This window comes from Alloscardovia macacae (assembly GCF_002259705.1).
In the GTDB taxonomy this organism is placed as follows: Bacteria; Actinomycetota; Actinomycetes; order Actinomycetales; family Bifidobacteriaceae; genus Alloscardovia; species Alloscardovia macacae.
Window position 1 is genome coordinate 115,344 of record NZ_MWWT01000001.1, and the last position, 57,671, is coordinate 173,014.

42 protein-coding genes, 1 tRNA gene and 1 pseudogene (2 of these 44 cut by a window edge) are annotated in these 57,671 nt (G+C 58.2%); 32 read left to right on the top strand and 12 right to left on the bottom strand.

The genetic code is table 11. The annotated features are described in order from the left end of the window. Window positions 1–277, bottom strand: the start of a protein-coding gene (locus ALMA_RS00490) for an SPFH domain-containing protein (protein ID WP_374220043.1). Its footprint begins 620 nt before the window's first position; 277 of the gene's 897 nt are visible here — the first part of the coding sequence; it begins with the start codon at window positions 275–277; its stop codon lies off the left edge, out of view. A 149-nt stretch (window positions 278–426) separates the two neighbouring features. On the opposite strand from ALMA_RS00490, the gene ALMA_RS00495 reads away from it, so the two are divergent. From ALMA_RS00495 to ALMA_RS00505, 3 genes are all read left to right on the top strand, one after another. Further along, entirely contained in the window at window positions 427–1,047 is a 621-nt protein-coding gene (locus ALMA_RS00495) for a carbonic anhydrase (RefSeq protein WP_244568808.1), read from the top strand. A 35-nt stretch (window positions 1,048–1,082) separates the two neighbouring features. Next, window positions 1,083–2,399 carry a hemolysin family protein gene (locus ALMA_RS00500; protein ID WP_094725925.1) on the top strand — a complete coding sequence of 439 codons (1,317 nt, stop codon included), beginning with the start codon at window positions 1,083–1,085 and terminating at the stop codon, window positions 2,397–2,399. An 86-nt stretch (window positions 2,400–2,485) separates the two neighbouring features. Beyond that, window positions 2,486–2,965, top strand: coding sequence for a Dps family protein (locus ALMA_RS00505; RefSeq protein WP_094725926.1), 480 nt, complete (start codon window positions 2,486–2,488; stop codon window positions 2,963–2,965). 457 nt (window positions 2,966–3,422) lie between these two features. Here the strand turns inward: ALMA_RS00505 and ALMA_RS00510 are convergent. From ALMA_RS00510 to ALMA_RS00525, 4 genes and pseudogenes are all read right to left on the bottom strand, one after another. Beyond that, window positions 3,423–3,495: transfer RNA gene (locus tag ALMA_RS00510), tRNA-Thr, on the bottom strand. A 162-nt stretch (window positions 3,496–3,657) separates the two neighbouring features. Beyond that, window positions 3,658–4,617: a DsbA family protein gene (locus tag ALMA_RS00515; protein WP_094725927.1), complete on the bottom strand. Its 960-nt coding sequence runs from the start codon at window positions 4,615–4,617 to the stop codon at window positions 3,658–3,660. Between the two features lie 13 nt (window positions 4,618–4,630). Then, window positions 4,631–5,362, bottom strand: a complete 732-nt coding sequence (locus ALMA_RS00520; protein ID WP_094725928.1) for a hypothetical protein — start codon at window positions 5,360–5,362, stop codon at window positions 4,631–4,633. Window positions 5,363–5,662: 300 nt separating this feature from the next. Then, window positions 5,663–6,527, bottom strand: a pseudogene (locus ALMA_RS00525) (serine/threonine-protein kinase); the annotation flags it as partial. 304 nt (window positions 6,528–6,831) lie between these two features. Between ALMA_RS00525 and ALMA_RS00530 the strand changes: the two are divergent. Beyond that, window positions 6,832–7,959 carry an ABC transporter ATP-binding protein gene (locus tag ALMA_RS00530; protein ID WP_086106893.1) on the top strand — a complete coding sequence of 376 codons (1,128 nt, stop codon included), beginning with the start codon at window positions 6,832–6,834 and terminating at the stop codon, window positions 7,957–7,959. Between the two features lie 111 nt (window positions 7,960–8,070). Then, window positions 8,071–9,438, top strand: a complete 1,368-nt coding sequence (locus ALMA_RS00535) for a DUF4032 domain-containing protein (RefSeq protein ID WP_086106894.1) — start codon at window positions 8,071–8,073, stop codon at window positions 9,436–9,438. A gap of 67 nt (window positions 9,439–9,505) precedes the next feature. Here ALMA_RS00535 and rlmB read toward each other — a convergent pair whose 3' ends face one another. Further along, a complete protein-coding gene (gene rlmB / locus ALMA_RS00540; RefSeq protein WP_094725930.1) occupies window positions 9,506–10,486 on the bottom strand; it encodes a 23S rRNA (guanosine(2251)-2'-O)-methyltransferase RlmB in 981 nt (326 codons plus the stop codon). Between the two features lie 313 nt (window positions 10,487–10,799). Between rlmB and ALMA_RS00545 the strand changes: the two genes are divergently transcribed. The 7 genes from ALMA_RS00545 (at window position 10,800) to nagA (ending at window position 20,149) form a co-directional block, all read left to right on the top strand. Continuing rightward, entirely contained in the window at window positions 10,800–12,389 is a 1,590-nt protein-coding gene (locus ALMA_RS00545) for an ABC transporter substrate-binding protein (RefSeq protein ID WP_094726170.1), read from the top strand. Between the two features lie 185 nt (window positions 12,390–12,574). Continuing rightward, window positions 12,575–13,531 carry an ABC transporter permease gene (locus tag ALMA_RS00550; protein ID WP_086106896.1) on the top strand — a complete coding sequence of 319 codons (957 nt, stop codon included), beginning with the start codon at window positions 12,575–12,577 and terminating at the stop codon, window positions 13,529–13,531. Between the two features lies 1 nt (window position 13,532). Then, window positions 13,533–15,677, top strand: coding sequence for a dipeptide/oligopeptide/nickel ABC transporter permease/ATP-binding protein (locus ALMA_RS00555; RefSeq protein WP_094725931.1), 2,145 nt, complete (start codon window positions 13,533–13,535; stop codon window positions 15,675–15,677). Beyond that, window positions 15,670–16,506 (top strand): ABC transporter ATP-binding protein, encoded by an 837-nt coding sequence (locus ALMA_RS00560; protein ID WP_094725932.1) that lies wholly within the window; start codon window positions 15,670–15,672, stop codon window positions 16,504–16,506. The genes ALMA_RS00555 and ALMA_RS00560 overlap by 8 nt, the downstream gene beginning before the upstream one ends. A gap of 221 nt (window positions 16,507–16,727) precedes the next feature. Continuing rightward, window positions 16,728–17,696: a dihydrodipicolinate synthase family protein gene (locus ALMA_RS00565; RefSeq protein ID WP_086106899.1), complete on the top strand. Its 969-nt coding sequence runs from the start codon at window positions 16,728–16,730 to the stop codon at window positions 17,694–17,696. 24 nt (window positions 17,697–17,720) lie between these two features. Then, a complete protein-coding gene (nagB, locus tag ALMA_RS00570; RefSeq protein WP_094725933.1) occupies window positions 17,721–18,509 on the top strand; it encodes a glucosamine-6-phosphate deaminase in 789 nt (262 codons plus the stop codon). A 380-nt stretch (window positions 18,510–18,889) separates the two neighbouring features. Then, entirely contained in the window at window positions 18,890–20,149 is a 1,260-nt protein-coding gene (gene nagA / locus ALMA_RS00575) for an N-acetylglucosamine-6-phosphate deacetylase (protein ID WP_094726171.1), read from the top strand. 63 nt (window positions 20,150–20,212) lie between these two features. Here nagA and ALMA_RS00580 read toward each other — a convergent pair whose 3' ends face one another. Next, window positions 20,213–21,007, bottom strand: a complete 795-nt coding sequence (locus tag ALMA_RS00580; protein ID WP_094725934.1) for a FadR/GntR family transcriptional regulator — start codon at window positions 21,005–21,007, stop codon at window positions 20,213–20,215. A 288-nt stretch (window positions 21,008–21,295) separates the two neighbouring features. Here ALMA_RS00580 and ALMA_RS00585 point away from each other — a divergent pair, with 288 nt between their 5' ends. The 4 genes from ALMA_RS00585 (at window position 21,296) to ALMA_RS00600 (ending at window position 26,738) form a co-directional block, all read left to right on the top strand. After that, on the top strand, window positions 21,296–22,267 hold the full coding sequence (locus ALMA_RS00585; RefSeq protein WP_377866934.1) for a DUF4862 family protein: 972 nt from the start codon (window positions 21,296–21,298) through the stop codon (window positions 22,265–22,267). Next, window positions 22,260–23,246: an ROK family protein gene (locus ALMA_RS00590; protein WP_094725935.1), complete on the top strand. Its 987-nt coding sequence runs from the start codon at window positions 22,260–22,262 to the stop codon at window positions 23,244–23,246. Before ALMA_RS00585 ends, ALMA_RS00590 begins: the two co-directional genes overlap by 8 nt. Window positions 23,247–23,314: 68 nt before the next feature. Next, window positions 23,315–23,992: an N-acetylmannosamine-6-phosphate 2-epimerase gene (locus ALMA_RS00595; protein WP_094725936.1), complete on the top strand. Its 678-nt coding sequence runs from the start codon at window positions 23,315–23,317 to the stop codon at window positions 23,990–23,992. A gap of 376 nt (window positions 23,993–24,368) precedes the next feature. Next, window positions 24,369–26,738: a sialidase family protein gene (locus ALMA_RS00600; RefSeq protein WP_158520619.1), complete on the top strand. Its 2,370-nt coding sequence runs from the start codon at window positions 24,369–24,371 to the stop codon at window positions 26,736–26,738. Here the strand turns inward: ALMA_RS00600 and ALMA_RS00605 are convergent. After that, window positions 26,705–27,937: a CPBP family intramembrane glutamic endopeptidase gene (locus tag ALMA_RS00605; protein WP_158520620.1), complete on the bottom strand. Its 1,233-nt coding sequence runs from the start codon at window positions 27,935–27,937 to the stop codon at window positions 26,705–26,707. The genes ALMA_RS00600 and ALMA_RS00605 overlap by 34 nt on opposite strands. 150 nt (window positions 27,938–28,087) lie before the next feature. Between ALMA_RS00605 and ALMA_RS00610 the strand changes: the two genes are divergently transcribed. Further along, window positions 28,088–31,186: a cation-translocating P-type ATPase gene (locus ALMA_RS00610; protein WP_094725939.1), complete on the top strand. Its 3,099-nt coding sequence runs from the start codon at window positions 28,088–28,090 to the stop codon at window positions 31,184–31,186. A 202-nt stretch (window positions 31,187–31,388) separates the two neighbouring features. Here ALMA_RS00610 and ALMA_RS00615 read toward each other — a convergent pair whose 3' ends face one another. The 3 genes from ALMA_RS00615 to dcd are packed head-to-tail and all read right to left on the bottom strand — an operon-like array spanning window position 31,389 to window position 33,867. Then, window positions 31,389–32,456 (bottom strand): alpha/beta hydrolase, encoded by a 1,068-nt coding sequence (locus tag ALMA_RS00615; RefSeq protein ID WP_094725940.1) that lies wholly within the window; start codon window positions 32,454–32,456, stop codon window positions 31,389–31,391. A gap of 35 nt (window positions 32,457–32,491) precedes the next feature. Further along, window positions 32,492–33,256, bottom strand: a complete 765-nt coding sequence (locus ALMA_RS00620; RefSeq protein ID WP_094725941.1) for a phosphatase PAP2 family protein — start codon at window positions 33,254–33,256, stop codon at window positions 32,492–32,494. A gap of 5 nt (window positions 33,257–33,261) precedes the next feature. Beyond that, entirely contained in the window at window positions 33,262–33,867 is a 606-nt protein-coding gene (dcd, locus tag ALMA_RS00625; protein ID WP_094725942.1) for a dCTP deaminase, read from the bottom strand. A gap of 132 nt (window positions 33,868–33,999) precedes the next feature. Between dcd and ALMA_RS00630 the strand changes: the two genes are divergently transcribed. From ALMA_RS00630 to ALMA_RS00650, 5 genes are all read left to right on the top strand, one after another. After that, entirely contained in the window at window positions 34,000–34,806 is an 807-nt protein-coding gene (locus ALMA_RS00630) for an alpha/beta hydrolase (RefSeq protein WP_094725943.1), read from the top strand. A 22-nt stretch (window positions 34,807–34,828) separates the two neighbouring features. Then, window positions 34,829–35,143, top strand: coding sequence for a hypothetical protein (locus ALMA_RS00635; protein ID WP_086106911.1), 315 nt, complete (start codon window positions 34,829–34,831; stop codon window positions 35,141–35,143). A 6-nt stretch (window positions 35,144–35,149) separates the two neighbouring features. Beyond that, on the top strand, window positions 35,150–36,280 hold the full coding sequence (gene ftsY, locus ALMA_RS00640) for a signal recognition particle-docking protein FtsY (RefSeq protein ID WP_094725944.1): 1,131 nt from the start codon (window positions 35,150–35,152) through the stop codon (window positions 36,278–36,280). A 166-nt stretch (window positions 36,281–36,446) separates the two neighbouring features. Further along, complete coding sequence (locus ALMA_RS00645) at window positions 36,447–37,751, top strand: ammonium transporter (protein WP_094725945.1); 1,305 nt, start codon at window positions 36,447–36,449, stop codon at window positions 37,749–37,751. Window positions 37,752–37,756: 5 nt separating this feature from the next. Continuing rightward, entirely contained in the window at window positions 37,757–38,095 is a 339-nt protein-coding gene (locus tag ALMA_RS00650; RefSeq protein ID WP_094725946.1) for a P-II family nitrogen regulator, read from the top strand. Here the strand turns inward: ALMA_RS00650 and ALMA_RS00655 are convergent. Then, window positions 38,092–39,456: an MATE family efflux transporter gene (locus ALMA_RS00655; protein ID WP_094725947.1), complete on the bottom strand. Its 1,365-nt coding sequence runs from the start codon at window positions 39,454–39,456 to the stop codon at window positions 38,092–38,094. The genes ALMA_RS00650 and ALMA_RS00655 overlap by 4 nt on opposite strands. Before the next feature lie 329 nt (window positions 39,457–39,785). Between ALMA_RS00655 and dnaB the strand changes: the two genes are divergently transcribed. From dnaB to ALMA_RS00705, 10 genes are all read left to right on the top strand, one after another. Beyond that, window positions 39,786–41,207, top strand: a complete 1,422-nt coding sequence (dnaB, locus tag ALMA_RS00660) for a replicative DNA helicase (RefSeq protein WP_086106916.1) — start codon at window positions 39,786–39,788, stop codon at window positions 41,205–41,207. A 20-nt stretch (window positions 41,208–41,227) separates the two neighbouring features. Continuing rightward, a complete protein-coding gene (locus tag ALMA_RS00665; protein WP_094725948.1) occupies window positions 41,228–42,529 on the top strand; it encodes a Mur ligase family protein in 1,302 nt (433 codons plus the stop codon). A gap of 9 nt (window positions 42,530–42,538) precedes the next feature. Continuing rightward, the gene (locus tag ALMA_RS00670; RefSeq protein ID WP_275542021.1) at window positions 42,539–43,312 is read left to right on the top strand and encodes a type 1 glutamine amidotransferase; all 774 of its coding nucleotides are present in this window, start codon (window positions 42,539–42,541) and stop codon (window positions 43,310–43,312) included. 212 nt (window positions 43,313–43,524) lie between these two features. Beyond that, on the top strand, window positions 43,525–44,724 hold the full coding sequence (locus ALMA_RS00675) for an MFS transporter (RefSeq protein WP_094725949.1): 1,200 nt from the start codon (window positions 43,525–43,527) through the stop codon (window positions 44,722–44,724). Between the two features lie 316 nt (window positions 44,725–45,040). Beyond that, window positions 45,041–48,925, top strand: a complete 3,885-nt coding sequence (locus ALMA_RS00680; protein ID WP_158520621.1) for a mucin-binding protein — start codon at window positions 45,041–45,043, stop codon at window positions 48,923–48,925. A 237-nt stretch (window positions 48,926–49,162) separates the two neighbouring features. After that, the gene (locus tag ALMA_RS00685; protein WP_158520622.1) at window positions 49,163–53,065 is read left to right on the top strand and encodes a mucin-binding protein; all 3,903 of its coding nucleotides are present in this window, start codon (window positions 49,163–49,165) and stop codon (window positions 53,063–53,065) included. A 406-nt stretch (window positions 53,066–53,471) separates the two neighbouring features. Further along, window positions 53,472–54,662, top strand: a complete 1,191-nt coding sequence (locus ALMA_RS00690; protein WP_169712299.1) for an MFS transporter — start codon at window positions 53,472–53,474, stop codon at window positions 54,660–54,662. Between the two features lie 207 nt (window positions 54,663–54,869). Next, the gene (locus tag ALMA_RS00695; RefSeq protein WP_169712291.1) at window positions 54,870–55,853 is read left to right on the top strand and encodes an ABC transporter permease; all 984 of its coding nucleotides are present in this window, start codon (window positions 54,870–54,872) and stop codon (window positions 55,851–55,853) included. An 11-nt stretch (window positions 55,854–55,864) separates the two neighbouring features. After that, window positions 55,865–56,764 (top strand): ABC transporter permease, encoded by a 900-nt coding sequence (locus ALMA_RS00700; protein WP_244568810.1) that lies wholly within the window; start codon window positions 55,865–55,867, stop codon window positions 56,762–56,764. A gap of 11 nt (window positions 56,765–56,775) precedes the next feature. Beyond that, window positions 56,776–57,671, top strand: the 5' end (the start) of a protein-coding gene (locus tag ALMA_RS00705) for an ABC transporter ATP-binding protein (RefSeq protein ID WP_094725953.1). It continues 1,267 nt past the right edge of the window; the window shows 896 of its 2,163 coding nt (coding positions 1–896); it begins with the start codon at window positions 56,776–56,778; its stop codon lies off the right edge, out of view.

Here is a 57,671-nt window from a genome sequence, read left to right on the forward strand (position 1 = left end):
TTTCGTCCACGCGGAACTGCGTGGAGACGACCACGTTCACGAAGACGTTATCGAGAGTCTTCGTCTCCACCTTCACCATGAGCTGCTGGACGCGCATGCCCGTCTTATGCGCGATGCGGTCCACGAGCGGGATGCGGAAGTGCAGTCCGGCGAGGCTGACCGTCTGGAATTTTCCGAGACGTTCTATGATGAACGCTTGCTGCTGCGGCACGATGTAGATGCACTGCGCGAGGATGAGCAGGACGACGACGGCGAGCGCGAGGCCTGCTCCGGTCATGATATCGAATGGCATTTTTTCTCCTTTTTCGTCTCTGAATCGTATGGTCAATTCTACCGAATTAAAGGTATTCTCGTCCAGAGCGTCGGCCTTCTCTGGGCGAAGAATCTCACGAGCTGAGATACGCGTGCCTGAGTACACTACGAAGTATGACTGATATGACTGAGCTGACCGCCCTGGCAGAAGAAAACCAGGCAAATTCTGTATGGACTCGCATGCTCGAGGGGAACAAGCGCTTCGCACGTGGCGAGGCCGTGCACCCGTGGCAGGATACACAGACGCGGGAAAGCCTGTGCGCGGCACAGAATCCATCTGCTGCTGTGCTCACGTGTAGCGATTCGCGTGTGTCTCCGGAGATCATCTTCGACGAAGGTCTCGGAGACCTTTTCACCATTCGCTCTGTGGGCGGTGTGCTCGACCAGGCTGTTCTGAATTCGCTGGAGTACGCTGTGGACGTCCTCCACGTCTCTGTCCTCGTGGTCATGAGCCACGAGCACTGCGGATTACTCGAAGCAGCCGTGGACTATGCGAAGACGGGCAATGCTCCAGAATCCCTGAAGTATGCCATCTCCCAGTGCTCCGGCACGCTCGAAGCGGCTGAGGATGCAGACAGCCAGGCAGATGTGGAGCGCATCCACACCTCCATGCTCATCATGCAGCTCGTGGAGCGCAGTTCCATCATCGCTCGCGCTCTGGCAGCTGAAGAGCTGAAGATAGTGGGCGCACGCTACATGATGACGAATGGCCTCGTCGAAGTCCTGAGTTTCTAAGAATTTCTAAGAGTTTCTAAGGAGCACGTTCTCTCATGCCCATATGGCTGAATATCTTCTTTATCTTCCTCTTCATGCTCGTGGGAAGCATCTTCTCCGGCACGGAGATGGCGCTCGTATCCCTGCGCTCCAGCCAGATAGAACGCATGGAGCAGGAGGATGAGCGCGGAGCGCACGTGGCGAAAGTGGCGCGCGACCCGAATCGCTTCCTGTCTGCACTCCAGATAGGCGTGACTCTGGCTGGATTCCTCTCGGCTTCCTTCGGTGCGAGCTCGCTGTCCCCACACATCGTGCCATGGCTCGTCTCTCATGGCATGAGCGAAGGCGTGGCTGGGGCAGTGACCACCATCGTGCTTACCTTGCTCATCTCGTACTTCTCCATCGTCATCTCGGAGCTCGTCCCGAAGCGCATAGCGCTGCAGCAGGGCGAGCAGATAGCACGCTCCATGGTGCCCATCATCGACGTCTTCGCCACCATCACCTCGCCTATCGTGTGGCTAATCGGTAAGAATACGAATGGCATAGTTCGGCTTCTCGGTTTCGACCCGAATGAGGTGGAAAGCGAAGTGAGTAACGATGAGCTGCGTGTGCTCGTGTCCTCGAATACGCGCTTGAGCCGCGACGAGCGGGAGATCCTCGCCGACGTGTTCGGCGCCGAGCAGACTATCGTGGCTGAAGTCATGCGTCCGCGCGCGGATGTGGTCTTCCTCGAAGGCAGCATGAGCCTGCCTGCTGCGGCCGCGTTCGTGCGTGAGCAGCCGTACTCGCGCTACCCGGTCATGGGCGAGAGCTTCGACGACATCATCGGCTTCGTTCACGTGCGCGACCTGCTGGACGTGCGCGATGCGTCCGCGCATACGGTGGCGGACGTGACGCGTGAGATTATCCAACTTCCTGGTACCTCGCGCATTCTCCCGTCCATGAGCATTATGCGTAAGCGTGGCATCCACCTCGCGGTGGTCATCGACGAGTACGGAGGCACCGACGGCATCATCACTCTGGAAGACATCACCGAGGAACTCGTGGGGGACATCCACGACGAGTATGACCTTCCAGAAGAGAATGAGGATTCTGCACAGGCTGCCTTCGTGAACGGGGTACTCACAGTAGAGGGTGGTATGACGCTGGAGGACTTCCATGAAGTCGCGGGAATTGAGCTTACAGACGGACCGTACGAAACGGTAGCCGGATACATGATCGCGCACACGGGGGAGCTCGGATACGAAGGCCAGGTACTCTCGGACGACGACGGCTACGACATGGTCGTCACCGCGGTAGACGGCCGGCGCATCCAGACCATAGAAGTGCGCAAACACGTGCCCGAGCCAGACGCGAGCGAAACTGTGAACTAAGCTACACTGCACGCCGACACAGGGTACGGCGGCGCACTGACGACGTAAAATAAAAGCATACCGATAATCAGAAGAAAGGTACACTCATGGCACTGAACTACACCATCCCAGGACTGAGCGAAGAAGTAAGCGAGAAGGTCATCTCCATCCTTCAGAGCCGCCTGAGCCAGGAGCAGGAAGCATCCCTCGTTCTCAAGCACGCGCACTGGAACGTCTCTGGCCCGAACTTTGTGGCAGTTCACGAGATGATCGACCCACAGGTGGACATCGTGCTGAACCAGGCAGATGAGTCCGCAGAGCGTATCTCGCAGCTCGGTGGTAGCCCAGACGGCCGTCCAGATGCCATCGTACGTAACCGCGACTGGGCAGAGCTCGAGCTGACCGGCACTCAGTCTACTGAAGCGTACATTAAGGCACTCGTGGCATACTACGACGAGTTCATTCAGAATGACCGTAACGCCATCGCAGAGCTCGACGAGCTCGACATCGTCAGCTCGAACATCATTCAGGACCACGTGCAGGACCTCGAAAAGTTCCAGTGGTTCCTGCGTGCACACCTCGCGTAGGTAGGGTGCTGCGCGGGGCGGCCTGAATCCGCGAAAAACGGTACACGATACCAAGTACTGACGAAAATGCTTCCTCTCGGTTCATTCTGGACCGGAGGAAGCATTTTTATGTGTGGGCGGAGGTCTGCTGGCGCGGGGGTAGCGGTACATGGTGACATGAATTTTGCGAGTTATTCCATTTTTGGCTGGTGCGGGGATAAAAAGTGGAATAACTCGCAAAATTTACGTATACGAAAATTGATGCATCAGCGCGTGGGGAAAATCGGCTGTGGCAGAACGCCCCCCCAATCGGATTCACGTCCTGTTATATGTGAACCATGTCCGATACTTTTTGCTTATCGGCGCATTTTGGCCCTATCCGGCCGCGAAAAACGCGCCGATAAGCAAAAAGTAGGAAAACGCGCTGTGAAGGATAGCTATCTGTGGCCATCTTCGTGCCACACACAAAAACACAAAGAGCCTCCAGGGGGACTCGAACCCTCGACCTGCTGATTACAAATCAGCTGCTCTACCAACTGAGCTATAGAGGCGTTGATTACTCAACGTGATTTACTATACACAAAAACCGCGCCCCATGCAAAAGCGGCTCGCCGAAATTTTCTGAACGTGTCAGAAACTTCAGCGAGCCGCTCGAACCAGCTGAGCTAGGGTCTAGTGCGCGTGCGCCCCTATGCCTCTGCGCCCCTGCGCCCCTAAGCCCCTACAGGCTTGCCCTCGCCGATGCTCGGCAGCACAGAAGCGTTCCCCACATCAGCCTTCGCCAGTCCCAGGCTGGACAGCAGAATCGTGTTATAGGACGACGATCCGCCGGCCGAAGCCATAAGCGTGTTATAGTCCCAGTAGTTCTTATTTACGAGGATAGTAGGCGTGGTCATCTGGCCCTTAAGCGAACCGCTCACGTTCCACAGGCGGCTGTCGGTCGGGTACCATGCACTCGTGGCATCCACCCATGCCTCATACTTGCCCTTCGCCGCCGCCTCGGCCACCGAGTCGCTCACGCCCACGGACTTTGCGAGCTTGACGAGGTCGTCATTCGAGACGCTCTTATACGCAGAGCCTTCCTGTGGCTGGAAATTCTCAGCAAACATAGCGCGGATGAGAGCCATCACCTTATCCGGCTCGTTATCCGCCACGTAGGTGACGAATGCAGCCGAGCGCGTGGAGTAGTTATCCGTAGAGCTGCGGTTCAGGAATGCCGCCAGGTGGATGTTCAGGTTTATCTGGCCCGCGTCGAGCATGGAGACGAGGTCTGCGTCGATGGATCGGCCCACGATACCGCAGGCTGGGCAGATGAAGTCCATGTAGTCGTCGATGGTCGGTACGCCTTCTACGGCTTTATTCACGCCGTTCTTCGAAAGAAGGAATCCGCCGTCCTTCGACGCGTTCTGCGGCTTATCCGCGATGCTCTCCACTTTCGCGTATGCGGCGTTCGAGACTTCTTCCGGTGAACGCGTGCTTTCGTAGATGTTCCGTCCCACGAAATATCCCACGACGGCGAGGATGAGGATGACCACCGCGAGGACGCTCGCGCCTATAGCGGTCTGAATTTTACGTTCGCGCTGTGCTGCCAGCTGCGCTTCGCGTTCAGCTGCTGCACGCGCTTCCATACGTGCTTTGCGCGATTTTGCGCGCTTTTCGTCGTTTTTAGCCATACTTCAGATTTTTTCACGCACGCAGGATTTCTGTCAATTCTCCCGTGAAGAACGCGGCCTGTATATCCGGCAGCGGAGCCCACTGCACGCTGCTCGAGGTAGCTATTTCTAGGAGGACACCGAGGGCAGCAAGGCTCCACATTCCGAAGAGACAGATTTTCGCTGTGCGCGATACCTCCAGTGGTGCATGCAGTCCTTCATATAAAGACTGTGCCTGGTGGTGCGCCACGAAGAGGTACCATCCCAGGAGCGTTCCCACCGCGTTGATAAGCGCGAAGGTAGAGGAATAATTGCCAAACTCGACAGAAAATCCCCCGAAACGCAGCGCCAGAACGCATGCAGCATTCACGAGAAGTAGCACAAGCGCGGCGCCAAGCGTGCTGGACAGGGCGGTCGCGGCGGCTTTCAGCGCGTGCCATGGCAGGGCGAGGGTGAGCGCGAGCGTACTCGAGCCGCGGCGCCGGGTAAGGACACGCGAACCGCGCATCGAGGCGAGGAAACTGAACCCGGCCACGCACGCGAGGCTGGCGAACGGCAGATATGCGCCGAGCCCCACCGCGAGAAATCCGAGGGCGAGCGCATACAGATGCGTGCGGCGCGGCGGCTGCCAGGCGTCCTCCTGCGCGGACGGCGCGGACGGCGCATACTGACCGTACTGCTGAGCAGATGCGTACGGCTCAGCAGGTGTATACGCAGGCGGAGCCGGTGCGGGCGCAGGAGCTATAGAACCCGGCGGCATGGCCATGGTCGCCGGCTCAGTCGGTCTCGGCAGCCCAAGCGCTGACGAGGGCGCGAAAGCTGCCGAAGACAGCACGCGCGTCTGACCATCGGATGCGGGCTCTGCGTACGTGCCGCGTGCAGGCTCGGTGTTAAGAACGCGGGTGGCGCCCGAAGAGTCGCGCGAGAAAGGGAGGCATCACGGATGTTTTCTCCTCTCTCGGGGTGGCGCCACTCGGGCTCATAGCAGCGTCACCGGTAGACGTAGCATTCGGCCGCAGTACCGTCGTCGCGCCGATTCCAGGCATGGCAGCCGGCGCATCCCACAGTTCTGGAGTGAGCGCGTCCTCATGGATAGCGCTCAGCAGGTCCTGCGCGGAGCAGCGCTGCATACGGTCCGGATTTAGCGCCATACGCATCGCGTTCAGCGTAACGGGCGGCAGGCCAGTGAGATCCGCGTTTCCCGAAGCGGCGCGTTCGAGCACGGTCATGAGCGGCGAGGAGCCGAAGACCGGGCGGCCCGTGGCGGCGAAAGCGAGGACGGCGGCCACGCTCCACCAGTCGGTGGCCTCGTCGGATTCCGCGCCATCGATGATTTCCGGCGCGATAAAGCCCGGTGTACCCATGACCAGGCCCGTGCGCGTGACGTGCGATTCATTCTCGCCCATCGCGATGCCGAAGTCCACGAGGATGGGGCCGTTCGGCGAGATCATAACGTTCGTCGGCTTGATATCGCGGTGAATGATGCCGGCTGCGTGCACGGCGTCCACCGCGTCTATGAGCATGCGCGCGAGATTTTCGAGGTCCTCCGCGGTATAGCGCCCGTTTTCGTACACGTCGTCGCGCAGATTCTTCCCCTCGATGAGCTCCGTGACGATGAAGGCGAGCGCGTCGTCGAGCTCCATATCCACGATACGGTTCACGCCCGGATGGTCTATCTTCCTGAGTGCGAGAGCTTCGCGGCGGAAGCGTTCGCGTGCGGTCAATTTCTCCTCATTGCTTCCCGTCCCGTTCACGTCTGCAGGCTCTTCTTTCAGGGAGTCGAGCAGGATCTTCATGGCGTAGACGGTGCCACCGTCGTCGCGCACGCGCCAAATGGTGCCCATGCCCCCCTGGTCGAGGCGGCTGAGCAGCGTATATCCTCCCACCACATGGCCAGGAGCGAGGTCTAAAGCGGAAAACTCATCTACCATAATGGTCTCTAGTATAGTGCGCCGTACTCTCAACTGAAGTGGGGCGGTGAGGTGAGGTGGTTCTAGCGGTCCATGCTCGCCGTGAATGGTGCACATCTATGTGACGCGCCAGTGCTGCTGTGACGTCGCTCACGTTCTGTGCAAACGTGTGCAAAAAATTCTGCCAGCCCGGGCGCGTCGGGGAGGCCACCGTGTATAGTGGGTAGTGGCTCGAAGAAGAGTTATCTTCCCAGAACCACAAAGAATAACCGAAAACCTCTCACTCGGATCGTTGGGCACGTACCTGCCCATGAAAGGAATAATTATGGCAGAAGTGGTATTTGAGAACGTTACCCGCATTTACCCAGGTAACGACACCCCATCCGTGGATAACCTGAACCTGACCATCGAAGACGGCGAGTTCCTCGTACTCGTCGGACCATCTGGTTGCGGTAAGTCCACGACGTTGCGCATGCTTGCAGGCCTCGAAGAGGTAAATAAGGGCCGTATCCTCATCGGTGGCAAGGATGTCACGAACATGCAGCCTAAGGACCGCGACATCGCTATGGTCTTCCAGAACTACGCTCTGTACCCACACATGACTGTGGCAGATAACATGGGCTTCGCTCTGAAGATCGCTGGCACTCCTAAGGATGAGATTCGCGCTCGCGTCGAAAAGGCAGCAGCCATCCTCGACCTGACTGAGTATCTCGACCGTAAGCCTAAGGCTCTGTCTGGTGGTCAGCGCCAGCGTGTGGCTATGGGTCGCGCTATCGTGCGTCAGCCTAAGGTCTTCCTCATGGATGAACCACTCTCGAACCTCGATGCAAAGCTTCGTGTACAGACCCGTACGCAGATCGCTGCTCTGCAGCGTCAGCTCGGCGTCACCACGCTGTACGTGACCCACGACCAGACGGAAGCTCTGACCATGGGTGATCGCATCGCTGTTATTAAGCTCGGCATCCTGCAGCAGGTAGGTGCTCCTACCGAGCTGTACGACCGCCCAGAGAACGTCTTCGTCGCAGGCTTCATCGGCTCGCCTTCCATGAACATCTCCACCCATAAGGTAGAGAATGGTAAGGCTATCATCGGTGATGACGCTATCACCCTCCCAGCAGAGGTCGTCTCTAAGCTCACTGCTGAAGATGGTGGAAAGATCATCATCGGCTTCCGTCCAGAAGATGCATCCCTCGCATCGGACACTGAGCCAGATGCATTCAAGCTGAACGTCCTGAACGTGGAAGACCTCGGCTCTGACGGTTACATCTACGGTAACATCGTGGATGCAGAAGGCTCGGATGAAGCAGCATCCGTCATGTCTGATCAGAATAACATGACCACGGTGCGTGTGAACCCACGTGCTCTCCCGCAGGTCGGTGCTACGGTACGCATCCACATCGACCCTACGAAGATGCACCTGTTCGCACCTTCCACGGAACTGCGCCTGAACTAAGAGCTCGCTGAGCTAGATTAGTGTGAGAAAAGCGGTGTGCGGCCGAAAGCTGCCACCGCTTTTCGTATAATGAAGCTAGACATACACGAGATACATGAGAGAGGAGCTCGCATGGTAGATCCACGCTTATCGAATGCTACGTCGAAGACTGAGGAGTCTGCAGCAGACCAGGCTGAGCCTCAGACTCTGAACATTACTGCAGCCACAGCGAACCCGCGCCTGTTCACCCTGCCGTGGTCGCTTCCCCTCGTGAAGTGGTCGCAGGATCTCATCGTGAATCTTCCTCGAGGAATATCTCGCCACGTGGTGCGCTTCGTACGCGTGGGAGACCACATCGATGCCATGAAAGAGATATCGTACCGTTCGGCGGTGAAAGAGTACGAGATGCTGCGCAGCCTCGAGAAGATAGACGTGCCGAGCGTAAAGCCTATAGGCGTCGTGGCTGGCCGCCGAAATGCGAAGGGGGAGCCGCTCGAGGCCATTCTCGTCACCGAGCAGCTGAAGTTCTCGCTGCCGTATCGCGCTCTCTTCGCGCGAAACTTGCGCGCGGATACGGCTGACCGTCTCATCGACGCTCTGGCAGTCCTGCTCGTGCGCCTGCATCTGCAGGGATTCTACTGGGGCGATGTATCCCTCTCGAACGTTCTGTTCTTGCGCGATGCGGATAATTTTTCCGCTGTCCTCGTGGACGCTGAAACCGGCGCACTGTATGCGAACCTGACGGATGGACAGCGTGAGTATGACATCGACCTCGCGCGCACGAACATCATCGGCGAACTCATGGACCTGCATTCGGGGAACCTTCTTCCGAGTGAGGTAGATGAGATAGAGGTGGGGAACCGCCTCGCAGACCGCTACCACGAGCTGTGGGATGCGCTGACGGGCATGTCCTCCTTCGCTCCAGATGAGATGTGGAAGATAGAGCAGCGTGTGAACCGTCTGAATGACCTCGGCTTCGACGTGGACGAGCTGGAGATGACCACCACAGATGATGGAACGCGCATTAATGTGCGCCCACGCGTGGTGGATGCGGGCTATGCCTCGAATAAGCTTCTGCGTCTGACTGGCTTAGACGTGCAGGAAAGCCAGGCTCGCCGCCTGCTGAATGACATCGATGCGTACCGTACCTCCACGTGGCGTCAGGGAGATGAGCTGGAAGTGGTGGCCACAGACTGGATGCGGGAAGTCTTCGAGCCTACGGTGCGCCGCATTCCGCCAGAGTACCGTATGCAGATAGAACCGGCGCAGTTCTTCCATGAAGTGCTGAATCATCGCTGGATGATGGCGGAGAAGATAGGTCATGATGTCTCTACGCCAGAGGCTGTAGATGATTACATCGAGACTGAGTTACGCGAGTATGACATGGATCCAGATGCCATCCAGTCCATTCTGGATGAGGCAGACTCGGGTGTGATGGATGAATTCGGAGACTATCACGCTGAAGATGACCCAGATGCGGCCGTCTGGGCGAGCGAGTGACACTCTTTCGGGCATACGAAAAAGGGGCAGTGTGGAAAAACGCACTGCCCCTTTTCTCGTGAAGTATCTACTCGGCGCTGATGCGTGCCTTATGCACGGTATAAAGCGCTATGCCGGCTGCCACGGATGCATTCAGCGACTCCACCATGGAGGTCATAGGAATGCCCACGATGGAATCACACGATTCGCGCACGAGGCGGCTAATGCCCTTACCTTCCGAGCCGAGAACCACCACGAGTGGGTCCGTCTCAAAGCCAGACTCACCCACGAGTGCATCTCCACCGCCGTCGAGGCCGATGGCGTAGTATCCACGCTCATGGAGGCTTTCTATGGCCTTCGTGAGGTTTACCACGCGAGCCACAGGCATGTGCGCTGCCGCTCCTGCGGACACCTTCCATGCGGCAGATGTAACCGATGCGCTGCGACGCTCTGGAAGGATAACGCCATTCGCTCCGAATGCTGCTGCAGAGCGAATCACTGCGCCGAGGTTCTGTGGGTCAGTGACGCCATCGAGAGCGATGAACAGTGGGCGCGCGAGGTTTCGCGCCTTCGGCGATGCGTTCGCCAGAGCTGCTGCCTTCGCTTCTGCACGGTCTGCCAGCTGAGCAAGCGATGCATACTGGTATGGCTGTACACGCAGCACCACACCCTGATGGTTCGAGCTGCGTGCTATGCGGTCCATCTCCAGACGGTCTGCTTCCAGCAGTGGTAGCCCCTTGAGGCCGGCGAGCTTTACTATCTCGCGAGTACGGTCATCATGCTCGAGGCGCGATGCCACGTACACGTCCTTACTTGGCACACCTACACGCAGAGCCTCGAGGACGGCATTACGGCCGATGACGATGTCATCTGCATCAGATGTGAACTTCGCCACACGGCGCTTCGCTGCCAGACGCGGGTCTGCAGCCTTCCGCTTATCTGCAGCCTTCTTCGCCGCGTATGCCTTATGATACACGCGGTCTTCAGCCTTAGGAGTAGGCCCCTTACCTGCTAACTTATTACGGTGCTTTCCACCTGAACCCTTAGTCGGTCCCTTTTTATTCGCCATGGTTCTAGTTTACGCTATACCGGGGGATGAGTGAGATGGAGGAAGAATTGACAGAAAACGACGCGCCGAAAAACTGTAGAAAACGCAAAAAGGTAGCGGAAATGTGACCGTTCACTCTTATAAGTAGCCCACAAACAAACAAAACGAACAAAAAATTCTCCCGCTCGCCTTGACATATGATGTCTGATGTCTTACGATTTATATCAGGAGATAACTCCAGCCCCATGGTTTCGAAGAAAGTTCCGAAGCACGGTAGCAGCAGAGGTTTCTGAAGAGCTATGAGGAAAACCTTTCAGTGTTGAAGGAGAATGACATGAAGTTTGGGAAGTCAGTCAAGGTAGCTGCAGGTTTTGCAGCCGCTGCCCTCCTGCTCGCCGGATGCGGTTCGGGGAATAAGGCCGCAAGCACCGACGAAAAGAAGGCAGATGCCAGCCCAGCTGTCAGCACCGTCGTGCCAGACACCATAACCGCGCAGGTCGCATACGCTGGACAGAACTATAACCCACTGTCCACCTCTCAGGCCCTGCCACAGTCGGCGAACTGGAACGTCGTCGAACCACTGTACACCCGTCAGATGAATGACTTTAAGCTGGTATCCGGCCTGGCTAAGGGTGAGCCAAAGATGATCTCGGACACCGAGTACGAGATTACCCTGCGCGATGGCGCGAAGTTCTCGGATGGTACTCCTGTCACCGCGGCGGACGTAAAGTCCTCCTTCGAGCGCATGATGGCGCCAGGCAGCCTGTACCTGTCCATGCTGAACTTCATCCAGAGCGTGGAAGCAAAGAGCGATACCGTCGTCACCTTTAAGCTCGCGAAGCCATACAGCCTCTTTAAGGAGCGTCTCGCACTGGTAGGCATCGTGCCGGCATCCATGTCTGACGAAGCTCTGCAGAAGATGCCTATCGGCTCCGGTCCTTATAAGTTCAAGGAGATTACGGACCTGAAGGTCACCTTCGAGAAGAACGATAACTATAACGGTGAGTGGAAGGCTCTGTCGAAGAACATGGTGTGGAACGTGTCCGTGGATGACACTGCACGCGTCACCGCTATGCAGTCGGGCCAGAACGACATCATGGAGAATGTTCCTGCAAAGGCATTCGACACGCTGAAGACCTCCGGTTCTGAGCTGCATAAGGCTCAGGGCTTTAACCAGGCATTCGTGATGTTTAACACGAAGAAGGCTCCATTCGATAAGAAGGAAGTCCGCCAGGCTGTGCTCTACGGCATCGACGTAGACACGCTCATTAAGAACCAGCTGGCCGGCCAGGCTGAAGCTGCCACGAGCTTCCTGCCGAAGAGCTTTAAGTACTACCACAAGGCGAAGAACGTCTACACCTATAACGTAGAGAAGGCGAAGAAGCTCCTCAAGGATGCTGGTGTGAATGGTGGCGTAAAGTTTACGCTCTACACCACGGACCACACCTGGATTACCGAGCTGGCTCCACAGATTAAGAATAACCTCGAAGCTCTCGGCTTCACTGTGGACATCCAGTCCATGAAGTCCTCTGCTCTGTACCCGAACATCACGGATAAAGAGAATGCAGACTACTCCATGGTTATCGCTCCTGGTGACCCATCCGTCTTCGGTAACGACCCAGATATCCTCATGAACTGGTGGTACGGAGATAACGCATGGACGAAGACCCGTACCTTCTGGAAGGGCTCGGAAGGCTACACGAAGCTCCACGAGTACATGGATAAGGCCGCTGCATCCAACGATGATAAGGTGCGCATGGAGAACTGGAACGATGCTATGGACCTCCTGTCCGAAGAAGTCCCACTGTATCCACTCTTCCACCGTCAGCTCACCACTGCAGTACGCAAGGGCGTGTTTAAGGACTATAAGGCAGGCGGCACCGTCGGTCTGTTCTTCCTGAACCAGAAGCTGGCGAAGGAATAAGCCACAGTAAGCTGAAGTGAGCAGGGGTAAGATTCTCTATCTTACACAGTTCACATGCTGAAGGTGGGGGAGGGGAACTCCTCCTTCCCCACCTTTTCTATTCCCTCTGGGTGGTGCTGCTCTATAGTCGAGCACGTTCCACCGTCCGCGGAGAGAAAACTAGGAGTTACAAAGGGGTAAAACTCATGACAAATCTATTACGACTATTAGGAAAGAGGCTCGCGTCGCTGCCACTGGTGGCATTCGGCGTCGTCTTCCTCGTCTTCTTCTTAATGTCCTTCTCGCGCTATGATCCAGCAGTAGCTGCGCTGGGCGAGAATGCGACGACCGAGCAGCTCGATGCATACCGTGCGGCGAATGGCCTGAATAATCCATGGTATGTGCGCTTCTTCATCTACATCTGGAACATGCTGCATGGCGACCTCGGCACGTATGGCGTGAACCACGAGTCTGTGGCTGCGAAAATCGGCCAGGCGTTCCCTATCACCCTTCAGCTGACTTTCATCGGTCTGGTCGTGGTGGTCGTGGTGGCTGCACTGTTCGGTGTTCTGGCTGCGCTGTTCCGCGACACGTGGGTCGATCAGGCCATCCGCGTCGTGTCCATCATCGCCATCGCGACGCCTTCCTTCTGGCTCGGCGTTCTGCTCATCTACGTTCTGCAGATTAAGCTCGGACTGCTTCCAGGCGCGGGCATCCTTCCGAACTTCTTCGACGACCCGGCTGGCTACCTCGCTCGTATGGCTATGCCTGCTTTCTCGCTCGGTCTGCCTGTAGCTGGTCAATTAATCCGCGTCATTCGTACGTCGATGGTCGAAGAGCTGGATAAGGACTACGTGCGCACTGCCATAGGTGCGGGTATCCCGAAGGCTGTAGTAGTCTCGCGTAACGTTCTGCGTAACGCACTGATTACTCCTATCACCGTTCTCGGTATGAAGATAGGTTACCTCATGGGTGGTGCCATCGTCATCGAAGTCATCTTCGCTCTTCCTGGCATGGGTACCACGCTGTTCGAGGGCATTAACGGTAATGAACCTATCCTGGTTCAGGGCGTAGTCCTCGTGGTAGCGCTTTCCTTCGTCATCATAAACATCATCGTTGATCTGCTCTACGTGCTCATCAACCCACGCATTAGGACGGTGTGACATGCTGTTTGGTAAGAATTCCGCTGCACACGCAGCATCTCAGCCAGGCGTGAAGCTACGCAGGTTCGCCCACCTGAAGATGGGTACGAAGCTCGCTGCACTCTTCATCGCTCTGCTTATCCTCGTGGCCATCTTCGCGCCACTGTTCTCTCCACACGATCCGCTGGAGATAACCATGAGCTACCAGGCTCCGAGCGCAGACCACCTCTTCGGTACAGATAACCTCGGTCGAGACGTGATGAGCCGCGTCTTCTATGGCGCGCGATTCTCGCTGGCCATAGGTCTGGGCGCTATAGCCTTCGCACTCGTCTTCGGTGCACTCATCGGCGCTATCGCAGCAGTATCTCGCCCATGGGTATCCGAGATTATCATGCGCATCGTGGACATCTTCATGTCCGTTCCTGGCATCGCACTGGCAGCAGTGTTCGTGACCATACTCGGACAGTCCATGTTCGGCATCATCGTGGCTATCGGTATCCTCTACGTTCCGCAGATCACCCGAGTGGTGCGCGCGAACATCATCAGTGAATACGGACAGGACTATGTGCGTGCAGTCATCGTCTCCGGTGCTCGTGCACCATGGATCCTCGTCAAGCACGTGGCGCGTAATATCGCAGCTCCAGTCATGGTGTTCACCACCCTGTCTGTGGCAGACGCCATCGTCTTCGAAGCATCTCTGTCCTTCATTAACCTGGGCTTCCCAGAGCCTACCCCTACCTGGGGTAATATCCTGTCTTCCGCAAAGCAGGGCGTTATCTTCGGATACTGGTGGCAGGCACTGTATCCAGGTCTGGCCATCATGATCACGGTCCTGTGCCTGAACATCCTGTCCGAAGGCATCACCGATGCCATCGTCTCTGCGCCGAGTGCCCCAGTGGTGAAGAACGCAGTAGACGCAGAGCAGGCGCGTAAGGAAGACCTGCTTCTGGCTGACCCAGTAGCTGCTTACGAAGCACAGCACGAGTCTCTCGTGAAGTCCCTCGAGCAGCTGAAGGAAGCAGAGTCGAAGCGCACAGACCGCTTCGTTCCAGTAGGCGAGCAGGCTGGTGAGCCAGTCATCGAAGTAAAGGATCTGTGCATCTCCTTCCCACGCCACGGAGACGTGAACGTGGTAGACCACGTATCCTTCTACGTCCGCCCAGGTGAGACCATGGGCCTGGTGGGTGAGTCCGGATGCGGTAAGTCCATCACCTCCCTGACCATCATGGGTCTGCTCGACAAGCGCGCGAAGATCTCCGGTGAGATTAACTTCGACGGTAAGAACCTCGTGGGCCTCGATCCGAAGGAGCATAACGCTCTGCGCGGTAATGAGATAGCTATGATCTACCAGGATGCTCTCAGCTCTCTGAACCCATCCATGCTCATTAAGAACCAGATGGCTCAGCTGACCAAGCGCGGTGGTACCCGCACTGCAGAAGAGCTCCTCACGCTTGTAGGTCTCGACCCGAAGCGCGTACTGGAATCCTATCCACATGAGCTCTCCGGTGGACAGCGTCAGCGCGTCCTCATCGCTATGGCACTGACGCGCGACCCGAAGCTCATCATCGCGGACGAACCGACTACGGCTCTGGATGTAACCGTACAGCGCCAGGTCATAGACCTGCTGAATGAGCTGCGCGAAAAGCTCGGCTTCGCCATGATCTTCGTGTCCCACGACCTCGCACTCGTCGCGAAGGTGGCGCATAAGATCACCGTCATGTACGCAGGTCAGGTCGTCGAGCAGGGCTCCACGCAGGAGATCCTCACGGACCCTCGTCACGAGTACACCCGTGGTCTGCTCGGTTCGGTTATCTCCATCGAAGCAGGACAGACTCCACTGCACCAGGTTCCTGGTACAGTGCCGAGCCCAAAGGACTTCCCAGAGGGAGACCGCTTCGCTCCTCGTTCCTCGCATCCATATGATGCACTGGATGAGCATCCTGTGATGATAGAAATCCCAGATACCCACCACCGTTATGCTGTTCGCCCATCGCTTTCGAAGCTGGACGTGGATAATAACAAGGCAGGGCATCAGGGTGAGATGATTCACCTCATCGACCCAGCACTGAATAACGCATTCGACGACGGTGCAGACGTGCCAGGAGATACCTCGAACGTCATCGTCACCGACACGACTGATACCACGGAGGAGGCTAAGAATGAGTAACTCCACTCAGACCACGTCTGCCACTCCTATCATCGAGCTGAAGGACATTAAGGTCGTCTTTAAGACTCGTACGGGAGGACTCTTCCACCCGAATAAGATTACCGCAGTGAACGGCGTAAGCCTCACACTGATGCCAGGCCAGACCATCGGTCTGGTAGGTGAGTCTGGCTGCGGAAAGTCCACCACAGCGAACGTACTGTGCGGACTGCAGCTGGCCACCGAAGGTAAGGTCATCTTTAAGGGGCATGACGTGACGAAGCGCACGGCGGACGAACGCAAGGAGATAGGTCGCGTCGTATCCGTGGTCTTCCAGGATCCTGCCACCGCTCTGAACGCGCGTATGAAGGTCATCGACCAGCTCATCGACCCTCTCGTCGTGCACTCTCTGGGCAGCAAGCAGGAACGCATGGACCGGGCTATGGAGCTCATCCGTATGGTGGGCCTTCCTACCTCCGCTCTGGATGCACTTCCAGGACAGCTCTCTGGTGGTCAGCGCCAGCGTGTGGCTATAGCTCGAGCTCTGAGCCTCAAGCCAGACGTCATCATCGCTGATGAGCCGACCTCTGCACTGGATGTGTCCGTTCGTGCACAGATTCTGAATCTGCTCACGAACCTGAAGAAAGAACTTGGTTTGGCCATGGTGTTCATCAGCCACGATATTCAGACGGTACGCTACGTATCGGATGAGATAGTGGTGATGAACGGTGGGCAGATAGTAGAACGCGGTACTGCGAAGGATGTGTTCTATAACCCACAGCATCCATACACCAAGACTCTTCTGGCGGCTGCACCTTCTCTCCTGCATCCGACCGAAGAGGAATGCGCATAGGTTTACCCCTAGCAGGCGTATACGCTGTGCAGTGGGCAGATGTACTGAGTCGTTCGCGCTCGCTGCACAGTGTATACCACATATAGATGTGCGGCCTAGTCCTGGACTTCCTTCCACACATGCATCATATGGTGCAGGGCTAGGCTCGCCTTTCTAGTACAGAAACGAAAAACACACAGGACGCTCCTCATAGCAGAGGAGTTAGAAGAAAAGGATGTATTATGGATACTCGATTCAGGGGCGTATTCCCTCCAGTAGTAACTGCTCTGACCGCTGACGGCCAGCTCGACGAAGTGTCCTTCGCGCGTAGCATTAACCGCATGATAGACGCCGGCGTACACGGCCTGTTCGTCCTCGGATCTTCGGGTGAGGTAGCATTCAGCACGGATGAGCGTCGCCGCGAGATCATCGAAGCAGCAGTGCGCATCGTAGACCACCGTGTTCCGCTGCTCGTAGGCTGCATCGATACTGAGTCGAAGCGCGTCATCGAGCATGCAAAGCAGGCTCAGGCTCTCGGCGCAGATGCCATCGTGGCTACTGCTCCGTTCTACGCTCTGGGTGGTATGGCAGAGGTGGAGCGTCACTTCCGCCTCATCCACGAAGCAGTGGACCTTCCACTGTTCGCGTACGACATTCCAGTATGCGTGCACACGAAGCTCCCGGCAGGGCTTCTCGTCAAGCTCGGTCTCGATGGAGTACTCACGGGTGTGAAGGACTCCTCGAATGATGATGCTGGCTTCCGCTTCCTCGCTGACGCGAATAAGAAGGCAGGTCATCCACTCGTCCTGCTCACCGGCCAGGAAGTAGTGGTGGACGGTGCATACATGGCTGGTGCAGATGGTTCTGTACCAGGCCTGGCGAATGTGGAGGCCACGGGCTACGTGCGCATGTGGAATGCGTATGAAGCAGGCGACTGGGCTACCGTGCGTAAGGAGCAGGACTTCCTCGCTGACCTCATGCGTATCGTTCTGGTACCACAGGGTGTCCAGGGCTACGGCAGTGGTGTGGGTGCCTTTAAGACTGCTATGGCACTTCTCGGCGTCTTCGACACGAACCAGATGCCAGAGCCAGTTCTGCCACTGAAGGGTGAGAATGTAGAGCGCGTGGCAGAAGTACTGCGCGAAGTAGGCCTCGAACCAGCTGTGAGCGTGGACGCGGTGAGCGCGAGCGCAGCAGTGCGAGAATTGTAAAAAAGACAGAAACGAGGACGAACGATGGCAGAAGTACTGATCGTTAAAACTCAGGAAGAAGCCGGCGCCATCTACGCGCAGGCGGTGGGCGAGGCCATCAAGGCGAACCCGAAGCTCGTGCTCGGTCTGGCTACCGGCTCGACTCCTCACACGGCCTATCAAGCTCTCGCGAAGAAGGTAAAGGATGAGGGCATAGACGTCTCACAGGTGCGTGGATTTGCGCTCGATGAGTACGCCGGACTCGACCCAGAGCACCCAGAGTCCTACCACAGCGTCATCCGACGCGAAGTGGTGGAGCCGGTGGGACTGAACCCAGAGCTCATTAACGTGCCGAACGGCGCTCTCGAAACGCTTCCGCATGCAGGCGCAGACTATGACGCGGCTATAGAAGCGGCCGGCGGTGTGGATATTCAGATCCTCGGCATCGGCACAGACGGGCACATAGGCTTTAACGAGCCAGGAAGCTCGCTCGCGTCGCCGACGCGCATGAAGACGCTGACAGAGCAGACGCGCATCGATAACGCACGCTTCTTCGACGGGGACCTCAGTCAGGTTCCTACGCACTGCATCACACAGGGCGTGGGCACCATTATGAAGGCTCGGCATCTCATTCTTCTCGCCTTTGGTGAGGGGAAGGCAGACGCGGTGGCGGCGAGTGTGGAAGGCCCAGTGACCTCCATCTGCCCGGCATCCGCGCTGCAGATGCACCCTCATGCCACGTTCATAGTGGATGAGGCGGCGGCATCGAAGCTCCAGTACGCGCAGTACTATGCGTGGGTGGCGCAGAATAAGCCAGAATGGCAGAAGCTGTAGGGTGAAAACTACATGACGAAGGTTATGCATCTCAGGCTTTCCTTCCACTGAAAAAGATGGCTCTTGCGCTCCGCGTGGGTCACGACGTGTTCTTATGTACACGTCGTGACCCGGGGCGTGGGGGCTCATTCTTTAGGAACGTTCTTTAGGAACGTTCTTTAGAATCGTTAAGAATCACTTGAGAATGAATCCATAGTGTTTCCTGGAGTGAAGCGCTCGCGAGGTGCGAGCTGGGGGTTCTCGCGCATGCGACGTTTCACGTGAAACATTCGGAGGTTTATATGAGTGTACTGATACAGAAAGTTCCAGATTCACTGGATGAGCGCGCGAAGATAGCCGCGCGCATCGATGATGCCATGCGCGGTGCTGCGCAGGCGGGAATGGCACAGCCCGATTCGGCGCAGACTAATCCGGTGCAGGTCGGTACAGGCCGCATCACTATCTTCGAGCACGCCCGCGTGGTGGATGCTCTCGGCGACGAGCGCGATGCGTGGCTTATCCTGCGCGATGGCGTCATCATAGTCCGTGGAGTGGGAGATGTCCTGCTGGAAGCCATAAAAGATGAGCTTATCTCCGAGGTGGGCGTCTCTGCGCGAGACATGCGCGTGCTGGATGTAAAGGGCGCCATAGTGTGCCCAGGATACATAGATATCCATTCGCATGGAGGCTGGGGCTCGGCCTTTGATGATGGCCCGGAGGCCATATCCATGGCGCGCGCTTTCCATATGCTGCATGGTACTACGCGTAATGTGCTCTCCCTCATTACGAATCCGTGGGAGAATCTGCTCGAGAATGTCCGCGTGGCTGCTGGCGTGACGAAACAGCGTGAAGATGTGCTGGGTCTACATCTGGAGGGTCCGTTCCTCGCGGTAAAGAGGAAAGGTGCGCATGATGAGCAGTGTCTGCTCGACCCTACTCCTGAGCGGGTGGAGCAGCTGCTCGACGCGGCGGATGGTACGCTTCAGCAGATCACCATAGCGCCGGAGCTACCTCATGGCATGAGCGCCATAGAGCAGTTCGCGCGTGCGGGAGTGCATCCGGCTGTGGGGCACTGTGATGCAGATTATGACCAGGCTCGTGCTGGCTTCGAGCATGGCGCAAGCATTATGACGCACATGTTTAACGCGATGAATGGCATCTCGCACCGCGCTCCGGGGCCTATTCCTGCTGCTACGCAGAATGATGGGGTGACGGTGGAGCTCATAGCCGACGGCTTCCACGTGCAGGTTCCTGTGCTGCGTTCGGCTGTTCAGATGACGCAGCATCGTCTCGCGCTCGTCACTGACGCTATGGCTGCGGCGGGCTGCCCGGATGGCGCATATCTTCTGGGGAATCTGGAAGTGAACGTCGTAGATGGTCATGCTCGGCTCGTCTCGAATGGTGCTATCGCTGGCTCCACGCTGAACCTCGAGGAGGCTGTGCAGCGCATGGTGCTTGAGGTGGGCATGAGCGTGCGCGATGCTATAGAGGCTGCTACGTTTACGCCGGCTCGAGCGCTTGGGCTGGACCGTCCGAATGCGGTGACGAGTGCACCTGTGGGCTTGCTGCGTCAGGGATTTGCTGCTGACGTGCTCGTGCTGCATCCGGCTACGCTCGAGGTGCAGGAGGTCTGGTGCGCGGGCGTGCAGATAGGCGAGTAGATGGCTTATGCGAACGGGGGCGAGAGATGCGTTACTCTCGCCCCCGTTCTGCGTTTCCGTTTGTCACTGGGTCCGCGTGTGAATAATTTGTTCAATTGGCCTATAATGCGCGGCTACAGCCGAACGGTAGCCCTCCGCGTCCCCGTTCAGAGCGCTCTCGAGGATATCGCGGTGCGACTGCGCGGACTGCTCGAGGCTCACGGATATCTCCGAATTCAGAGCCGGAACGACGGCCATGTGTACGAGCCACAGGCTCTGGGTGAGCTGGCGGGCCACAGCGTTATCCACGCAGTCCATGAGCCCCTGATGGAAGGCGATGTCCTGCTGAAGGAAAGTCTTCCCGTCGCGCGCGCAGGCGCTCATCTGCTCGATGAGCTCGCGCAGACGGTTTATATCCTCTTTGGAAAGCTGATGGACGCCCTCGATAATCTGCGGAGCCAGGCCCTGGTCGAGGATTTTTCTGAGCTCTACGATATCCGCGAGGTCTCCGTAGGCATCTGCATTCGGAATCATAGCGCGGAAGGATAGTGCTTCGACGAGCGGGTCCAGAGACAGGGCTCCGACGAAGGTGCCCTTCCCGTGCACTACGCTTACGATGTCCAGAGCTTCGAGTTTGCGCAGGGCCTCGCGTACAGATGAGCGCGCGGACTTCAAGTACTCACAGAGGTAGGACTCTGTGGGCAGAGGATCTCCTGGCTGAAGGCGTTCCTGGATAATATACGCTTTAATGGCATCCATGGTCGTGTCTACGCGACGGCGTGAGGACATGGCGGCTTCGGTAGGCGTAGTCGTTAAGGAGTGGGTTATCTCATTCACGTTCGCTGCATCTGGCAGGTGTGCGATATCCTCGGCATTCATGGCAGTCTCCTTACATTTCGGCGCAGCAGGTACATCCGTGTACGGGCAGGAGCGGGTGCTCCTGAGTACTGTGCGTGGGCTTCGATATACTGGCTCAGTAGGGTTCTGCCGGCGAGTTTTGTGGGCGCGGCACGAACGGTCTGGGCGTTCAGCATTCTGTGCTTGTTTATATTATATATAATTATCAGACATCAGACAACTGTGCTATACTAAAAGTGGAATGAAAGCTCATTTCTGTGTGGAAAAGTAAATAGGCACAAAACACGAAGGAGTGTATCCATGAGTGACATGAGTGAACAGACAGGGGTGAAGGCCGAAGGCGTGCGCATCCCACACATGATGGTGGCAGGCGTGTACGCCTCGCAGCCAGGGGATGCGTCGGGGCGAGAAGCATACTATGCGCTGCTGGCTGGCGAAGAGTGGATAGATGGTGCGGAAATACCATATCCTGGAGAACTCGCTGACCCGCAGACGCGTGCATGGCTCGCTGCCCACGTCCCAGCACACTGGCATGCGAATACGGTGACCATGATTCCTGGCACCATGCAGAACATAGGGAAAAACCCAGACTTCGGCTTAGCTAGTAGCGTTCTCGAGGGGCGCCAAGCCGCGCTCGCACACCTCGATACCGCACGGGAAGCTCTCGCCGACTTCGCCCAGCTGCGTGGTTCTCAGGACGTACGCTTCGTAGAAATCCACTCGGGCCCTAAGGGTCGTCCGGGAGCTCTGGCCAGTAAAGAAGCCATGTGCGAAAGCCTCGAGACCATCCTGAGCTGGGACTGGGGTGGAGCACAGCTCGTCATCGAGCACTGCGACAGGTATGTGGACGGTCAGACGCCAGAAAAGGGATTCCTCAGCATCGAGGATGAGATAGACCTCGCAAAGGAACTCGGCATAGGCATAACGGTGAACTGGGGACGTAGCGTCGTCGAAGGACGCTCAGCTGAACTGGCGGATAATCATGTCCGCGCGTGTGCTGAAGCGGGAGTACTCGCAGGCCTTATGTTCTCTGGAGCTGGTCCAGAAGCTACGCAGTATGGCTACGCGTGGATAGACGGGCACCTTCCACTGAGCGTGGATGAGCCGACCTCGTGGATGACTCCTGAGCGCGTAGCAGCAGATGTTCAGCTCGCTGGCGCTGCTGAAAGCTGGCTCGAGCACGGATATGTGGGAACGAAGGTGTGCGTGCCTGCAGATGCAGATCTCGCTACTCGCCTGAGCTATATGAAGCATATCTCCGAGGTGATTCAGCATGGCTAATGCAGTAGTACCAGAAGAAACGTATCTCGCACTCGACATAGGCGGGACGAAAGTAAATAGTGGCTTCGTTACACTGAGCGAAGAGGGCTACACGGTAACCGGCCAGGAACGTATCCCTACTATGGCTCAGCGTGGCGGACAGGATGTGCTCCTGCGCATCGTCCACCTTGTAGAACGCCAGGTGGCTCAAGCAAAGACACAAGGCATAGAGCTGAAGGGCATAGGCATAGGCAGTGCAGGAGTGGTGGATAGCGAGCATGGGCTCATCGCCACGGCTACAGACACTATGCCAGGCTGGGCTGGAGCACGCGTGGCAGAAGCCATCCACCTCGGACGTGGCCTCGCGGATATCCCTCTGTACATGGTGGGAGATGTAGGCGCACATGGTCTAGGAGAAGCGCTGCGTGGAGCGGGAGTGGGGTATGACTCCGTCCTGTCCATAGGCGTGGGAACGGGCATCGGCGGAGCCTATATCCAGCACGGTAAGCTCCTCACGGGCGAACACGGTGTGGCAGGCCATGCTGGACATATCCCGCACGGCCTCGGGAAGGGAGTGCTGTGCTCCTGCGGAACCACTGCCGGGCACATAGAGCCAGTGGCATCTGGCACGGGGCTCGCCACGCTGTATAACCTGCGTAAAGAGCAGGCTGGACAGGACAGCTTCGTGGAGAATGGTGCTGAAGTGGTGGCGCGCATGAATGAGGGGGAAGAATTCGCCCGCATGATAGTGACCACATCGGCCACCGCACTCGGCGAGTGCATAGCGGGCATGGGGAACCTCTTCGATCCATCGGTCATCATCATCTCCGGATCCGTAGTAAAAGCAGGTCCGCAGTGGTGGGATGCGCTGCGCGCAGGATTCCTCAGCTCGGCGCTGCCACTGGTTCAGAAGACTCAGCTCGTCCAGGGCGAGCTTGGAGATGACGCGCCACTCGTGGGTGCGGCGAGTGCCATTCAGCGCCATCTGCGGGAAGCGTAAGCAGAAGCGATAGCGCTGAAAGACACGGAAAATTGACAGAAAAAATAACACAAGTCAAAGGAGACATCATGGTCCATCCACTCATAGAACAGCTCAAAGGCGGACTCGTGGTCAGCTGCCAGGCGTACCCAGGCGAGCCGCTGCGCCATCCGGAGACGATGGCGCAGATGGCACAGGCCGCGGTCATCGGCGGGGCGGTGGGCATACGCTGCCAGGGACTGGCAGACATCAGCGCCATTAAGGGGCAGGTAGAAGTGCCGGTCATAGGCATCTGGAAGGACGGGCACGAGGGCGTCTTCATCACGCCTACGCTGCGGCACGCGCGCTGCTGCATGGCCGCCGGCGCGGACATCATCGCGCTCGACGCCACGCGTCGCCCGCGCCCAGACGGGCTGACGTACGCGCAGACCGTGGAAGCGCTGCACGCGGAAGGAGCGCTCGTTATGGCGGACTGCGGAAGCTTCGAAGACGCGAAGATGGCCGTGGACGCGGGCTCAGACATCATCTCCACCACGCTGGCCGGATATACGGGCGAGCGCGAGAAGACGCACGGGCCGGACTTCGAACTGCTCGGACAGATGATCGACGCGTTCCCGGATGTGCCGGTGCTGTGTGAGGGGCGCATTCACACGCCGGACGATCTCGCGCAGGTTATGCAGATGGGCGCGTGGTGCGCGGTCGTGGGCACGGCCATCACGCATCCGACCACGATTACGACGTGGTTTGCGGATAGGCTGCGCGGATAGTCAGCGCGAGTAGGCTGCCGGTGAGCGTATCCGCAGCCGGCGCGCGGGTAAGGCGTAGAAGCTGAAGCTGCTGGGTGGGGCGGAGCGAAAACCGCCCCACTTTTCGCGCGGAGAGGGCGCAGAGGCGTGACGTCTGTCTGACTTCGCTGGCTTCGGCTATCGAAGGATGGGGAGAGACGAGCGTCAGGGCGAGAAGTTGTTTGTAAATCATCTCATTTTTTCCGGAAATAGAGCTCTGGAAGCTCTCTTAGTGAGACGATTTACAAACAACTCGCGTTACATCGCCTCCCGCTCTCCCCGCTCTTCCCGCGACACCTCCTCGCTCTCCCCGTACCGCACCTGTACCGACCGACCCCAGAACCGAGAGGAAGGCATCATGACTGTATCCGACCGCTTCGTTTACGGCGACCTCGCCGGCCCAGAAGCGAGCCTGTGTATAGAGTTTTCAGCACGTACAGATGGCGTGCTGCTGTCCGCGCTGCCGGATGCATCCGTATCGCATGCATCGTCCGCGCCGGCTACAGAGCTCTCGCCGGCTGCGTCCGACCCCGCTGGCAGCACCGACCCTGCTGACACCGCCCCGCTCTGGCAGCTGAGCATCGAGCATGGCTCGCTCGTTCTCCGTGCTGCAGGCCGCGTCCTCGACATGGAGGATACGTACGGCGTAGCGTTCGGCACTCCGCACACGCTCGTGCTGACGTTCGCTTCACCCGCTTTCCCCGCTTCCCCCGTTTCCGTCGACAGCGTGAGCGGCTCGGGAGTTTCGGACGCCGCCAGTTCCGCCGGCTTTGGCACGCGCGTCTACCTCGACGGCTACCAGGTGTTCTCCTGCACGGCTGATCTGCGGCCCCCGGCTGGTTCAGCGCTCGAGACTTCCGCCATGCTGACGTCGCTCACCACGCATCCGCGCGCCCTCGCCGCAGCGGACGTCTGCGCGCGTTACACGTGCCCGCTTCCGGACGTGGAGTTCAGCGCCGCGTACGTGTCTGCACCGGACGTGGCAGCTGTGCGCGCGCTCAGCTGTGGGACGCTCCACACGCGCATGCGCGTGCGCGGCCGCGGACAGAAGGGCACGGTACTCGCCGCCTCGACCGGTGGGCGCGAAGTGCTCAGCCTGAGCGTGGATGAGACCGGCTTCCTCTACCGTGTGTGCGTGCGCGGGACGTGGGAGGAGTTTCGCGCTGAGGGCTTCTGGACTGATGGCAATTTTCACGATGTCGTGGTCCGCGCTTTCCGCGGTGCCATCGACATCTACGTGGACGGTTTCCTCGCCCTGCATCAGCCAGGGCAGCATTTCTTCGCGGAGGCAGGTTCGGCGGCAGAAGACATCGACGCCATCTGGATAGGCCAGAATTCGACCGGCGAGCGTCTCTTCGGCGAAGTACGGAACGGTGGCATCTACACATATCCACTGACAGACGGGCAGATAGCTGCACTCGCGCACCGCGAGCCCCTGACCACCACAGCGCTCTTCGACTCTGGTTACGAAGGCTCGGCGAGCTACCGCATTCCCTCCCTTGTGACTACGCCCAGCGGTGTGCTCATCGCTGGAGCAGACCAGCGCCTCGTGAACTCGAATGACACTCCGAATGAGATTCACTTCGTCATTCGCCGAAGCCTCGACGGGGGCCAGACGTGGCAGCCTCTCCAGACTGTCATCGCTTATCCGAGTGGACCGGACGGTCCGAGTGTGGACGGTCCGAGCACCATCGATTCCTGCATGGTCGTGGATACGCTCTCGAAGGAGCATCCGGGGCGCATCACCGTACTCGTGGACCATTTCCCGGGCGGAGTAGGTTTCGCGAATGCCACGAAGGAGCGTGGTACGGACGATGCTGGCCGTCTCCTCCTCGAGGACCGCGACGGCAGCCGGTACGCGCTGAACCCAGACGGCTCCGTAGACGGCCACTTGGAGTACCACGTCGCCCCAGATGGCTTCGTCACGAAAAACGGCACTCCCGCGGGGAATATCCACTGGAAGCAAGGCCTCGACCCGGCAGAAAGTCTTCTCACCCTCCGCACGAGTTTCCTCGTGGAAGTCCACTCGGATGATGACGGCGCCACATGGTCACAGCCCAGGTACATCGACTGGATGCTGCGTGAAGACTGGATGAAATTCCTCGGTACCGGTCCGGGTTGCGGCATTCAGCTCCACCACGGCCCGCATGCCGGACGCCTGCTCATCCCGTATTACTGCTGCGGTGAAAATCCTGTCATGAATGCCAGCGGCATGCTCATTTCGGATGACGGGGGAGAGACGTGGCGCCGCGGACAGTGCGTTTTCGAAAGTGACGTGGACATCTCGAACTTTGAGGATAATCGCTTCGTCAGCTCCGAATCCACCTGTGTGGAACTGGCTGATGGCAGCGTGCTCACCTTCTTCAGAAATCAGCATCCGTCCGGTCGCATAGGCACAGCCATCAGCCACGATGGCGGCGAGACCTGGCAGAACGCGAGTTTCGACGCCGCTGTGCCGGACATCTTCAGCCAGCCGAATGCGCTGAGCCTCGGGGACGACCGCGTGCTGTTCGCGAATGCGAGCCTCATGCGCCCGTACCGCGGCTGCGGCGTGCTGCGTCTGAGCGAGGACGGCGGCCGCACGTGGGCGCGCTCGCGCTGCGTGCAGCCGTACCATTACGTCTATCAGTGTATGGTGCTGCGCCCGGACGGCGACATAGGCCTGCTCTGGGAGCGCGAGACGGCCGGTGTCTACTATACGCGAGTTCCGCGCGGCTGGTTTGAGTAGCGATACTGCTGCATGGCCAATTTCTGCGCTCGTTTCAGCTGGGCCTTATACGTGCGCGCATCCTGCCACCTACGGTAGCTCGAGCGGAGAGTATCACGCAGGCGACTCACATGGTCAGGGCCTGCAGCATCAAACCAGTGGCGCTTTTTCGCACCCCAGACGATGATAGCTGCGATGAGCAGCTGCACGGTGATGTCCACCACAGCCGTCCATACCGGCGTAGCCGCGGCTTCGCCGGACGCGTCGTAGAATCCGAATGCTTCGAAGAGCACGATGGTCACGTTATTCGCCACATGCATGCCTATCCCTGCTTCCAGTCCTCCCAGATACATGGTCAGATATCCGGTGATGAGACCGAGCGTGAAAATGGTGCTCAGTCCTACGAGATCATACATGTGCAGGGAGGTGAAGATAAGAGCCGGAAGAATTGGCACGAGGAAATGCGCCGAACGAGGAATCCACAGGCCGGCAGCCTGCAGCAGAAGTCCGCGGAAGACATACTCCTCCGTCGCGCACTGCACGGGCACGAGCGTGACGGCCAGCAGGAGCGTGGCGAGCGAGGGCAGGCGCAGACTATACTGCGCGCCCGAGGCGATGTCCACGAGGACGGAGCCCGCGTTCAGGCCGGCGAAGAGGACGAAGGCTACGAGCGTGGACTTCAGAACGGCAGCCCAGCGCAGATGGCCGAAGACGCTGGATAAGGAGCCGAAACTCTGGCGTTTCATGATCTTCAGCGTCCACCACAAGCCGGGAAGCATGATGGCCACCGAGCCGAACTGGAAGATGATAACGGTGGCATTCGCCGGGTCGGCCGTTATATCTGTGGCCGGACGCATGTTCAGCGTGAAGTCCAGGAAGGAGTCGATGCTCAGCTGGCCGAGCGCGCTGAAGACCACAGCCACGAGAACCGCGAGACTGAAGACGTTATAGATGACGAGGAAGATGGGCACAGTGGCCAGAGGCGTCCAGCGCGGGTTACGCGCGGTGTCGCGCAGAGTGGACGCGTAGCTCGCTCCCCTCAGCCACCCGAGCTGGTGCGTGCGTACGAGCTCCTCAGGGCGGCGGTATGTGGTGGCCGGCGGATCAGGAATGCGCGGGGCCGTGTAGGACAGCTCCGGCATCGTGACGACGGGTATGCGCGGTCGCGGCGGCGCGGGAGTCACCGGCGCGGGCGGTGCGGGAAAATGGGCCATAGTCATACTGCATATTCTACGCATGCTCAGCGCGAAACGCATCACAGGATTCTCCAGAACATACGGTAGAATAAACGCATACATCAGATATCCGCACAGCACGCGAGGCGTGAAAACGCGCGTGCTGACTACTCTGCGGCGGACCAGGAGAAAGTTATGACCGAGAACGTCGGTGTAACTCATGAACAGTCGCAGGGAAGTTCTGCGACGCATGCAGTGCACACTACCTCAGCATACGGTAACCCGTTCGGGGACGCAGACCCGTCCATCAGCGAGGTCTCTACCGTAGAAAAAGCCATGAATACGAGCATCGAGCACGGACTGTCTTCCGCAGAAGCAGCCGCGCGCCTGACGAAGTTCGGCCGAAACGAGCTCGCGAGCAAGCCGAAAGACCCCGCGTGGAAGCGCTTCCTCGCGCAGTTCCAGGATCCACTCGTCTACCTGCTGCTCGTGGCCACCGTCATCTCCTTCGTGGCGTGGACCATCGAACGCAGTACGAACCCAGCAGACGCTGAACCGCTGCCGTTTGACTGCATCGTCATCGTCCTCATCCTCATCGTGAACGCGGTGCTCGGATACATTCAGGAGAATCGCGCGGAAGCAGCTGTGGAAGCACTCGCACAGATGGCCACCCCGCAGACCACCGTGCTGCGCGACGGCCGCGTGTCCAGCATCGCCACGGCAGAAGTGGTGCCGGGAGACGTCATCATCCTCGGCGAGGGAGACACCATATCTGCAGACGGACGCCTCTTCGAAGCAGCGAGCCTGCGCATAGCTGAAGCCTCGCTGACGGGTGAGTCGCTGCCGGTAGCAAAGAAAGTGGCTGTGCTGGATTCGGTGAAAGCCCTCGGCGACCGCACGAACATGGTCTTTAACGGCACATCCATCACGCAGGGCACGGGACGTGCCATCGTGACCTCCACCGGTATGAACACCCAGGTGGGAAAGATAGCAGACATGCTCTCCCAGACCGAAGAAGAAGCCACTCCGCTGGAAAAGGAGATGGATAACGTCTCGCGCATTCTCGGCGTGGCCGTGGTGCTCATCGCCGTGGTGGTGCTCGCAGCACTCTGGCTGCTCGAAGGCTTCCATAGCCTCGACGACGTCATCGAGTCCCTGCTGCTGGCCGTGTCTCTCGCTGTGGCGGCCGTGCCAGAAGGCCTCGCCACCATTCTGACCGTGGTTCTGGCGCTCGGCGTGCAGCGCATGGCGAAGCATAACGCCATCGTGAAAAAACTGTCTTCAGTGGAGACGCTGGGCTCGGCATCGGTGATTTGCTCGGATAAGACGGGTACGCTCACGCGTAATGAGATGACTGTGGAGACTGTCATCACGCCGAGTGGCGAAGTGCGCGTGACGGGCACGGGCTACGCTCCAGTGGGCATGCTCGTGAATGTGGATGGCAGCGAAGTGACAGCACAGTCGCACCTGCGCCGCGAAGTGGAGCGTGCGCTGGCTGTGGGTGCGCTGGCGAATAACGCGCAGCTGCAGCAGAGCTCGGGCGCGGGTAAGGACGGCGCCGGAACGTGGGAGATCGTAGGCGACCCTACGGAAGCTTCCGTCCTCGTTGCCGCACGGAAGGCACACGCGCTGGATTCGTACCAGAGCGTGGAGCGCCTGGCAGAGATACCATTTACCTCCGAACGTAAGATGCAGACGGTCATCGTGCGAAATGCTGCAGATTCTGCTCAGCTCGTGGCCTACGCGAAGGGTGCTCCAGACGTGCTGCTCGCACACTGCTCCTTCATCGAAGTGGACGGTGTGATTCGCCCGCTGACGGATGAGGACCGTGCGAATGTGCTCGCCCAGGTAGAGCGCCTGTCCTCGCAGGCCTACCGTACTCTCGGCCAGGCGTCGCGCGCGCTGAATGTGACGAGTCTCGGTGATGTGCCAGGCATTCAGAAGGATGCGAGCGGTCACATCGAGGACATCGCTGACCAGAGTGAGCTCATCGAGCAGGATTATGTCTGGCTTGGTATGGTGGGCATCATCGACCCTCCACGCACGGAAGTGCGCGACTCCATCGCTGAGGCTCATCGTGCGGGCATTCGCACCATCATGATTACGGGTGACCATCCGCTGACTGCGGCGCGCATCGCCTCGGATCTGGGGATAATTCGCGCGGACGGCACGAACGGTGGTGGCTCGGGCTTGGGGTCGGGCGCGGACGGCACGAGCTCGGACGGCGCGGAAACGGGCGAGCCGGTATCCGCGCGCTTCGGAAACGCCTTGACCGGCGACCAGCTCGACGCCATGAGCGACGAGGAATTCCAGGCCGCCGTGCAGCAGGTCTCCGTGTACGCACGCGTGGCGCCAGAACATAAGATGCGCATCGTGAACGCTCTGCAGAAGCAGGGGAACATCGTGGCTATGACGGGTGACGGTGTGAATGACGCTCCTGCGGTGAAGTCTGCAGACATCGGCGTGGCCATGGGCATCACCGGTACCGAGGTAACGAAGCAGTCCGCGAAGATGATTCTCGCGGATGATAACTTCTCCACCATCGTGGCCGCCGTGCGCGAAGGCCGCGTCATCTTCGATAACATCCGCAAATTCCTGCGCTACCTGCTCAGCTCGAACGTGGGCGAAGTCTTCACTGTCTTCTTCGGCGTGGTGCTGGCTGGCGTGCTCGGCATTAAGGATCCGTCCTCCACGGGCGTGACCGTGCCGCTCCTGGCTACACAGCTGCTGTGGATAAACCTGCTGACGGATGCCGCTCCGGCCCTCGCTATGGGCGTGGACGGCCAGACGGATGACGTTATGGGGCGCGCGCCGCGTAAGATGACCGAACGCGTTATCGATGCGGCTATGTGGGCAGACATCGCGTTCATCGGCATCGTCATGGCTGCTGTGACGCTCATCGGCATCGACCTGTATCTGCCGGGCGGCCTCGTGACCGACCCTGCTGTGCTGGGAGTTCCGCATGACGAGGCTATAGTTCAGGCGCGAACGATGGGCTTCACCATCCTCGTTTTCGCTCAGCTTTTCAATGCTCTCGCTTCTCGTTCTGCTACGCAGTCCGCCTTCTCGGGGCTGTTCACGAACATGTGGCTGTGGGGAGCCATGGCACTATCCATCGTGCTGCAGCTCTTCGTCATCTATGTGCCAGTACTGAACTCCGCATTCGGTACGACGCCGCTGGATGCGCACCAGTGGCTGGAAGCTATGGGGCTGGCCGCTGCTGTGCTCGTGCTCTCTGAGCTGTATAAGCTCATAATGCGCGCAGTGCGAGGGACTAAGGTACAAGCGAAGTAAGCATTATCGCCTCTTGCAGGGGGAGGGGCCGGTCCGCGAGCACGGGCTGGCCCCTTTTTGTGTAGAGGAAACCTGTAAGGAAAAACTTCCTCCACATGAGAAAAACTTACGCCTAAGGTGTAGCCATTTTTCGGTCCACGATAGGTCCGAAATGGCTACATCTTAGGCGTAACTTTGTATGGTATGCTGTGTTCCCCGAGCGTTACTCCACGATGGCCTGAATGATGGCCATCTCTATCTGGTCGAAGGCTTCGCGTGCCTCCGGGATAGGCTGGAGAGGATAGTCGTGTGTCATCTTCTCGGCGATGTGCAGCTTCGTTTTCACGCCAGCCGTCGTCAGGCGCGTGGCGAAGTCTGTGGTATCCGGGAAGAAGATCTCATCCGTGCCTACGAGGAGCGTGACCTGCGAGCCAGCCCATGCACTCGCATCAGCGAAAGCAGGCGAGATGCGAGGATCGCTCATGCTCCACGAGCCAGCCCACTCGCGTGCATCGACGCGCAGCGTGTCTGGCGAAAGAACAGGGTCGCGGTCGGTGTATGCGGAAATCTCAGAATTGGCCAGAGTGCCGTCCAGCCACGGACTGATAGCTATGATGCCCTCCGGCGCCGGCACAGCCCCAGAGCCAGAACGAGATCCTGTCTCAGCCCACGACGCAGCCAGCCCCAGCGCAAGCCCCGCGCCCGCGCTGTCGCCCATGAGAATGACGCGCTCGTGCGGATTCAGTTCGCGGAATGTGGAATAGAGGGCCGTAATGTGGCGGTACGCGTCCGCGGCTGTGCCGTATGGTGCGGGATCGTAATCCGGTACGAGGATAGTCACACCATAACGCGATGCCAGCGCGCTGATAAATGCCACGTGCGCCGCGCTGATGCCGCCCGTGTAGCAGCCGCCATGCAGGTAGAGGATAGTCGTACGAGGAGCGATGCCATCAGCTGTGGCTACTGTAGCATCGCGCGGTGCGAAACGGTAGGTGGCCATGCCGAAGGTCTCGGACTCAGCGTCGTTACCGTCGTCATACACGGACGCTATGCCGGACTTCAGGACGAGCCCGGGAAGGCCGCGGTCCGAGCGCTCGGTGCCCTTGCGCTCGTCGAGCCACGCCATCTCCTGCTGGACAGTGCGGTGAGGGGTGAGCTCGAGGTACTTGTTTACCGCGAGAGAAAGTCCAGAGCGCTGGAACTTCTCTCGCGCATACTTATCAAATGCCCACGCAGCGCCTGCTACAGCAGCGGCGCCCGCGGCGAGTTTGAGCCAGGAGGAACGAGCCATGGCAGTGTCCTTTCGTGACGTTTTCTGTTATGCAGTTAGTTTTTTGAGCGAATCGCCCCACGCCCAGAGCCGCCGCGCGCCTGCAGCTGCGCGAGCTGGCCGAAGTACACCCACGCGCAGAACGCGGTCCACGCGAAGCCGAGCGCCCAGCCTCCGAGCACGTCCGTGGTCCAGTGATGCGCCACATAAATGCGGCTCAGACCGATGAGCAGCGGAATGACTACGGCCACGACGTTAAAGACGCGAGCCCACGCGCGCTCCACCTCGCTCTTCGCCAGTGTGCTGACGATGATGGCCAGCATGAGCCAGAGCACAGTGTTATTCGCCGAATGGCCCGAAGGGAAGGACTGCTGGTCTTCTACATGCCCCAGCCACAGCGACGAGTCCGGACGTGGGCGCGAAACGAGGCGCTTGAAGGCTGTGACGATGATGACGTCTCCAGCCAGAGCTGCGAAGAAGATCTTCACCTGCAGCCACTTTTTCTTCCACGCGAGCAGAGCCAGTCCCACCACAGCGAGCACGAGCACGATGGTCGTCCCGCCGAAGGAGGACAGTGCAGGAGCCACCACATTCAGGAAGCCGTTACGATGGGCCACCACAGCCGAGGTAATGCCTGCATCCCAGCCACGCGTGAGGCCCGGCCATACGAGCGCGAGCAGGATGAGGAAGATGATGCCGGAGACGCCGGAGGCCCAGGCGAAAGTCTGGCGTGCGGCGCGGATGGCGAGCGCGCGGCCGGACGTCCGTGCTGAGGAGGACGTGCGCGCCGAAGAAGAAGGAGAAGTGCTGTTCATGCTCATAATGCTTAGTTATCCTTGTCTAGATTCAGCTCACCGGACACGTCGGTACGGTAAAAATTGACATAGGAACGCGACGCCGTCGGCCCGCGCTGACCCTGATAATGCGAGCCGTTCGCCGCGCTGCCGTACGGATGCTCGGCCGCGCTGGACAGCTGGAAGAAGCACATCTGGCCTATCTTCATGCCCGGCCAGAGTTTCACGGGAAGCGTGCTGACGTTCGAGAGTTCGAGCGTGATGTGGCCTTCGAAGCCGGGGTCGATGAATCCGGCCGTGGAATGCGTGAGGATGCCGAGGCGGCCCAGCGAGCTTTTGCCTTCGAGTCGCGCGGCGATGGACGAGCCGAGATGCACGTATTCGTACGTGGAGCCGAGGATAAACTCGCCTGGATGCAGAATCCACGGTTCGCTCGCATCCACCTCGTGCAGCTCGGTCAGGTCGCCCTGATCTTCCGCTGGGTCCACGTAGGTGTACTTATGATTATTAAACACGCGGAAGAACCGGTCGAGCCGCACGTCGATGGACGCCGGCTGTACCATATCGGGCGTCCACGGCGTCAGCGAGATCTCGCCGGCTTCCTGCGCGCGCAGAATGTCGTGATCACTTAAAAGCATAGTTCCAGTGTACCGTGCAGACGGCACGTCAGTGGCCGGCTAGGTGTGCGTTTTGTGTGTCAATTTTCCCGCACTCGGCGCTGGCGTGGTTTCACGTCCATCTGCCCCACGCTCGCGCTACACTGAGAAAGTATGAACCACACTCCACTGGAACCGGGCCGGAAAGCCATAGCGGTATCTGGCCATTATGGTGATGAGCTTCGCGTGTCCGAAGCACTGTTCTCGCGCGGTCGCGGGCTGAATAATCCTCGTCGCCCTCTGTTCGTGCTGCTGCACGGCTGGGGGTCGAACGAAGAAGACATCGCTGAGTTCTTCGGAAACTACGTCTCTCCACACAGCGATTACGTCTCTCTGCGCGCACCGCTCACTCTGCTCGACCCGAATGACATGGACCCCTTCGACGACCCAGACTTCGCTGCATGTAGCACGGCGCCGCGCTACGTTCCAGCGCCCGTCACCGGAGCCTATACATGGTTCCACGAGGCTGTGCCGAGTGGCGAAGACCTGGACCGGGACATCTATGCGGCGGCTGTGGCCATAGATAACTGGGTAGCAGACTTTATCCCGGAAGAGCGCGAAGTGGTGCCGTTCGGCTTCTCGCAGGGCGGCGCGCTGGCCGTCCACCTCATGCGTCTGAATCCGCACCGCTATAAGGCAGCGGCCTGCCTTTCGGGCTTCCTGGCGCCGGGAATCGTGGAAGGCTCGCATCCGGGTGATGCGACATTCCAGATGCTCTCTCCGTCTGTCTTTTATGGCTATGGTTTGAAGGATGACATGATTCCACGCTTTGAGTCGAACTCGCTGGCAGCATTCCTGGAGGAATATTCCTTCCTGAAGCTGTGCGAGTACAGGACTCTGGATCATGCGGTGAGCCTGGATGAGTGTAATGACCTTCGCCAGTGGCTGATGGACATAGGCGCGTCCAGTGGCGTAATGTAGGCGCTGATGTAGACTAAGCAGTATGGTATTCGGAATCCTTTTTTGGCTCGCGGTCATCGTGGCGCTCGTGTATTTCATCATACGCTGGGCGCAGGGCGAGGCTGTGATAAATAATCAGGCGAGCGGCCTCAGCTCGTTCGAGCACGAAGACGACGAGGAGCAGGAGAAGCCTAAGCCTGTGCCCCGCGTATCGGGCATGCCGGTGTCGTATGAGCCGCAGGATGGGATTCATGAGTTAGCTGCACAGCTGCGCGAGGATGCGGCGGCAGATTCCACCGAGGAGTCTCCCGTCTACCTCGGAGACGGGTCGTCCGTCGTACCTGTGCACGTGAAGTAGGAGCGTATGGATATACATGTGGTGTGGGCGCTTGTAGCAGCGCTCGTTCTCATCGTCGGCATCGCGCTGGTGGCGTGGGCTCTCGTTCAGCGAAAGAAGAGCCCGGCTCTCCCTCCAGCTCATGAGCCGCAGCTCGCGGAAGAATTGACCGTTCCGGAAGAAAAGGAGCCAGAGCGCGACGTTCCGGAAGACGGCAGCACGCGTATGCGCAGGCTGCGTTCGCGGCTCGCACACTCGGCGAACCCGTTCGGGAAAGCGCTGTTCAGCATTCTGACGCGCGATAACCTGTCCGAAGCGGACTGGGAAGAGGTGGAGGACACGCTGCTGCTCGCGGACGTGGGCGCCGAAACCTCGCAGCAGATAGTCGAGCAGCTGAGGAAGGACGCGCGCGTCGAGGATGCGCAGAACTCTCTGGCCATCCGCGAGATGCTGCGCGCACAGCTTCTGCAGGCAGTGCAGACAGACGCGCACGGCCAGGCGTATGACCGCGAGCTTGAGCTGCACGCGCAGCCGGACGCCAGCGCCACGCACGTCATCATGATGGTGGGCGTGAACGGCTCCGGAAAGACCACGACTACGGGTAAGCTCGCCCGTCTGCTGCTCGGCGAAGGCATGGAATCCATCGTGCTCGGTGCGGCGGATACCTTCCGCGCAGCCGCCGCAGATCAGCTCCAGACGTGGGCAGACCGCGTGGGCGTGCCGGTGGTGCGCAGTGATAAGGAAGGCGCAGACCCAGCCTCCGTGGCTTTCGAAGCGGCGGAGCGTGCTGAGGCAGATGCCGCGAACGTGCTCATCATCGACACCGCGGGACGCTTGCAGAATAAGGCAAATCTCATGGATGAGCTCGGGAAAATCCGTCGCGTGACGGAAAAGAAGCTGCCTGTGGGTGAAGTGCTTCTCGTCCTCGATGCCACGACGGGTCAAAACGGCATGGTCCAGGCGAAAGTCTTTGCACAGGCCATCGGCATCACGGGCATCGTGCTCACGAAGCTGGACGGCTCAGCGAAGGGTGGCATCGTCATCTCTGTACAGCGCGAGCTGGGTGTGCCAGTGAAGTTTGTGGGGCTGGGGGAAGGCCCCGATGACCTCGCACGCTTCGACGCGGAAGGATTTGTGGACGGTATCCTCGGAGACTAGCAGCCTCAGCGCTCGCGCAGGCTCTCCACGAAACACGTTCGACATGTGACAAGGCATTCGTAACCTCAGCGTTACGGATGCCTTTTGTGTGCGAAATGCTCGCGGGCTACCCTCGCTGTATCAGTGGTCGAGATACCTCGATGCACGAACAGCATAGGAGGGGCAGATGAGTACAGGGGACACAGCGTGGATGCTCATATCGAGTGGATTAGTTTTCCTCATGACGCCGGCCGTGGCGTTCTTTTACGGCGGCATGGTACGTGCGAAGGCGACGCTGCACATGATGATGCTGTCCATCGGCGCGGTGGCGGTGGTGGCCGTGGCCTGGGTGGCGTGGGGCTGGTCCATCGCGTATGGCGGGCATTCGGTGCTCGGGCTTTTCGCGGACCCCTTCTCCGGTGCTTTCCTCGGCGGCGTCATCCAGCTGAAGGATGGTGTGTATACGGCTGCGGGACTTTCTGCTTCGGGCTCCTATCCGGTGACGGTGGATGCGCTGTTCCAGATGACGTTCGCGGTGGTAGCGGTGGCGCTCATCAGCGGTGCGCTGGCCGAGCGTGTGAAGTTCGGCACGTGGCTCGTTTTCGCGTTTTTCTGGACGCTGCTGTGTTACGCGCCGCTCGCGCATATGGTCTGGGGTGGCGGCCTGCTGTCTGAGCATGGCTTTCTCTCTCAATTCTTCGGCGTTCCTGCGCATGACTTCGCCGGCGGGACGGTCGTTCATATCAATGCTGCCGTAGCTGCACTGGTCCTCGCGATGATGGTGGGCCGCCGCCATGGTTTCGGCACTGCCGCCTTTACTCCTCATAACGTGCCGTTCGTGCTTCTCGGAGCTTTTCTCCTGTGGTTCGGATGGTTTGGCTTTAATGGAGGGTCAGCCTTCGGAGCGAATGGCACGGCTGCTTACGCTATCCTCACCACGTGTCTGTGTGCGTGTACGGCCACACTCGGGTGGCTGGCTGTGGAAAAGGTGAAGACCGGCCATGCCACTCCTGTGGGTGCGGCTTCCGGCATGGTGGCAGGACTCGTGGGAATCACGCCGTCGGCGGATGTGGTGTCTCCACTGAGTGCCATGGTCATAGGTCTGCTTGTGGGCGTGGTGTGTTACCTCGCCATTAGCGTGAAGTACCGGCTGGGTGTGGATGACTCGCTGGACGTAGTGGGAGTGCATGGTGTGGGTGGTGTGCTCGGCACAGTGTGCGTGGGTCTCTTTTCTGCGAGCCACGGGCTTTTTACCACGGGGGATGTGCGTCTCACACTCCTGCAGGTGGTCGTCGCGCTCGTGGCCATGGCATACTCGGCGGCTATGACGTGGGTCATAGCCATTCTCCTCGAAAAGACTCTCGGCTGGCGTGTGAGCACGTATACAGAGATGACAGGCATCGACCTCGCTCAGCATGGCGAGCGGTCCTATGATCTCACGGGAACAGCACTGCACTTCGAGACTCGTGTGCTGAAGAATCAGAAAGGATAACTCTCATGAAACTCATCACAGCCATACTCCAGCCAGAGACTATGGATGCGGTCATCGAGGCTCTGACCACTCTCGGCATTCATGGGCTGACCATCTCGGAAGCCCACGGATATGGACGCCAGCGTGGGCATACGGAAGTGTTTCGTTCAGCTACGTTCACGGTGGATATCCTGCCGAAAGTGCGCTTCGAAGTGGTCTCCGAAGATGCGCGTGTGAACGAGGTCGTGGATGCCATCTGTGCGGCTGCATACTCGGGCCAGATAGGGGATGGAAAAGTGTGGGTCACACCCGTGGAGTCCATAACACGCGTGCGTACGCGCGAGACGGGAGCAGATGCGCTCTAAACCTCTGTGCGTCTCGAGGATGCCAGGGCTGCTGCCATCCACACATCTCCATGCGCACGCAGGATGTTCCCCATGCCGCGAATGCCCATGAACACGAGGTTAAAGACGAGCCACAGAGTGACCACAGACATGAGAGGTGACGCGCCGGTAGCAGACAGGGTCCACCACGCGAGCGCGAGTGCCGCCACATGAACGCTTGCGGCCAGCACGCACGCGCGTGCGAGGTAGCTAAAGTCTCCCGCGCCGATGAGCACACCGTCGAGTGCCCAGAGCCAGCCGTGGTACGGGAAGAAGAGCGCTACGACCACCATGCTCACGGCGATGAGCTGAGCTGTGGCCGCCTGGGTGGTGAACAGTCCTGCACCGAACCAGCCGAATGCGGCAAATCCCAGTCCCACATACGCTCCCCAGACGATTCCTGCGCGCTCTATCTCCCGCACGAGCATGCGTGCTCGGTGCATATCTCCCGCTCCGAGCGCTACGCCCACGAGTGCCTGTCCTCCTACGCCGATGGCGTCGAGGATGTTTAGCGCGAGGTTCCAGGAAGAATTGACCGCCTGATAGCTGGCCAGCACACTCGTGCCGAGCGCGGTAGCAGCCATCACCGTGGCTACCATGCCCACACGCACAGCTGCCGTGCGCACGAAAAGCATGACGCCGTTTTCTGCGCTCGCCAGCACGCCGTGAAGGTCTGGGCGCACGCTCACGCTGTTTCGGCGCAGCACCGGCCCGAGGTAAGCGAGCAGAATAAAACACATGACCCACTGGGCGATGGCCGTGGCCACGCCCGAGCCCATCACGCCCCAGCCGAAGCCGAAGATGAACCAGGCGTCGAGTACCACGTTCGTCAGTGCGCTCGCCACTGCGGACCACAGCGTAATGCCTGCTTTACCGAGGCCGCGGAACATGCCGTTCGCCGCGTAGGAGATGAGGGTACCCGTAATGCCCAGGCTCGCGGTCTGCACATAGATGACTGCTGCATCGAGCACCGCACCGCGTGCACCGAGAGCCAGGCTGAGCGGCTGGGCGAGGAGAACTAAGGCTGCCGTGAGCACGATGCCGATGATGGCCGCGAGCCACACTCCGGCGACTCCTGCCTTGAGGCCCTCGCGCGTGCGCTTCGCCCCCATGAGCTGCGAGACGCGCGACGTAGTGGAGTAGGCGAGGAAGAGGCACAGACCCACGCTGGTGAGTACGAGCGTCGAGCCCACGGACAGGCCGGCGAGCGCTATATCCGAGATGCTGCCCACGAAGGCCGTGTCTGCCATGACGTAGAGCGGCTCGGCGATGAGCTGGCCGAGCGTGGGGATGGCTATGGCCGCGAGCTGGCGGCGGACGGCTTTCGGAGAGGTAGCGGGCATGGGGCTTCTTTCGTTCTGGATTTTCCAATTTTCTATCCTATGGACAAGTCTCGCCGACGACACGATTTTTCACCGCTGGAGAGCTGCGTATGGGATGTATACAGGGGCTTATCCACGGGTTATCCCCAAGTTATCCACCTATTTATCCCCAAATTGTGGATAAATCTGGCAGTTATACGCAGATTTGAGCGCGACACGCATAAAAAATGTGGATAACTCTGGTTTTGGGGAGGAGTTTTCCACTCGAACTAGGTATAGTGTGTGGATATTTTTCTGCCACTAGATAGCGGAATGGATGTTCCCTCCCGCCTCTCGACTAGAATGAGCGTATGCCTGAAAACATGACTGATGATACTTTTTCGAGTGATTGGCGTTCTGAGTCTGGACAGCAGCGCTCTCAGCGCCGCCGCGATGATGACCTCTTCGGCGGCACTCCACCGTATGACGAGACGGCAGAGATGGCTGTCCTCGGTGGCATGCTGCTCAGTAATGACGTCATCGCCGAAGTCAGCGAAATCCTCGGTGCACATGATTTTTACATTCCGAAGCATCAGACCATTTTTTCGGCTATCATCGAACGTTTCGCGGCGGGCGAGCAGGTGGATGCTGTGCTCGTGGCAGATACGCTTCGCGTCAAGCAGGAGCTGGAGAAGGTAGATGGTGCAGACTACCTGGCCAGCCTTATGCATGCCGTGCCAGCAGCCATAAACGCCATCCACTACGCGGATATCGTCCATAGGGATGCCATGCTGCGCGACGTGATCCAGACGGGTATCCGCATTACTCAGATGGGCTTTGCAGCAGAATCTGCCGATGCAGAAGAAGTGGTAAATCTCGCACAGAACTCCGTCTACCAGCTCTCGGATGGCCACGTGCGTCAGGACTACCAGTCCATCGGCGAAAGTGTGAAAAGCACTCTGGACCGCATCGAGGAAATTCAGTCCGGAGCCATGGTTCCTGGCGTATATACTGGCTTCCGCGATATCGATAATGTGACGAATGGTCTGCAGCCAGGGCAGATGATCGTGGTGGCAGGCCGCCCAGGTATGGGTAAATCCACCATAGGCATCGACTTCGCGCGCCATGCCGCTCTGCATGAGAATATGCCGACGGCAGTGTTCTCTCTGGAAATGAGTAAATTGGAACTATCTCAGCGCATTATCTCGGCGGAAACGGGCATTCCACTGCGCGCGCTCAGGGAAGCGGAGAATATAAATGAGGACGAATGGCGAAAGCTGAACGCCTTCCAGGACCGCATCGCAGACGCGCCGCTGTATCTGGACGACTCGCCGAACATGAGCATGATGGAAATTCGCTCGAAATGCCGGCGTCTCGCGCGCCAGGGCCTGCGTCTCGTGGTCATCGACTACCTGCAGCTGATGAGCTCAGGGAAGCGCGTGGAGTCGCGTCAGCAGGAAGTCTCCGAGTTCTCGCGCTCCTTAAAGCTCCTCGCCAAAGAGCTGGAAGTGCCGGTCGTGGCGCTCTCTCAGCTGAATCGTGGTGCAGAAGCACGCGCAGACCGCACGCCTATGATCTCGGATTTGCGCGAATCCGGCTCTATCGAGCAGGACGCGGACGTGGTCATGCTCGTGCACCGTCCGGACGCGTACGACCAGGAAGACCGTCCGGGTGAGGCAGACATCATTATGGCGAAGCACCGTAACGGACCGACGGCCACGTTCACGCTAGCCTTCCAGGGGCACCTGTCGCGCTTTATGGATATGGCCACGGATTACAGCCAGGGAGTATAAGGGGTATAAGGGGATTAGATATGCCGAAGACTTTTCTTTCGTCGCTCACACCAGCGCTCGGTAAAGCCGTGCGCGCGGCAGCTCGCCTACGCTCTGGAGGTAAGGGTGGCACGGCGCTGCCAGGACGCGTGGTCGAGGCGATGGATGCAGACTTTATGGCCCGCACGCTCGCGCAGCTTCCGTATGGCGTGGTCCTCGTTTCGGGTACGAACGGGAAGACGACCACCACGCGCATCGTCTCGCAGGTGCTCGAGCAGCTGGGTCTGCGCGTGTTCACGAATCCGACCGGTTCGAACTTTACGCGCGGTGTGGTCTCCGCTCTGCTTGACGCCGTAGACATGCGCGGGCGGCTGCAGGCAGATGTGGCTGTGCTCGAGCTGGATGAGGCGTATGCCGTGCATTTCGTCGAGAAGGTAAAGCCGCGGTACGCGTTACTGCTGAACGTTCTTCGAGACCAACTCGACCGTTTCGGAGAGATAGACACCACGGCGAAGATGCTCGGTGCGGTAGCGGCCGCTACCACGGGGACTGTGGTGCTGAACAGGGAAGACCCGCGCGTGGCAGCGCTCGCTGAGCTCGCGCACTGTAATGTGGCCTATTACGGGCTTTCGGATGACCTGCTGAGTTTCTTCCCCTCGGATGATGCTATGCATGCTCAGGACGCTGTGGCAGCAAACCCATCCCATGCGCACGAGGCGAGTGTGGCGCTCACTGGACTCGACGGACATAAGGCGCGGCTGAGCTTCGCGGGAGACCCGCAGCCTTACGAGGCTGAACTGAAGCTCGAAGGCGTCTATAACGCGTTTAATGCCGCCGGCGCACTCGCCATGGTACGCGAAGTGATGGAAGCGGATGCGGGGGACCTCGTGCGTGCCGTCTCCACGGTGACCCCAGCCTTCGGGAGAGGCGAGTCCATCCGCGTGGGAGAAGACACGGTGGAGCTCATCCTCGTGAAGAATCCTATGGGATTTAGGCTGGCACTGAAGTCTTTCGCGGCTGAAGACCATGAGACCATGATCATCATTAACGATGAGTATGCCGATGGGCGCGATATGAGCTGGCTGTGGGACGTGGACTTTAGCTCGCTACAGGGCACGGGAGTGCATACGGTGGCAGGGGTGCGTGCCACGGATATGGCTCTGCGCCTCGCTTATGACGAAGTACACGTAGGAGCGGTTCAGGAGGATGTGGCCGCAGCGGTGAAGTCCTTCGTCCGTGAGACGACAGGGCGGAATAAGCACATCTACTGCACGTACACTGCCATGCTGGCCGCACGCTCCGCCATGGCACAGATAGCGGACGTGGAAGACGTGGGACTGTAGGAGGAAGAATTGGATAACGAAAAAAACGAGGACAGCCGCGTACTGGACATCGTCTCGCTCTACCCGAACGATATGAACATCTACGGGGACACGGGAAACGTGAAGACTATGGAGCTGCGCGCGCGGCTCTACGGCTACGAACCGCGTATTCACGCGTATAACGTGGGCGACGCATGGCCTGAACACGTGGACCTCATCCTCGGCGGCGGCGGTCAGGATAAAGGGCAGGCCGTCATCAGCGAGGACCTCTTCGCACACGCGGACATCCTGCACACGCTGGCAGAAGAAGGCGTGCCTATGCTGCTCATTTGCGGCATGTATCAGCTTTTCGGCGAGTACTTCGAGACTGTGGAGGGGCAGCGCCTGCCGGGCATTAACGTGCTGAACGTGCATACGGTGGGTCAGGATACGCGCATGATAGGAAACCTCGTGGAGACGACCGCCGAGTGTGGAGCCATCGTGGGGTATGAAAACCATTCCGGTCAGACCATCGTGAACTCGAACGAGACGCAGCCGTGGGCTGAAGTGCACGCGGAAGGCACGGGGAATAACGGCACGGATTATACGGAAGGTGCACGCAAGTATAACGTCATCGGCACGTATATGCACGGGTCGGTGCTGCCGAAGAATCCGCAGCTGGCAGATTTCCTGCTGAAGAAGGCTGCGGAACACCGGTACGGGACATTCGAGCCGAGGAGCAGCGCGCAGCAGCTCGCACAGCTGGAAAAGCTGAACGCGCTGGCGAAAGCTGCTTTCGAAGTGGCGTCGAAGCGTCCGCGGTAGGAGGTGCGAGTACAGGGTATGTATACGTGAGCATGCATACCTGGACAGTCGTCTTCGTAGTGTATCCTTGATAAGGCGAGTTTTCCGCGCGCACATGCGCACGTGGTCTCGCTGATACAGCGGAATTGATAAAAACCACGCATGCATGGCTGAGGATAGACCGAGAGAAGGGGTACAGCGATGCCTGCTGCGCGGAGAAAAATCGAGGTAGTATGACTACTCCTAAGAAAGCTGGGATAATACAGATTATCCCAGTATTTATCGCGTTCTTCACTATGGCCTTCGTGGACCTCGTGGGAACGGCGACGAATTATGTCAAACCAGAATTTAATCTCTCGAATTCCACGGCGAATTTGTTCACCACGATGGTGTTCTTCTGGTTCCTTATCCTGTCCATTCCTACCAGCATGCTCATGAATAAGATAGGCCGTAGAAAGACGGTCATCGTGGCCATCTGGGTGACCGTGGCTGCCATGTTCGTGCCACTTGTGGCGTACATGGGTGCCAGCGGTGACGTGCGCTTCGCGCTCATGGTGGTCTCCTTCTGCCTGCTGGGCATGGGTAATGCGCTGATGCAGGTGTCTCTAAACCCTCTGATGGCGCTCTTCGCCACGGGTGACCGCTTGGCATCGATGCTCACCACGGGTCAGTTCGTGAAGGCCATCGCCTCGCTCATCGCTCCGTACATCGCCGCATGGCTCGCGGCTGCGTATAACGCATGGTGGGGCATTTATGCCATTTACCTCGTCATCGCTGTGGTGGGCGTGGTCGCTCTCCAGCTCGACCGCATCGACGAGCCGCCGCTGAAGGCGGAGCAGACTTCTTTCGTGGACACTGTGCGTCTGCTGAAAGATCCGACTATCCTGCTGTGCTTCCTGGCCATCGTGGCGCATGTGGGCATCGACGTGGGCGTGAATGCGCAGGCTCCGCGCATCCTTATGGAGCATACGGCGACCGAGCTGAGCGTGGCCACCTTCGCTACCATGGTGTACTTCATCGGCCGTATGGCGGGCAGCTTCCTCGGTGGCATCGTACTGCAGCGCATCAGCAGTAAGGCTGGGCTGCGTCTGTGTGCGCTCTTCCTCGGTACGTCTGCGGTACTGTATGTGTTCTTTACGCTTTCTTCTGTGAATCCTCCTGTCTGGGCATTCTGGACGGCCACGTTCCTGGCTGGTTTCGGTAATGTGAACGTCTTCGGCATCTCTCTGGCACGCGCACTGAATAATGTGCCGGATAAGCAGAATGAGATCTCGGGTCTCATGATTATGGGTCTCGTGGGTGGAGCCATTATCCCGCCATTCATGGGCGTGGCAGCGGATGCTTTCGGCCAGATAGGTGGCGTGGCAGTGATGTCTATCTGCGTGATTTATGTGGTGGTACTCGCTGCTCGGTATTCGCTGATAGAAGAGTAATAGAAGAGTAAAAACTTTCAGCTTCTTTTCAGGGTCGTCTCAGGTTTTGTGCAGAACGAGCACAGACATGCGGCGACCCTTTTCATGTGACGAATATCACACTGGTGTGTAGGTACTGGGATTACTCTGCTGTGAGAGATAAGGCATAGTGCGAAGTGGCGAAAGGATGGATAAGCCTATAGACTTGCATGTGGAAAGAATTATAGCTTTACGCTATGTTTAGAGCGTTTTTGGATCATTTTTTCAGATGTTTTTCCAGACGCGTATAAAAAGGAAGTACATGAATTTAAGGGCTTATAGAAACCCTGCCAAGATAATGCTGGCGGCATTCGCAGCAGTCGTTCTGGCTGTAGTCATGATTATACCTGGCATTCTGCCAGGTAATGCTGCTACAGCAAAGGCAGTGACGAATGAGATATCCGGCACGCTCAGTGCGACGCCTGGAACATCGAGTGTGACGAACCAGCAGCTGACAGTGAAGACCACGACCACCGAAGCTGCTTCGGCTGGCGATTATGTGGAGTATACGTTCACGAATGTGGCCTCCACTACTCTGGATAACCAGGATATTAAACTGGCTGACGGCACTATCATCGGTAAGCTGCGCGTTATTAGTGTGGCTGTGACCCAGGTGAATAAGCAGTCCAGCGGAAACGCGTCCCTCCAGCAGGATACGACGCTTGATTCCTGGACAGCCACAGTGAGTGCAGTGTTTAACAGTGAAATAGAGCGTTATCCGAACGGAACCACTTTCGAGTTCTCATCCAAAGGCGTCTCCATGCCGGTGGTCTGGGCGAATAAGAACTATGAGCTTCACTCCACTGTAACCACCACGAATGGGACGGGTAGCATAGAGAACACACTCACTATCCCACTCTATCCACCTTCTACGGGTGGCCCTAGTGTGGGAGTGATCGGTACCATTACGTTCGATTCAAACCAGAATATGACGACGGATTCGACTCTCGTGTTCGTTCCGCAGAAGGACCTGAATGCTGGAGATGAAGTAACATTAAACCTTTCAGATGCCTCGGGTATCCAGTTTATTCCTAGTAAAGTGAAGACTGCCGCTATCACGAAGACGGCGACTCGTCGGGTGACCACGCAGACCCCTGTAAATGGGAACGGTGCTTACATTATCGAGTCTCCAAGCGCTACTTTACAGGTGACAAACGTCACCGCGAAGTCCATTACGGTGAAAATCATCAGCGGACGTATACCAGTGCTCCGTAGTTTCGATATCCCGCTGGGCGCGAATGTAGTGGATCTGACACAGAATAACTTCACGAATAATAACTCTCGCTTCCGCGTACCTGATACCACGCAGACTATAGCAGGCGAGGCCGTAGGAGAAGCAAGTGGATATTCCGTGCAGGGTGCAGCTACGAACGCGGGACCTGTAAACCTCACCACCTACCATGACGAAAAGGGGAACGAGATTAAGTCTCGCACGGTGGGTAAGTCCCCAGGAGTAGAAATTGACGGTTACAAGTTCATCCGCTCGACGACGTCCTCCAGCGGAGACGTGGATAACATCTACCATAAGCTTAAAACGCGCTTCGTGGACGAAAAAGGAACGGAAATCCCAGGACATCCGGAAGTAGACGGAACGCAAGATAAGCGCGATATCGAGGGCTGGACGTACATCAGCACGACCACCGAGGATAACGGTGACACCGTGCACGTCTACCATAAGACGGCCGAAAAGGAAGAAACGAAGACCGTCACCCGTACCGTGAAGTTCATCGACGCGACCACGGGTAAGGAAATCCATGACCCTGTGACGCAGACCGTGACCATCAAGCGGACGAACGTGGTGGACTCGGTAACCGGTGACATCATCACGCCAGGCACGTGGTCTACCGCGACGTGGCCGAAGGTGGATGCGCCACAGATAGAGAACTATGACCTCGCTGTCAGCGCTCCTCGCGCGGACGAAGTAACCGTGACCTCGGATACCGAGAATGCGGAAGTGACCATTCCATACACCCAGGGTGAGGAAAACGTCACGGAACGCAAGACCGTGAAGCGCACTATCACGTATGTGGACGCGTCTGACGAGTCGAAGCAGGTCGCGAAGACTCAAGAGCAGACCGTCACCATCGAGCGGACGAATGTGCGAAACAAGGTAACGGGCGAGATCACGACCTATGGCGACTGGTCTACGGGTAAGTTTGACGCTGTGGACTCGCCATCGGTGGATAACTATGATGCTCCAGATACGGCGCGTGTGGATGAGCTCGCTGTGAACGGGGACTCCACGGACACGTCTGTGGTCGTGAAGTATCCTCAGGGGACCGAAGAGGTTCCTGAGCGCCGCATCATCACGCGTACGATTAAGTATGTGGATGCGTCTGACCGCTCGAAGGAGCTGGCGAAGACTGTGGAACAGCGCGTGACGCTGACGCGTACGAATGTGCGGAATAAGGTAACGGGCGCTGTCACGCAAGGTACCTGGACTACGGGTTCCTTTGAGGCGGTACCATCCCCAGCAGTGGAGAACTACGGTGCGCCATCCGATGCGACCATCGGTGCTATAGACGTGACTGTGGGTACTCCGAGCAGCACGCTCACCGTCACCTATCCTCAGGGAACGGAAGAGGTTCCTGAGTCGAAGACTGTGACGCGTACCATCACGTATGTGGACGCTTCCGATGAGAAGACTGAAGTGGCGAAGAGCGTAGAGCAGAAGGCCACCATCTCCCGCACGAATGTGCGTAACAAGGTGACTGGCGCTGTGACCGAAGGCCAGTGGTCTCCCGCGCAGTGGGATGCTGTGACCTCTCCTACCGTGGAGAAGTACGCCGCTCCAGATAAGGCCAGCGTGGATGCGGTGAACATTACGGCGCGGACGGAAGACGAGAACGTCGTCGTGAAGTACCCTCAGGGTACGGAAAACGTTCCTGAGTCGAAGACCATCACGCGTACCATCACGTACGTGGACGAAGTGGATGGTAAGGAGATAGTCACGCACGTCCAGCAGTCGGTGACGCTCACCCGCACAAATGTGCGTAACCTCGTCACCGGCGCAGTGACCGAGGGCACGTGGTCCACGGGCAGCTTCGACGCAGTGCAGTCTCCTACCGTGGAAAACTACGGTAAGCCAGACACTGCTACCGTCCCAGCACTGAATGTGACGCCAGACATGGAAGACTCGAGTGTGGTCGTGAAGTATCCGCAGGGCACTGTGGAAGTTCCTGAGTCGAAGGACATCACACGTACGATTCGCTACGTGGACGAGACGGACGAGAAGACCGAGGTGGCCGACACCGTCACGCAGACCGCTACCGTCAAGCGCACGAACATCCGTAACCTCGTCACCGGCGAGGTAAAGGAAGGCACGTGGTCTACCGCGAAGTGGGATGCTGCGAAGTCTCCTGCTGTGAAGAACTACGGAGATCCTGATACCGCTTCCGTGGATGCGGCAGATGTGACGGCTGAGACTGCTGACTCGTCTGTGGTCGTGAAGTACCCACAGGGGACGGAAGAGGTTCCTGAGTCGAAGGACATCACCCGTACCATCACGTACGTCGATGCGGCGAACGAGAAGACTGAGGTAGCGAAGACCGTCGAACAGAAGGCGACACTGACCCGCACGAACATCCGTAACCTCGTCACTGGCGCGGTAACCGAAGGTGTATGGTCTGAGGCGAAGTTCGACTCTGTGGAGTCTCCTGAGGTGGCGAACTACCTGGCTGCAAGCCTCGCATCCGTGGATGCTCTCGACGTGACGGCTGAGACTGCTGACTCGTCTGTGGTCGTGAAGTACCCTCAGGGCACTGAAGAGGTCCCTGAGGAGAAGACCATCACCCGTACGATTCGCTATGTGGATGGTTCCGGCCGTGAGATCGCCGATGCTGTGGTCCAGAAGGTGACGCTCAAGCGCACGAATATCCGTAACCTCGTCACCGGTGCGGTGACGGAAGGCGAGTGGTCCACGGGTACTGTGGATACGCAGGTTTCGCCTGAGGTGGCCGGATACGTGGATCCTTCCCAGCTCGAGGTGTCTGCAGCTCAGATTACGGGCAGCTCGAAGGATGAGACCATCACCATCGTCTATAAGCAGACCCCGGCTGCTGTTCAGGCTGAGCAGACGCAGAAGGCTCAGCTGGCCCGCACGGGTTCGAACGTTCTGGCTTTGGCTGGAGCTGTTCTGCTCGCTGCCCTGGCAGGCTTCGGTCTGAAGAAGCTGCGTCAGTAGCTCGGTAGCTCGAGGAAGGTCAATTCTTCCTTTCCCTTCGCTAAAAGTGGCGGAAAGACACGGCGTGTCTTCCCGCCACTTTTCTATTCCGCGAATGATGTATTCTAGAAATGGAAGAGAAACAGCGAAGTGTTTTTCTGCGGAAGGGTGGTTCTCCGGAACTGCGCGGGAAACGATGGGGCTAGTGAGATGAAAAGTATAAAAGTACGGGGAAAAGTGGCGGCCATACTCCTGGGAGTGCTGGCTATAATGGCTGCTGTGGTAGGGATGATGCCGTCCCTCCTACAGGTGAGCTCTGCCGCGGAAGCCACAGGCGTGGCCGTGGCGAATAGTATAACGGGGTCTGTAACGGGTAAAGGAACCGCTTTTAACGTCGCAGACCAGGCATTATCGGTGACGACCACGCTGAGCGCGGATGCTCATGCGGGGGATTACGTGGAGTATTCTTTTAGAAATGTGAGCACGGATACGCTGAATGGGACGAAGCTTTTGAATGCCTCTGGGCAGGAGATAGGAACCCTGTCCGTTTTTGGCTTGGATACTCCGGAGGTAAAGAAGCAAAACTCTCTGAATCCGGAGCTTCAGTCGGATACGGAGCTCGGTACATCGTGGGTAGCGAAGGCGCGAGCTATCTTTAGCGGGGACGTTCCGAGTGGAACATCCTTTACCTTCTCGTCAAAAAAACGATCTCAGCCTGTAGTTTTCGCGAATACCGAGTACACGCTCGAAGCTTCGGTGACGACAGTGCATGGAGAGGGAAGCGTGGGAACTACCTTCACTATCCCTCCATTCCCTGTAGAAAAGAATCCATTAGTACGTCTAAACGGTACTATGACGTTTACTGCTCCTACAGTAGTGCAGACGACGAATCAGCTCACGGTCGTGCCGAAGAAAGACCTTCAGGTGGGAGATGAGCTGACAGTGACGCTGTCTGAGAAGTCCGGCTTGACCTTCCTTCGTGATGAACTCATGAAGACAGGGCCTACTACGGTACAGCCACAGAATAGGAATCAAAAAGTAGCGCCGCAGAGGGTAAATGCGCAGGGCGCCTATATCATCCAGAACATCTCCGCACAGCTCGAGATAGTGAATGCTACTGATACGTCAGTAACAGTGCGCGTGATGAGCGGGAGCATCCCAGCCATGTATGGGTTTAATGTAAACCTCGGGAATAACGTCGTGGATGTAACGAGGAATAATCTGAATGCTCAGAAAGATAAATTCAGTGTATTCGAGACGAGTCAGACGGATTCAGGAGCGGATACGGGAGCGCAGAATCCTGAGTATAAAGTGGTAAATGCTCAGATAGCAGACCTCAGCAGTCTGGACATTACGGAGTTTTACGACGAAGCTGGAAGAGAAATTCAGCCTTCTGTGTATTCGAATACGAATCCGAGCCGTGACATCGCTGGATATCACTTGATGCGTGAGACGCCTGCCTCTCCGAATGCTGGTACACGCCTTATCTATCACCGCATGATGACGCGTTTCGTGGACCATACGAAGACGGATATTCCAGGTGCGGATCCGGTGGTGGGCACGGATGCTCCGCAGAAGGATATCGATGGATATCGCTATGTAGATAAGGAAACCGCTGCAAACGGTGATGTTCTCTACGTGTACCACAAGCTCGAGGAGCGAGAAGAAACGAAGGAAATCACGCGTACTATTACGTATCTCGATGCGACGACGAAGGGATCAGTGCATGCCCCTGAAGTACAGAAGGTAACCCTGACCCGCACGAATACGTGGGACACTGTCACGAATACTGTGGTAAAGGAAGGTGCGTGGTCTGAAGCGTCGTGGCCTGAAGTAAAGTCCCCGTCTGTGGAGAACTATAAGCCTGCGTCGAAGACTTCTGTTCCTGAAGCTCAGGTAATGGGGACTACTGCGGATACCACGGTAGAAGTGACATATGAGCAGGATACCGAGGATGTACCTGAGTCGAAGACGGTGACGCGTACCATTCATTATGTGGATGCGACGAGTGGCGAGACTGTAGCTCCAGATGAGGCTCAGCCTGCCACTATTTCGCGTACGAATGTACGAAATAAGGTGACGAACGACGTCACTGAGGGCGCATGGTCTGAAGCGTCGTGGGCGGCTGTAAAGTCTCCAGATGTAAAGAATTATGTGAATCCAGATACCCCTACTGTCGAGGCAGTGAGCATCACTCCGGAGACACAGAATGCTGAGGTGACCGTGCGGTATCAGCAGGGTACGGAGGATGTGCCGGACTCGAAGACGGTGACGCGCACTATTCATTATGTAGATGCGACGAGTGGGGAGACTGTAGCTCCAGATGAGGTGCAGGCGGTGACTCTCACGCGTACGAATGTGAAGAATCTCGTGACGGGCGTGGTCACTGAGGGTACATGGTCGTCTGCTAAGTTCGAGGCCGTGCAGTCTCCTTCTGTAACGAAGTATGATGCTCCAGATAAGCCGTCTGTTCCTGAGGCAGATGCTACGGAGGATAAGACTGAGACGGTCTCCTATCCACAGCATGTAGAGGATGTGCCAGAGTCGAAGACGGTGACGCGTACTATTCACTATGTAGATGCGACGAGTGGGGAGACTGTAGCACCTGATAAGGTGCAGACGGTGACACTCACCCGTACGAATAAGCATAATCTCGTCACAGATAAGGTGGCTGAGGGTGCGTGGTCGACGGGGAAGTGGGAGGCTGTCACTTCTCCAGAAGTAAAGAATTACGGTACTCCAGATACCGCATCTTTTGCAGAGATGAACGTCACAGCAGAGACTGCGAATGCAGAAGAAACCGTGCACTATCCTCAGGGTACAGTAAACATCCCAGAAGAGAAGACTATCACGCGCACTATCTCGTATGTGGATGCGACGAGGGGGGAGACTGTAGCGCCTGATAAGGTGCAGACAGTGACCCTGACACGCACGAATGTGCGAAACCTCGTCACGAATGTTCTGACCGAGGGAGAATGGTCTACTGGAAAGTTCGACGCAGTAGCATTCCCTGCTGTAGAGAATTATGACGCACCAGATCCAGCTTCTGCGCCAGAGCTGAACGTGACCTCCACGACTGAAAACTCTGAGATAAAGGTGCAGTATAAGCAGTCTACGGAGGAAGTTCCAGAGGAGAAGACGGTCACCCGTACTATTACGTATGTGGATGCTGTGGATGGAAAGGAAATCGCGCTGCGCGTGCCTCAGACTGCCACTCTGAAGCGTACGAATATTCGAAACCTCGTGACGAAGGCAGTAACGGAAGGAACGTGGTCCACAGCTAAGTGGGATGAGGTCGTGTCTCCGAAGGTAGATAACTATAAGGATCCAGACAAGGCTTCCGTTCCAGAAGCAGAAGCGACGGCTGATTCTGAGGTCACCGTGAAGTACCCACAGGGTACACAGAACATCCCAGAAGAGAAGACGGTCACGCGTACCATCTCCTTCGTGGATGCCACTGATCCGAAGACGGCTGTAGCAAATCCAGTCATCCAGACAGCGAAGCTCACACGCACGAATGTGAAGAATCTCGTTACGGGTGCTCTCGCGGAGGGAACGTGGTCCACGGCGAAGTTCGCCGCGCTCGCAGCTCCTTCTGTAGAAAACTATGACACTCCAGAAATGACCACAGTGGAAGCTATGGATGTGACGGGAGACACTGCAGATAATACCGATGTCACAGTCTCCTACCCACAGGGTACAGAAGAAGTTCCTGAGGAAAAGACAGTGACGCGTACACTCACCTTCACGGATGAGACGGGAAAGCAGATAGCAGATCCTCTTATTCAGACAGTGACCTTGAAGCGCGTGAACGTAAGAAATAAGGTAACGGGTGTCATTACAGAGGGCACGTGGTCTGCCGCGAAGTTCCCGGCTGCAGCTGTACCAGAAGTGGCAGGCTATACAGCTCCATCCATCTCGACTATTCCTGAAGCGGACGCTACAGGGAATGATGCTGACGAGCCTCTGCATATCACCTATACCACAGTACGTACGCAGGTAAAGACGAAGCAGGGTGAGGCACAGCAGGCAGAGCGCAAGAATGCTCGAGCTCTCGCACGCACAGGCGCAGACCAGTCTGGTCTCTTCACTACCGCGCTCGCGCTACTCGTAGTGGGACTCGCAGGGGTAACCATGGCACGCAGGCGTCGCGCTCAGTAGGAGGAAGTGGTAGGAGCATCCTAGCAGTCGAGAAAGGAGGGGCATTCGGGAAGAAATTCTCGGATGCCCCTTTCCTATCCCCTCCTATCCCCAGTGCGCATGTACACTCTTCCTTTCCTCGGTACTCCTTCCGCTATACTTGTATGAGTTCTCATGAGCGCAGAGAGGCTCGCATAGGCGTGTGCCTCACATGCGTTCCTGTCTGCGTTCTGTATAGATAAGCACTGCATTTTACGCACAGCTGTGAGCCACACAGCGCCGCGAAAAAATGCCCCCAGGCGAGTAGTAAACACTTCGAGAAAAGGCTTCGTGTATGAGTACAGACGCGACCGGGCAGGGAGCTCAGACGACCCAGGTGGCCCAGGCGGCACCGCAGACCCCGAACACCCCGAATGCTGCGAAGAAGATGAAAGTGGCGCAGATTATCCCCGTCTTCATCGCCTTCTTCATCATGGCCTTCGTGGATCTTGTAGGCACTGCCACGAATTATGTGAAGCCGGAATTTGGCTTGAGTGACACCGTGGCGAATCTCTTCACCACCATGGTGTTCTTCTGGTTCCTTCTCCTGTCCATTCCCACGGGCATGGTCATGAATGCCATCGGCCGCCGTCGCACGGTGATTCTGTCCATCTGGATTACCGTGGGCTCTATGATCGTGCCCGTTATCGCGTACATGGCCACGGAGGGAACGCTACGTTTCGCGCTCATCGTCGTCTCCTTCTGCTTACTCGGCATCGGTAATGCGCTCATGCAGGTGGCGCTGAACCCTCTGATGGCGCTGTTTGTGACGGGTGAGCGTCTCGCGGGAATGCTCTCCACTGGTCAGTTCGTGCGGGCCATCGCCTCGCTGCTCGCCCCGTACATCGCTGCCTGGATGCTCATGGAGTTTGGCGCGTGGTGGGGCCTGTTCGTCGTGTATCTCGTCGTCGCGGTGATCGGTGCGGTAGCGCTGGAATTGGACGTCATCGAAGAGCCGACGTATGCGTCCGACGGCCTGTCCGTGCGCCAGACCGCGCAGCTGCTGCGGCATCCGGCCGTGCTGCTGGGCTTCCTCTGCATCGTCGCGCACGTGGGCATCGACGTGGGCCTGAATGCCCAACTCCCGCGCATCCTTCGCGAGAACACGGGCATAGAGATCAGCATAGCTACGGCGGCCACCATGGTGTACTTCATCGGCCGCATGGTGGGAAGCTTCCTCGGGGGCATCATCCTGCCGCGCATCAGCGGACGTACGGCACTGCGCATCTGCGGTGGCATTATGGTGGCCTGCGTAGCGCTCTTCCTCGTTTTCACACTCGCTCCAGTAAATCCTCCGGTGTGGGTCTTCTGGACGGCCACGGTACTGGCTGGCGTGGGGAATGTGAACGTCTTCGGCATCGTCATGTCCCGTCTGCTCAATGACATGCCGGAGCGTCAGAATGAAGTCTCGGGGCTGATGATTACTGGTCTCATCGGCGGAGCCATCGTACCCCCACTCATGGGCGTGGCATCCGATGCGCTGGGCCAGGTGGGTGCCATCCTCGTCGTGGCTGTGGGGGTGGCGTACATCGTCTTCCTCGGCGCACGTTTCGAGCTGCTTGAGGAGTCTAAAAACTAAGGAATTATGCCCCGAGCAGAGAGTTATCTTAAAATGTGAGACGCATTTTCGGACGCAATACTCAAATGTTCGGACTCCATACGAATGCGCCGCCTTGGAAACGCTGAAAAGTGTCGTTTCAGTGCCGTGTCGTGGCCGTAGCCTCCTAAGTACATGTGGGGAGTATGATATTGACTTATATACTCATCCATGATAAAAGGAGGCACGGTGCTCAGGTATGTGGCTAAGCGCATAGCGAATTACTGTGTCATGCTGTTCGTGGCCATCACTATGACGTATTTCCTCGCGAGTGCGTTTATGGACCCACGGTCGAACTACATGTCCAGGAATCCGCGTCCACCTATGGATTCCATTAACCATGCACTGGATAATGCGAACATTAATGACCAGACTCCGGTCATCACTCGCTATGTGCGCTGGCTGACGGGCGTGGTCACGCGCTGGGATTGGGGGAAGGCTCCCGACCAGTCTTCCGTGGGGGAAGCTATCGTCTCGCGTATGGGTGCTTCGCTCCAGCTCGTGACTCTCGCCACCGTTCTGAGCATCGTCATAGGCGTATCTATCGGTGTATATACCGCTATCCGCCAGTATAAGTGGCAGGACCGCGTGCTGAACTCCATAGCCACCTTTATCTTCGTGATTCCGCCAGCAGTGCTCGCTGTGGCCGTGGTCTTCTTCGCCATAGAAGTAAATACTGTGGCTGGCTCGCGTCTCTTCTATGTGACGGGACTGCATTCCTACCAGGGGGAGAACTTCGGCCTGTGGTTCCTCGATTTCCTCCAGCACCTCATCCTGCCGACCATTTCCATGACTCTCGGCGGAGCTGTGGGCTACCACCTCACGCAGCGCACCTATCTGCTCGATGAGATGAATGCAGACTACGTGCGCACGGCTCGCGCTAAGGGTCTGACCCTGAATCAGGCCATTCGCCGTCACGCCCTGAGGAACTCACTCATTCCTACGGCACAGTCTGTGGCGTTCTCTATCGCAGGCGTCTTCACCGGTGCCACCGTCACAGAATCTGTCTTCGCCATTAACGGCTTGGGCCGCTACTTCGTGACCACCATAGGACAGAATGACATTAATGGCACTGTGGCCATCGCCGCATTCTCCGGCGTGTGCACGCTGGTGGGTGCTCTCCTCGCGGACATCGTCGCAGCGTGGCTCGACCCTCGGATTCGATTGAACTAGAGGTGAGGAAATTGGCAGAACAAGAAGAAAAAACGGAATCCATCAAGCGCACCGGACGCTTCACGCTCTACGCGCGCCGCTTCATGCGCCGGCCGTCTGCGGTGGCGGGACTCGTCATCCTGCTGCTGCTCGTGCTGTGGGCCACTTTCGGCGGTATGCTCACGCACTGGAACTATGAGGATCTGGACTTCGCATCCCTCGGAGTCCCGCCGAACTCTGACCACTACTTCGGTACCACGGACGGTGGCGGAGACCTGTACGCCATGGTTGTACGCGGTCTGGGGCGGTCGCTGACCATCGCCTTCCTGAGCTCCATCCTGAGCACCTTCATCGCGGCGGTCTACGGCGTGGGCATCGCCTACTTCGAAGGGCTGACGGAGAAAGTGGGCATGTGGGTGCTCGACATGCTGCTCGTGGTGCCGTCCACGCTCCTCGTGGCTATCCTCGTGCGCTCGGCGGGCGGTACGTCGGGCTGGCTGTGGCTGACCATCGGCCTGACCATCTTCGGCTGGGTGGGTCTCGCGCGTGTCCTGAGGACCATCACCATGAGCATTCGTGAGCGCGACTACGTGCGTGCGGCGAAATTCATGGGTGTGCGGCCGTTTACCGTCATTCTGCGTCACCTTATTCCGAACCTCGGCTCGGTTCTCGTCATTAACACCGTTCTGGGCGTGGTGTCCACCGTGTCTGCGGAGACGACGCTGAGCTTCCTGGGCCTGGGCATTAAGGCGCCAGATACGTCGCTGGGCACCATCCTGAACGAAGGGCAGAGCGTCATCGTTACGCAGCCGTGGGTTCTGGCCATCCCGGCAGCCGTGCTCATCATTCTGGCGTTTTCCGTTCAGATGATCGGCGATGGGCTTAGAGATGCAATTGACCCATATTCGCGCTCGGCCGGAAAAGCAGCATAAGGAGGACGAGGATGAACGGTTTTCGAAAAACGCATGACACCATACTGTCCGTACACGACCTGCGCGTAAACTTCGCGTCCGAAGCTGGAACCGTGCACGCGGTCCGCGGCATCAGCTTCGACCTCAAGCGTGGAACGACGCTCGGCATCGTGGGCGAGTCCGGCTCGGGTAAATCGGTCACCTCCATGGCCATTATGGGGCTGCTGGACTCGAACGCACACGTGGAAGGACGCATAGACTTCGAGGGCGAGAACCTGCTCGAGAAGACGGATGCTCAGATGAGCGAGCTGCGCGGCAAGCGCATAGCCATGATCTTCCAGGATCCGCTCTCCGCGCTCACCCCGGTCTATACCATCGGCCAGCAGATGCGTGAAGCACTCGTGACGCATAACCCAGACATGAGCGAGGACGAGGTGCGCGCTCGCAGCGTGGAGCTGCTCACTCTCGTGGGCATCCCGAACGCCGAGCAGCGCCTGAACGCCTTCCCGCACCATTTCTCCGGCGGTATGCGCCAGAGGGTGGTCATAGCGATGGCCATAGCGAATAATCCTGACGTCATCATAGCGGACGAGCCGACCACTGCGCTGGACGTGACCATTCAGGCGCAGATTCTCGACGTGCTGCGCACCGCGCAGAAAGAAACGGGCGCTGCGCTCATCTTCATCACCCATGATCTCGGCGTGGTGGCATCCATCGCGGATGACATCATCGTCATGTATGCAGGGCGGCCGGTGGAGCATGCATCTGTGGGGGAGATTTTCTCCCATCCTGTCATGCCGTACACCATGGGGCTGCTCGGCGCTGTGCCACGCCCGGACCAGGCGAAAAATGCTCGACTCGTGCCTATCCCAGGCTCGCCGACGAACCTCGTGAACCTGCCAGAAGGCTGTTCCTTCGCGGATCGCTG

Bases quoted from the DNA above. Each gene is read 5' to 3' on its own strand.
- ALMA_RS00585 (WP_377866934.1), top strand. From the start codon at position 21,296: ATGAGTGAACAGACAGGGGTGAAGGCCGAAGGCGTGCGCATCCCACAC.
- ALMA_RS00630 (WP_094725943.1), top strand. From the start codon at position 34,000: ATGAACCACACTCCACTGGAACCGGGCCGGAAAGCCATAGCGGTATCT.
- ALMA_RS00620 (WP_094725941.1), bottom strand. From the start codon at position 33,256: ATGAGCATGAACAGCACTTCTCCTTCTTCTTCGGCGCGCACGTCCTCC.
- ALMA_RS00565 (WP_086106899.1), top strand. From the start codon at position 16,728: ATGGATACTCGATTCAGGGGCGTATTCCCTCCAGTAGTAACTGCTCTG.
- ALMA_RS00580 (WP_094725934.1), bottom strand. From the start codon at position 21,007: ATGAATGCCGAGGATATCGCACACCTGCCAGATGCAGCGAACGTGAAT.
- ALMA_RS00650 (WP_094725946.1), top strand. From the start codon at position 37,757: ATGAAACTCATCACAGCCATACTCCAGCCAGAGACTATGGATGCGGTC.
- ALMA_RS00520 (WP_094725928.1), bottom strand. From the start codon at position 5,362: ATGGCCATGCCGCCGGGTTCTATAGCTCCTGCGCCCGCACCGGCTCCG.
- ALMA_RS00645 (WP_094725945.1), top strand. From the start codon at position 36,447: ATGAGTACAGGGGACACAGCGTGGATGCTCATATCGAGTGGATTAGTT.
- ALMA_RS00505 (WP_094725926.1), top strand. From the start codon at position 2,486: ATGGCACTGAACTACACCATCCCAGGACTGAGCGAAGAAGTAAGCGAG.
- ALMA_RS00545 (WP_094726170.1), top strand. From the start codon at position 10,800: ATGAAGTTTGGGAAGTCAGTCAAGGTAGCTGCAGGTTTTGCAGCCGCT.
- ALMA_RS00560 (WP_094725932.1), top strand. From the start codon at position 15,670: ATGAGTAACTCCACTCAGACCACGTCTGCCACTCCTATCATCGAGCTG.
- nagB (WP_094725933.1), top strand. From the start codon at position 17,721: ATGGCAGAAGTACTGATCGTTAAAACTCAGGAAGAAGCCGGCGCCATC.
- dcd (WP_094725942.1), bottom strand. From the start codon at position 33,867: ATGCTTTTAAGTGATCACGACATTCTGCGCGCGCAGGAAGCCGGCGAG.
- ALMA_RS00600 (WP_158520619.1), top strand. From the start codon at position 24,369: ATGACTGTATCCGACCGCTTCGTTTACGGCGACCTCGCCGGCCCAGAA.
- ALMA_RS00605 (WP_158520620.1), bottom strand. From the start codon at position 27,937: ATGACTATGGCCCATTTTCCCGCACCGCCCGCGCCGGTGACTCCCGCG.
- nagA (WP_094726171.1), top strand. From the start codon at position 18,890: ATGGCACAGCCCGATTCGGCGCAGACTAATCCGGTGCAGGTCGGTACA.
- ALMA_RS00500 (WP_094725925.1), top strand. From the start codon at position 1,083: ATGCCCATATGGCTGAATATCTTCTTTATCTTCCTCTTCATGCTCGTG.
- ALMA_RS00595 (WP_094725936.1), top strand. From the start codon at position 23,315: ATGGTCCATCCACTCATAGAACAGCTCAAAGGCGGACTCGTGGTCAGC.
- rlmB (WP_094725930.1), bottom strand. From the start codon at position 10,486: ATGGCGAATAAAAAGGGACCGACTAAGGGTTCAGGTGGAAAGCACCGT.
- ftsY (WP_094725944.1), top strand. From the start codon at position 35,150: ATGGATATACATGTGGTGTGGGCGCTTGTAGCAGCGCTCGTTCTCATC.
- ALMA_RS00690 (WP_169712299.1), top strand. From the start codon at position 53,472: ATGAAAGTGGCGCAGATTATCCCCGTCTTCATCGCCTTCTTCATCATG.
- ALMA_RS00680 (WP_158520621.1), top strand. From the start codon at position 45,041: ATGCTGGCGGCATTCGCAGCAGTCGTTCTGGCTGTAGTCATGATTATA.
- ALMA_RS00615 (WP_094725940.1), bottom strand. From the start codon at position 32,456: ATGGCTCGTTCCTCCTGGCTCAAACTCGCCGCGGGCGCCGCTGCTGTA.
- ALMA_RS00515 (WP_094725927.1), bottom strand. From the start codon at position 4,617: ATGGCTAAAAACGACGAAAAGCGCGCAAAATCGCGCAAAGCACGTATG.
- ALMA_RS00530 (WP_086106893.1), top strand. From the start codon at position 6,832: ATGGCAGAAGTGGTATTTGAGAACGTTACCCGCATTTACCCAGGTAAC.
- dnaB (WP_086106916.1), top strand. From the start codon at position 39,786: ATGCCTGAAAACATGACTGATGATACTTTTTCGAGTGATTGGCGTTCT.
- ALMA_RS00535 (WP_086106894.1), top strand. From the start codon at position 8,071: ATGGTAGATCCACGCTTATCGAATGCTACGTCGAAGACTGAGGAGTCT.
- ALMA_RS00550 (WP_086106896.1), top strand. From the start codon at position 12,575: ATGACAAATCTATTACGACTATTAGGAAAGAGGCTCGCGTCGCTGCCA.
- ALMA_RS00655 (WP_094725947.1), bottom strand. From the start codon at position 39,456: ATGCCCGCTACCTCTCCGAAAGCCGTCCGCCGCCAGCTCGCGGCCATA.
- ALMA_RS00495 (WP_244568808.1), top strand. From the start codon at position 427: ATGACTGATATGACTGAGCTGACCGCCCTGGCAGAAGAAAACCAGGCA.
- ALMA_RS00590 (WP_094725935.1), top strand. From the start codon at position 22,260: ATGGCTAATGCAGTAGTACCAGAAGAAACGTATCTCGCACTCGACATA.
- ALMA_RS00635 (WP_086106911.1), top strand. From the start codon at position 34,829: ATGGTATTCGGAATCCTTTTTTGGCTCGCGGTCATCGTGGCGCTCGTG.
- ALMA_RS00675 (WP_094725949.1), top strand. From the start codon at position 43,525: ATGACTACTCCTAAGAAAGCTGGGATAATACAGATTATCCCAGTATTT.
- ALMA_RS00555 (WP_094725931.1), top strand. From the start codon at position 13,533: ATGCTGTTTGGTAAGAATTCCGCTGCACACGCAGCATCTCAGCCAGGC.
- ALMA_RS00610 (WP_094725939.1), top strand. From the start codon at position 28,088: ATGACCGAGAACGTCGGTGTAACTCATGAACAGTCGCAGGGAAGTTCT.
- ALMA_RS00665 (WP_094725948.1), top strand. From the start codon at position 41,228: ATGCCGAAGACTTTTCTTTCGTCGCTCACACCAGCGCTCGGTAAAGCC.